General features: G+C 63.9%; 51 protein-coding genes, 1 other RNA gene and 3 pseudogenes (1 of these 55 cut by a window edge). 33 read left to right on the forward strand and 22 right to left on the reverse strand.

Annotated features, from left to right (window positions below):
• Window positions 1–138 precede the first annotated feature (138 nt).
• The 6 genes from IVA91_RS07985 to IVA91_RS08010 all read right to left on the reverse strand — a co-directional run bounded on the left by IVA91_RS07985 (window position 139) and on the right by IVA91_RS08010 (window position 4,685).
• Window positions 139–573, reverse strand: a complete 435-nt coding sequence (locus tag IVA91_RS07985; protein ID WP_247276425.1) for a hypothetical protein — start codon at window positions 571–573, stop codon at window positions 139–141.
• A gap of 27 nt (window positions 574–600) precedes the next feature.
• Window positions 601–1,203 carry a recombination mediator RecR gene (recR, locus tag IVA91_RS07990; RefSeq protein WP_247276424.1) on the reverse strand — a complete coding sequence of 201 codons (603 nt, stop codon included), beginning with the start codon at window positions 1,201–1,203 and terminating at the stop codon, window positions 601–603.
• 1 nt (window position 1,204) lies between these two features.
• On the reverse strand, window positions 1,205–1,525 hold the full coding sequence (locus tag IVA91_RS07995; protein WP_247276423.1) for a YbaB/EbfC family nucleoid-associated protein: 321 nt from the start codon (window positions 1,523–1,525) through the stop codon (window positions 1,205–1,207).
• Window positions 1,526–1,551: 26 nt separating this feature from the next.
• Entirely contained in the window at window positions 1,552–3,369 is a 1,818-nt protein-coding gene (locus tag IVA91_RS08000) for a DNA polymerase III subunit gamma/tau (protein ID WP_247458535.1), read from the reverse strand.
• 91 nt (window positions 3,370–3,460) lie between these two features.
• Window positions 3,461–3,557, reverse strand: an RNA gene (gene ffs, locus IVA91_RS08005) — signal recognition particle sRNA small type.
• Between the two features lie 126 nt (window positions 3,558–3,683).
• Entirely contained in the window at window positions 3,684–4,685 is a 1,002-nt protein-coding gene (locus IVA91_RS08010) for a GlxA family transcriptional regulator (protein WP_247276447.1), read from the reverse strand.
• A gap of 105 nt (window positions 4,686–4,790) precedes the next feature.
• Here IVA91_RS08010 and IVA91_RS08015 point away from each other — a divergent pair, with 105 nt between their 5' ends.
• From IVA91_RS08015 to IVA91_RS08045, 7 genes are all read left to right on the forward strand, one after another.
• A complete protein-coding gene (locus tag IVA91_RS08015; RefSeq protein ID WP_247276421.1) occupies window positions 4,791–5,432 on the forward strand; it encodes an HD domain-containing protein in 642 nt (213 codons plus the stop codon).
• Window positions 5,433–5,671: 239 nt separating this feature from the next.
• The gene (locus IVA91_RS08020) at window positions 5,672–6,091 is read left to right on the forward strand and encodes an HIT family protein (protein ID WP_247276420.1); all 420 of its coding nucleotides are present in this window, start codon (window positions 5,672–5,674) and stop codon (window positions 6,089–6,091) included.
• Between the two features lie 8 nt (window positions 6,092–6,099).
• Window positions 6,100–7,044: an NAD(+) diphosphatase gene (gene nudC, locus IVA91_RS08025; protein WP_247276419.1), complete on the forward strand. Its 945-nt coding sequence runs from the start codon at window positions 6,100–6,102 to the stop codon at window positions 7,042–7,044.
• A 13-nt stretch (window positions 7,045–7,057) separates the two neighbouring features.
• Window positions 7,058–8,011 (forward strand): sugar kinase, encoded by a 954-nt coding sequence (locus IVA91_RS08030; RefSeq protein WP_247276418.1) that lies wholly within the window; start codon window positions 7,058–7,060, stop codon window positions 8,009–8,011.
• Window positions 8,012–8,078: 67 nt separating this feature from the next.
• Window positions 8,079–8,588, forward strand: coding sequence for an Lrp/AsnC family transcriptional regulator (locus IVA91_RS08035; protein ID WP_247276417.1), 510 nt, complete (start codon window positions 8,079–8,081; stop codon window positions 8,586–8,588).
• An 81-nt stretch (window positions 8,589–8,669) separates the two neighbouring features.
• Window positions 8,670–9,011: a hypothetical protein gene (locus IVA91_RS08040; RefSeq protein WP_247276416.1), complete on the forward strand. Its 342-nt coding sequence runs from the start codon at window positions 8,670–8,672 to the stop codon at window positions 9,009–9,011.
• On the forward strand, window positions 9,008–10,474 hold the full coding sequence (locus IVA91_RS08045; protein WP_247276415.1) for a methyl-accepting chemotaxis protein: 1,467 nt from the start codon (window positions 9,008–9,010) through the stop codon (window positions 10,472–10,474). The genes IVA91_RS08040 and IVA91_RS08045 overlap by 4 nt, the downstream gene beginning before the upstream one ends.
• Window positions 10,475–10,539: 65 nt before the next feature.
• Here IVA91_RS08045 and IVA91_RS08050 read toward each other — a convergent pair whose 3' ends face one another.
• The 6 genes from IVA91_RS08050 to IVA91_RS08075 form a co-directional block, all read right to left on the reverse strand.
• On the reverse strand, window positions 10,540–12,039 hold the full coding sequence (locus tag IVA91_RS08050) for a phosphomannomutase/phosphoglucomutase (protein ID WP_247276414.1): 1,500 nt from the start codon (window positions 12,037–12,039) through the stop codon (window positions 10,540–10,542).
• Between the two features lie 87 nt (window positions 12,040–12,126).
• The gene (locus tag IVA91_RS08055) at window positions 12,127–12,540 is read right to left on the reverse strand and encodes a HepT-like ribonuclease domain-containing protein (protein WP_346015471.1); all 414 of its coding nucleotides are present in this window, start codon (window positions 12,538–12,540) and stop codon (window positions 12,127–12,129) included.
• Window positions 12,530–12,826: a nucleotidyltransferase family protein gene (locus IVA91_RS08060; RefSeq protein WP_247276413.1), complete on the reverse strand. Its 297-nt coding sequence runs from the start codon at window positions 12,824–12,826 to the stop codon at window positions 12,530–12,532. Before IVA91_RS08060 ends, IVA91_RS08055 begins: the two co-directional genes overlap by 11 nt.
• Before the next feature lie 62 nt (window positions 12,827–12,888).
• Window positions 12,889–13,401 (reverse strand): TIGR02281 family clan AA aspartic protease, encoded by a 513-nt coding sequence (locus tag IVA91_RS08065; RefSeq protein WP_247276412.1) that lies wholly within the window; start codon window positions 13,399–13,401, stop codon window positions 12,889–12,891.
• A 380-nt stretch (window positions 13,402–13,781) separates the two neighbouring features.
• A complete protein-coding gene (hrpB, locus tag IVA91_RS08070; RefSeq protein WP_247276411.1) occupies window positions 13,782–16,256 on the reverse strand; it encodes an ATP-dependent helicase HrpB in 2,475 nt (824 codons plus the stop codon).
• A 184-nt stretch (window positions 16,257–16,440) separates the two neighbouring features.
• Window positions 16,441–17,757 carry a UDP-glucose/GDP-mannose dehydrogenase family protein gene (locus tag IVA91_RS08075; RefSeq protein WP_247276410.1) on the reverse strand — a complete coding sequence of 439 codons (1,317 nt, stop codon included), beginning with the start codon at window positions 17,755–17,757 and terminating at the stop codon, window positions 16,441–16,443.
• 194 nt (window positions 17,758–17,951) lie between these two features.
• Between IVA91_RS08075 and IVA91_RS08080 the strand changes: the two genes are divergently transcribed.
• The 3 genes from IVA91_RS08080 (at window position 17,952) to IVA91_RS08090 (ending at window position 23,320) form a co-directional block, all read left to right on the forward strand.
• A complete protein-coding gene (locus IVA91_RS08080) occupies window positions 17,952–19,022 on the forward strand; it encodes an acyltransferase family protein (protein WP_247276409.1) in 1,071 nt (356 codons plus the stop codon).
• Window positions 19,023–19,248: 226 nt separating this feature from the next.
• Window positions 19,249–22,329 (forward strand): DNA polymerase I, encoded by a 3,081-nt coding sequence (gene polA / locus IVA91_RS08085; protein WP_247276408.1) that lies wholly within the window; start codon window positions 19,249–19,251, stop codon window positions 22,327–22,329.
• Between the two features lie 355 nt (window positions 22,330–22,684).
• Window positions 22,685–23,320 (forward strand): LysE family translocator, encoded by a 636-nt coding sequence (locus IVA91_RS08090; RefSeq protein ID WP_247276407.1) that lies wholly within the window; start codon window positions 22,685–22,687, stop codon window positions 23,318–23,320.
• 174 nt (window positions 23,321–23,494) lie between these two features.
• On the opposite strand, the gene IVA91_RS08095 is transcribed toward IVA91_RS08090, so the two are convergent.
• Entirely contained in the window at window positions 23,495–24,121 is a 627-nt protein-coding gene (locus IVA91_RS08095) for a glutathione S-transferase family protein (RefSeq protein ID WP_247276406.1), read from the reverse strand.
• A gap of 174 nt (window positions 24,122–24,295) precedes the next feature.
• On the opposite strand from IVA91_RS08095, the gene pyrE reads away from it, so the two are divergent.
• Together pyrE and IVA91_RS08105 are read left to right on the forward strand one after the other, a co-directional pair.
• Window positions 24,296–24,859 carry an orotate phosphoribosyltransferase gene (pyrE, locus tag IVA91_RS08100; protein WP_027575142.1) on the forward strand — a complete coding sequence of 188 codons (564 nt, stop codon included), beginning with the start codon at window positions 24,296–24,298 and terminating at the stop codon, window positions 24,857–24,859.
• A 249-nt stretch (window positions 24,860–25,108) separates the two neighbouring features.
• Window positions 25,109–25,882, forward strand: a complete 774-nt coding sequence (locus IVA91_RS08105) for a DUF2865 domain-containing protein (RefSeq protein WP_247276405.1) — start codon at window positions 25,109–25,111, stop codon at window positions 25,880–25,882.
• Window positions 25,883–25,904: 22 nt separating this feature from the next.
• Here IVA91_RS08105 and IVA91_RS08110 read toward each other — a convergent pair whose 3' ends face one another.
• Window positions 25,905–26,336, reverse strand: a complete 432-nt coding sequence (locus tag IVA91_RS08110; RefSeq protein ID WP_247276404.1) for a hypothetical protein — start codon at window positions 26,334–26,336, stop codon at window positions 25,905–25,907.
• A gap of 194 nt (window positions 26,337–26,530) precedes the next feature.
• On the reverse strand, window positions 26,531–26,755 hold the full coding sequence (locus tag IVA91_RS08115; RefSeq protein ID WP_247276403.1) for a hypothetical protein: 225 nt from the start codon (window positions 26,753–26,755) through the stop codon (window positions 26,531–26,533).
• A 212-nt stretch (window positions 26,756–26,967) separates the two neighbouring features.
• Here IVA91_RS08115 and IVA91_RS08120 point away from each other — a divergent pair, with 212 nt between their 5' ends.
• Entirely contained in the window at window positions 26,968–29,484 is a 2,517-nt protein-coding gene (locus IVA91_RS08120; protein ID WP_247276402.1) for a glycogen/starch/alpha-glucan phosphorylase, read from the forward strand.
• Between the two features lie 220 nt (window positions 29,485–29,704).
• Window positions 29,705–30,520, forward strand: coding sequence for a thioesterase family protein (locus IVA91_RS08125; protein WP_247276401.1), 816 nt, complete (start codon window positions 29,705–29,707; stop codon window positions 30,518–30,520).
• A 164-nt stretch (window positions 30,521–30,684) separates the two neighbouring features.
• Here the strand turns inward: IVA91_RS08125 and IVA91_RS08130 are convergent, their stop codons facing one another.
• Window positions 30,685–32,301 carry a phosphoenolpyruvate carboxykinase gene (locus tag IVA91_RS08130; protein WP_247276400.1) on the reverse strand — a complete coding sequence of 539 codons (1,617 nt, stop codon included), beginning with the start codon at window positions 32,299–32,301 and terminating at the stop codon, window positions 30,685–30,687.
• A 1,200-nt stretch (window positions 32,302–33,501) separates the two neighbouring features.
• Entirely contained in the window at window positions 33,502–34,251 is a 750-nt protein-coding gene (locus IVA91_RS08140; protein ID WP_247276399.1) for a DUF2470 domain-containing protein, read from the reverse strand.
• 241 nt (window positions 34,252–34,492) lie between these two features.
• Between IVA91_RS08140 and IVA91_RS08145 the strand changes: the two genes are divergently transcribed.
• From IVA91_RS08145 to IVA91_RS08165, 5 genes are all read left to right on the forward strand, one after another.
• Entirely contained in the window at window positions 34,493–35,194 is a 702-nt protein-coding gene (locus IVA91_RS08145) for a response regulator transcription factor (protein WP_008542552.1), read from the forward strand.
• 116 nt (window positions 35,195–35,310) lie between these two features.
• On the forward strand, window positions 35,311–37,107 hold the full coding sequence (locus IVA91_RS08150; protein ID WP_247276398.1) for a sensor histidine kinase: 1,797 nt from the start codon (window positions 35,311–35,313) through the stop codon (window positions 37,105–37,107).
• Window positions 37,104–37,628: an HPr kinase/phosphatase C-terminal domain-containing protein gene (locus tag IVA91_RS08155; protein WP_247276397.1), complete on the forward strand. Its 525-nt coding sequence runs from the start codon at window positions 37,104–37,106 to the stop codon at window positions 37,626–37,628. The genes IVA91_RS08150 and IVA91_RS08155 overlap by 4 nt, the downstream gene beginning before the upstream one ends.
• Before the next feature lie 133 nt (window positions 37,629–37,761).
• Window positions 37,762–38,163 carry a PTS sugar transporter subunit IIA gene (locus IVA91_RS08160; RefSeq protein ID WP_007597752.1) on the forward strand — a complete coding sequence of 134 codons (402 nt, stop codon included), beginning with the start codon at window positions 37,762–37,764 and terminating at the stop codon, window positions 38,161–38,163.
• A complete protein-coding gene (locus tag IVA91_RS08165; protein WP_247276396.1) occupies window positions 38,160–38,477 on the forward strand; it encodes an HPr family phosphocarrier protein in 318 nt (105 codons plus the stop codon). Before IVA91_RS08160 ends, IVA91_RS08165 begins: the two co-directional genes overlap by 4 nt.
• A 118-nt stretch (window positions 38,478–38,595) precedes the next feature.
• On the opposite strand, the gene IVA91_RS08170 is transcribed toward IVA91_RS08165, so the two are convergent.
• Window positions 38,596–40,221 carry a glycosyltransferase family 39 protein gene (locus IVA91_RS08170; RefSeq protein ID WP_247276395.1) on the reverse strand — a complete coding sequence of 542 codons (1,626 nt, stop codon included), beginning with the start codon at window positions 40,219–40,221 and terminating at the stop codon, window positions 38,596–38,598.
• A 114-nt stretch (window positions 40,222–40,335) separates the two neighbouring features.
• Here IVA91_RS08170 and lepA point away from each other — a divergent pair, with 114 nt between their 5' ends.
• The 7 genes and pseudogenes from lepA to IVA91_RS08205 all read left to right on the forward strand — a co-directional run.
• The gene (lepA, locus tag IVA91_RS08175; RefSeq protein ID WP_247276394.1) at window positions 40,336–42,147 is read left to right on the forward strand and encodes a translation elongation factor 4; all 1,812 of its coding nucleotides are present in this window, start codon (window positions 40,336–40,338) and stop codon (window positions 42,145–42,147) included.
• Between the two features lie 579 nt (window positions 42,148–42,726).
• On the forward strand, window positions 42,727–43,029 hold the full coding sequence (locus IVA91_RS08180; protein WP_247276446.1) for a plasmid stabilization protein: 303 nt from the start codon (window positions 42,727–42,729) through the stop codon (window positions 43,027–43,029).
• 10 nt (window positions 43,030–43,039) lie between these two features.
• Entirely contained in the window at window positions 43,040–43,273 is a 234-nt protein-coding gene (locus IVA91_RS08185) for a hypothetical protein (RefSeq protein ID WP_247276393.1), read from the forward strand.
• 71 nt (window positions 43,274–43,344) lie between these two features.
• Window positions 43,345–44,286, forward strand: coding sequence for a complex I NDUFA9 subunit family protein (locus IVA91_RS08190; RefSeq protein ID WP_247276392.1), 942 nt, complete (start codon window positions 43,345–43,347; stop codon window positions 44,284–44,286).
• A gap of 429 nt (window positions 44,287–44,715) precedes the next feature.
• Window positions 44,716–46,710 (forward strand): protein-L-isoaspartate(D-aspartate) O-methyltransferase, encoded by a 1,995-nt coding sequence (locus tag IVA91_RS08195; RefSeq protein WP_247276391.1) that lies wholly within the window; start codon window positions 44,716–44,718, stop codon window positions 46,708–46,710.
• 593 nt (window positions 46,711–47,303) lie between these two features.
• Window positions 47,304–48,461: an acyl-CoA dehydrogenase family protein gene (locus tag IVA91_RS08200; protein WP_247276390.1), complete on the forward strand. Its 1,158-nt coding sequence runs from the start codon at window positions 47,304–47,306 to the stop codon at window positions 48,459–48,461.
• A gap of 15 nt (window positions 48,462–48,476) precedes the next feature.
• Window positions 48,477–48,689, forward strand: a pseudogene (locus IVA91_RS08205) (acyl-CoA dehydrogenase); the annotation flags it as partial.
• Here the strand turns inward: IVA91_RS08205 and IVA91_RS08210 are convergent.
• Together IVA91_RS08210 and IVA91_RS08215 are read right to left on the reverse strand one after the other, a co-directional pair.
• Window positions 48,634–49,001, reverse strand: a pseudogene (locus IVA91_RS08210) (SRPBCC domain-containing protein); the annotation flags it as partial. The pseudogenes IVA91_RS08205 and IVA91_RS08210 overlap by 56 nt on opposite strands.
• A 35-nt stretch (window positions 49,002–49,036) precedes the next feature.
• Window positions 49,037–50,284 (reverse strand): serine hydrolase, encoded by a 1,248-nt coding sequence (locus IVA91_RS08215; RefSeq protein ID WP_247276389.1) that lies wholly within the window; start codon window positions 50,282–50,284, stop codon window positions 49,037–49,039.
• Window positions 50,285–50,524: 240 nt separating this feature from the next.
• Between IVA91_RS08215 and IVA91_RS08220 the strand changes: the two genes are divergently transcribed.
• Together IVA91_RS08220 and IVA91_RS08225 are read left to right on the forward strand one after the other, a co-directional pair.
• Window positions 50,525–51,745 carry an MFS transporter gene (locus tag IVA91_RS08220; RefSeq protein WP_247276388.1) on the forward strand — a complete coding sequence of 407 codons (1,221 nt, stop codon included), beginning with the start codon at window positions 50,525–50,527 and terminating at the stop codon, window positions 51,743–51,745.
• An 11-nt stretch (window positions 51,746–51,756) separates the two neighbouring features.
• Complete coding sequence (locus IVA91_RS08225; RefSeq protein WP_247276387.1) at window positions 51,757–52,908, forward strand: acyl-CoA dehydrogenase family protein; 1,152 nt, start codon at window positions 51,757–51,759, stop codon at window positions 52,906–52,908.
• A gap of 1 nt (window position 52,909) precedes the next feature.
• Here the strand turns inward: IVA91_RS08225 and IVA91_RS08230 are convergent.
• Window positions 52,910–53,127: pseudogene (locus IVA91_RS08230) on the reverse strand (EAL domain-containing protein); the annotation flags it as partial.
• 29 nt (window positions 53,128–53,156) lie between these two features.
• Window positions 53,157–53,516, reverse strand: coding sequence for a helix-turn-helix domain-containing protein (locus IVA91_RS08235; protein WP_247276386.1), 360 nt, complete (start codon window positions 53,514–53,516; stop codon window positions 53,157–53,159).
• Window positions 53,517–53,625: 109 nt separating this feature from the next.
• Here IVA91_RS08235 and IVA91_RS08240 point away from each other — a divergent pair, with 109 nt between their 5' ends.
• The 5 genes from IVA91_RS08240 to modA form a co-directional block, all read left to right on the forward strand.
• Entirely contained in the window at window positions 53,626–54,330 is a 705-nt protein-coding gene (locus IVA91_RS08240) for a glutathione S-transferase family protein (RefSeq protein ID WP_247458537.1), read from the forward strand.
• Window positions 54,331–54,438: 108 nt separating this feature from the next.
• Window positions 54,439–55,383: a penicillin-insensitive murein endopeptidase gene (gene mepA / locus IVA91_RS08245; protein ID WP_247276384.1), complete on the forward strand. Its 945-nt coding sequence runs from the start codon at window positions 54,439–54,441 to the stop codon at window positions 55,381–55,383.
• 174 nt (window positions 55,384–55,557) lie between these two features.
• Window positions 55,558–55,767: a TOBE domain-containing protein gene (locus tag IVA91_RS08250; RefSeq protein WP_247276383.1), complete on the forward strand. Its 210-nt coding sequence runs from the start codon at window positions 55,558–55,560 to the stop codon at window positions 55,765–55,767.
• A 2-nt stretch (window positions 55,768–55,769) separates the two neighbouring features.
• Window positions 55,770–56,273, forward strand: coding sequence for a hypothetical protein (locus IVA91_RS08255; protein WP_247276382.1), 504 nt, complete (start codon window positions 55,770–55,772; stop codon window positions 56,271–56,273).
• 191 nt (window positions 56,274–56,464) lie between these two features.
• On the forward strand, window positions 56,465–56,956 hold the 5' portion of the coding sequence (gene modA, locus IVA91_RS08260) for a molybdate ABC transporter substrate-binding protein (protein WP_247276381.1). Its footprint extends 294 nt past the window's final position; 492 of the gene's 786 nt are visible here — the first part of the coding sequence; its start codon is at window positions 56,465–56,467; the stop codon falls past the right edge of the window.

Below are 56,956 nucleotides of genomic sequence, written 5' to 3' on the forward strand. Positions count from 1 at the left end.
TGCGCTCAATCGTCCGGTCATAGCTGTTGTCGCGCATCGGATCGTCCTCCGCTGGAGCGATCCAATCAGCGAATTAGTGAACATGCACAGCAATGACGGCGGAGAAAGCCGCGGCAAGGGGCCAATCGCGAGCCATTCCTACTGCTTCTTGACCAAACTCCACTTGGTGATCACGGCCTCGCTCATCTGGCCGGCATCGCTGGCGCAGGCGATCTCGTCGACCTTGACCGAGATTTCCTTGCCGACGAACGATTTCAGCTGCGCGGCCTGCGCGTCGCTGGAGGTGACGAGCTGGAAGGTTTCGGGGCCCGTCTCGAGATTGCACAGCCCGTTCGGCGGCGGCAGGCGGCGCGGCTCGGAGGTGATCTGGTAGGTCGCAACGCGCTTGCCGTTCTTGACGTCGCGCACCTTCATCGCATTCAACTCGCCGGAGAGCACGTCGCCGGTGTTGATCGGCTTGCCGGGCTTGGACGGCGGCAGCGCCTCGTCGCCCTGCTGCGCGGATATGGCCGGGCTCACCAGCATCATCATCGTCGCAACCAAAGCCGATCGTGTGGCGAAAGGTTTCGTCATGTCGTCCGTTCCGTAAATTCTGGATGGCTAGAACAGAGTACGCTGCCGCATCGCAGCCGATAGCGTACCTTCATCGAGATAATCAAGCTCGCCGCCGACAGGAACTCCATGGGCGAGCCGCGTCACCTTCACATTGGCGTCCTGGAGCAGGTCGGTGATGTAGTGCGCCGTGGTCTGGCCGTCCACAGTTGCATTAAGCGCCAGAATGATCTCGTGCACCTGCGAATCATGCGCGCGCGCCACCAACGCGTCGATGGTGAGGTCCTGCGGGCCGACGCCGTCGAGCGGCGACAATGTCGCGCCGAGCACATGATAACGCCCCTGGGTGGCATTGGCCCGCTCCAGCGCCCAGAGGTCGGCGACGTCGGCCACGACGACGATGATGGAGGGATCGCGCTTCGGATCGATGCAAACGGTGCAGGGATTTTGCGTATCGATGTTGCCGCAGGTCTTGCAGACCTCGACCTTGTCGAGCGCGACCTGGAGGGCCGACGAAAGCGGCATCATCAGCGCTTCGCGCTTCTTGATCAGATGCAGCGCCGCGCGTCGCGCCGAGCGCGGGCCGAGGCCCGGCAGCCGCGCGAGGAGCTGGACCAGCCGCTCGATCTCGGGACCTGCAACGGCGCCCATATTACTGGCCGAACAACCCCGGCGGCAGGCCGAGCCCGCCGGTGAGGGCCTGCATCTTCTCCTGCATCGCAGTCTCCGCCTTGCGGCGGGCATCGCCGAAGGCGGTGACGAGGAGGTCTTCCAGCACCTCGCGCTCGTCCGCCTTCATCAGCGCAGGGTCGATCTTGACGGCCTTGACGTCCATCTTCGCAGTCATGCGCACGGCGACGAGGCCGCCGCCAGAGATGCCTTCGACTTCCACGTTGGCGAGTTGGTCCTGCATCTCCTGCATCTTGGATTGCAGCTGCGCCGCCTGCTTCATCATGCCGAGAAAATCAGCCATCGGTGCTCGTCCTTGGAAAGAATGGCTCAGAGATCATCGTCGCCGTCGGAACCGTCGGGCGGATCGTCACTGCCATAGTCGGCGTTAATATTGGTTTCCGGCACCTCGGGGGCAAGCCTGCGGACCTCGACGACCTTCGCACCGGGGAAACGCGACAGCACCTCCTGCACGCGCGGATCGGCCTCGGCGGTGCGCGCATGCTCCTGCTTCGCGGCCTGGTTCACCGAGCGCAGCGTCGGCTGGCCCTGCTCGTTGGAGACGATCACGGTCCAGCGGCGCCCGGTCCACAGCTCGAACTTTTTCGCGAGCTCGGAGATCATGGTCTTGGAGGCGTTGGGCTCGAGCGCGACTTCCAGCCGGCCCTCCTCGAAACGGACGAGGCGCATGTCGCCTTCGAGCGCGCTCTTGGTCATGATGTCACGCTTCTGCCCGGCCAGCGCGACGAGCTGGGTGAAGCTGGTGACGCGCAGCACCGGCGCTGCACCTTGCGGATCCGACGCGGGGGCCGCCATCTGCGGCCGGGCGCTGGCGCCGAACGAGGATGGCAAGGATGTCGGCATGCGAACCGGCGCAGCAGACGCGACCGGTGCGGAAGGCGCGCTGCGCGTGGCACTGCCGCTGCTCACGACCGGCGAACCGCCGCCGTTCTGCTCCAGCATCCGGATCGCCTCGTCCGGCGTCGGCAGGTCGGCGACATAGGCAATGCGCACCAGCACCATTTCCGCCGCCGCGGCGGGACGCGTCGCGGCCTGCACCTCGGTGATGCCCTTGAGCAGCATCTGCCACATCCTCGACAGCACGCGCATGGAAATCTTGGACGCGAAGTCCCGTGCGCGGACCCGCTCGGTCTCGCCATAGGCGACGTTGTCGGCGGTCGCCGGCACGATCTTCACACGGGTGACGAAATTGACGAACTCGGCGAGGTCCGAGAGCACCACGATGGGATCGGCGCCGACATCGTACTGGTCGCGGAACTCCTTGAAAGCGGCCGCGATGTCGCCGCGCGCCAGTGAATCGAAGAGATCGATGACGCGGGTGCGATCGGCGAGGCCCAGCATCTGCCTGACGGCATCGGCCTTCACGGTGCCAGCCGCATGCGCGATCGCCTGGTCGAGCAGCGACAGCGAATCGCGCACCGAGCCTTCGGCGGCGCGGGCGATGATGCCGAGCGCCTCGGGCTCGATCTCGACGCTTTCCTTGGCCGCGATGTTGGCGAGGTGCTTCATCAGCACGTCGGCCTCGACGCGGCGCAGGTCGAAGCGCTGGCAGCGCGACAGCACGGTCACCGGAACCTTACGAATCTCGGTCGTGGCGAACACGAACTTGGCGTGCTCCGGCGGCTCCTCCAGCGTCTTCAGGAAGGCGCTGAACGCCGCCGGCGACAGCATGTGGACTTCGTCGATGATGTAGACCTTGTAGCGGGCGCTGGCGGGGGCATAGCGCACGCTGTCATTGATCTGGCGGACGTCGTCGACGCCGGTGTGCGAAGCGGCGTCCATCTCCAGCACGTCCATGTGCCGGCTTTCCATGATCGCCTGGCAGTGCACGCCGAGTATCGGCATGTGGATGGTCGGACCCTTCACCGAAGCATCCGGCATCTCGTAGTTGAGCGCACGGGCGAGAATACGCGCGGTGGTCGTCTTGCCGACGCCGCGGACCCCGGTGAGGATCCACGCCTGCGGAATGCGCCCGGTCTCGAATGCGTTGGAGACGGTGCGGACCACAGCCTCCTGGCCGATCAGATCATCGAAAGAGGAAGGGCGGTATTTCCGCGCCAGCACGCGGTAGGGTGTGGGGGCCTGGCTCGCTCTGTCGGGATCGGGAGGGGCGCCAGCGTCGGTCATCGGTCGATCCGCAATGAAATGTCTGTTGGCCGGCTTTTGCGGAAAGGAGCGCGCCGGCGGGGGCCGCCGGCGCAATTCGCTCGAAAAACAGGTAGGAGACTGACGAGCGACCCGATCCGGACCTCGTTAGGGCTGCTTCCTTCCGGACCTGACCCGGTTGGCGAGTGGCTCGTCCACCGCCAATCTCCCGGTCCCTATTTGGGGCCAAAGGAAGCGGAAAGCAAGTCGGCTGTCCACGGACATGGTCTCCCTGTCGGGGCCATCCCCAATCCAGCATACCTGCCGGGTACCGCCAGATCGGATGCCGAGCGTGGTCAGGGCACCTGCCCCGGAACCTCGGCCATGTGCGCAAACTGCTTGCGATATTCGGCCGGCGTCACGCCGACGTGGCGAGCGAAAGCGCGCCGCAACGTATCGGCATCCGCAAATCCACAACGAATCGCCACTTGCTTTGGCGCTTCGTTACCGAACTCAAGCAGCCGCCTCGCGGCGTCGACGCGGGCTTCTTCGACCCAGGTCGCAGGCGTGATGCCTACCTCCGCATGGAACAGCCGCGCCAAATGCCGCGGGCTGAGTTCCATGCGTTTGGCCAGATTCGCAACCCGATGGTCCAGACCAGGATTGGCGGCGACCCAGCGTTGGAGCTCCTGCAATGCCGCACGCCCGGCAGGAACGGCCGCGCCCTTGCGGGTGAATTGCATCTGCCCACCGGGCCGTTTGAAGAACATCACGAGTTGGCTAGCGACTTTCATCGCGGTCTCGCGTCCAAGGTCTTCCTCCACCAGTGCAAGCGCGAGATCGAGCCCTGCGGTCACGCCGGCTGCTGTGCGAAGTTTTCCGTCGATGACGTAGATCGCATCCTTGTCGACCGTGACCGACGGAAATTTACTCGCGAGGGTATCGGCGACTGCCCAATGCGTCGTAACCCGCCGGCCGTCAAGAAGGCCGGCCGCCGCAAGGAAGAATGCGCCGCTGCACACCGACCCGAACCGCCGCGTCCTCGACGCTCGCCGGCGAAGCCAGCCGACCACATTGGCATTCGCGGGGATCTCGGTAGCGTTCGGGCATCCGGCGACCAGCAGGGTGTCGATGGGCTCCTGGAAGTCGCGGTCGATGATTCGGTCCGGCATTAAGCGAACGCCGGAGGAGCTGAGAATCGGGCCCGGCTCGGTCGCAGCCACGAAAAGCGCATAGGCCGCACGGCCGGCCTGCACGTTGGCCTCGGCGAACACGTCGAGCGGCCCGGCGACGTCGAGAAGCTGCACCCCTGGCAGCGCAACGATTACAACAGTCCTCGATTTTGGCTTCCCATTCATGTCCGCCTCGGTGCAGATTTGTCCGTTTTGGACGTATCGCGTCAATTGCAGACAGAATAGCCCAGACTTAGCCTGCCAGCCACCAGAGATTTTCAGGAGAACGTCATGTCGAAAATCAACGAAGCCGCCCAGATTCCCGACAGCACGCTGGCGCGTGCCATTACCGAATATATCCGCGACACCGAGACGGACCTGCTCTTCAACCATTCCAGCCGCGTCTACCATTTCGGGGCGCTGGCAGGCATCCGCCGCGGGCTGAAGTTCGACCGCGAGCTGCTTTACGCCGGCGCCATGTTTCACGATATCGGCCTGATGCCCGGCCATGGCAGCAAGCACGAGCGGTTCGAAGTCGATGGCGCCCATGCGGCGCGCGATTTCCTGCGCAGCCACGGCATCCCGGAAGCGGATGCCTACACGGTCTGGAGCGCGATCGCGCTGCACACCACGCCGGGCATTCCCCAGCACATGCATCCCGTCGTCGCGCTGGTGACCGCTGGCGTCGAAATGGACGTTCTCGGGCTCACCTACGACGAATATCCCGATGAGGAACGCGAGGCCGTGGTGAAGGCATTTCCGCGAACGGCGCACTTCAAGGAAGACATCATCCAGTCGTTCTACGACGGCATCAAGCATCGGCCCCAGACGACGTTCGGCAACGTCAAGGCCGACGTCATCGCCGACAAGGAGCCGCATTTCCATCGCGGCAATTTCTGCAGCGTCATCCGCAACTCCCATTGGCACGGCTGAGCCCTCGGGACCGACATCATGTCGCGGCGCGCCGCCTTGCGCTCACACATCATTGATAGAGAAACCGTTCGATACTGACAAACCGCCCTAGCTCACGCAGCGACGAGCGCGGCGCGCGCTTGTCCAGGACGACGATCGCGTATGCAGTGGCGGCGGAGCCTCAACCTTCCCCTCGCTGACTCCGTATCGTATGGTCGGCTCCAACAAGCCCGAACCCATCGGGCCCATCCGGAACCTCCATGCCCGAACCCGCCTGGTCGCTGCATTCCCGCCTGAAAGAGGACACGATCGACATCGGCGATCTGCCGCTGTCGAAGGTGCTGGTCATCAAGGACGCGCATTATCCCTGGCTGCTGCTGGTGCCGCGGCGGCCCGACGCGATCGAGATCATCGATCTCGACGAGGTGCAGCAGGCGCAGCTGATGACCGAGATCTCCCGCGTCTCGCGCGCGCTGAAGGAGATCACCAAATGCGACAAGCTCAATGTCGCCGCGCTCGGCAACCTCGTGCCGCAGCTTCATGTTCATATCATCGCGCGCCGCACCAGTGATGCGGCCTGGCCGCGGCCGGTGTGGGGCGTGATGCCGCCGCTGGCGCACGACGCCACTGAAGTGCAGAATTTCATCAGCGCGCTCCGCCGCAAGATTTGGTTGGGTTGAAAGAAAAAATGTCAGCATTCAACGCGTTCCCGCTGGGACAGCCGGCCTTCGTCACCAACGTCCTCGACCGTGCCGCGCATCTGCGCCGTGACGACGAAAAGCTGTTCGCGCTGGAGCAGAAGCCGTCATCGCGCGCCTATGTGGTCTATCGCGACTCGCTCCTGGTGAAGCGCGAGGGCGAGAAGGTGCGGGCGCTGCTGGGAATTGACGAGGCAGTGAAATGCGGCGCCAATCCCGGCACGGTCTTTCTGGGGCTGCGCGACGGCGCAGCAATGTTCGGCATGGGGATGTCGCAGGCGGCGGCCGAGAAGCTCGTCGGCCGCGACGACTACACCGTGACCGAGCTGCGCGGCATGGCGATGCAGGGGGCGCTTCCGCCACAGGAGCTGTCGGCGATCGCAATGGCGAAGTCGATGGTAAGCTGGCACCAGCGCCACGGCTATTGCGCCAATTGCGGCGCGCGCACCAGCATGAAGGAAGGCGGCTGGAAGCGCGACTGTCCTGCCTGCAAGGCCGAGCACTTTCCGCGCACCGATCCCGTCGTGATCATGCTGGTCGCCTCCGGCGACAAATGCCTGCTCGGCCGCCAGAAGCAGTTTCCACCCGGCATGTATTCCTGCCTTGCCGGCTTCGTCGAGGCGGCCGAGACCATCGAGGACGCGGTGCGCCGCGAGATCCTGGAAGAGTCCGGGATCCGCTGCACCGACGTGCACTATTACATGACGCAGCCCTGGCCCTATCCGTCGTCGCTGATGATCGGCTGCAGCGCGCGGGCGCTGAACGAGGACATCGTCGTCGATCGCATGGAGCTGGAAGACGCGCGCTGGTTCACGCGCGAGGAGGCTGCGCTGATGCTGGCGCGGACGCACCCCGACGGGCTCGCCGGACCTCATCCCTTCGCGATCGCCCATCACCTGCTCGGCCGCTGGGTGCACGACAAGAGCCGCACCTGAACTGAGAGCGTCCATGACCGCAACGGGACTTGCGCCGGGCATCCTCTGCATCGGCATTCCCGTGCGCGACCTCACCTTCCGCGTCGAACACGTGCCAGCGCGCGGCAGCAAGGCCAATGCGAACCAGCTTGCGGAGATCTGCGGCGGCAACGCGCTCAATGCCGCGATTGCCATTGCGCGACTCGGCGGTCGTGTCGCGTTCGCTGGTCCGATGGGCGATGCGCGGGAGACGTCGAGCAGCTTCATCCTCGAACGGATGGCGCTGGAGGGCATCGACATCAGCCATATCGTTCGCATGCCGGGCCTGGCCACGCCGGTCTCGGCGATCATGATCGAGCCCTCCGGCGAGCGGACCATCACCATCTATCGTGATCCCGCTTTGTGGACCGTAGAACTGCCGGACCTGGACGAATTGCTGGCCGATTGCCGCGCGGTCCTCGTCGAAAGCCGCTGCGCCTCGCTCGCGACTTCCCTCTGCACCGAGACACGGCGGCGCGGCCTTCCCCTCATCGTCGGCGTGGACCGCGCGATGTCGTTGCAGGACGGCCTGCTCACGGCCGCTTCTCATTTGCTGTTCGCCAGCGAACAGGTGCAGGAGACCGCCGGCATCGCCGACGACGGCGAGGCATTGAAGCGCCTCGCCAAGCTGACGCCGGCCTTCCTCGCCGCCACACGCGGTCCCCTCGGCACGATCTGGCTGAACGAGACAGGCGAGCTGAAGGAGACGCCAGCCTTCCCTGTTCATGCGGTGGATACGCTCGGCGCCGGCGACGTCTTCCATGGCGCATTCACGCTGCGCCTCGCCGAGGGTGAGGGGACGCGGGAGGCGCTGCGATTCGCCGCGGCCGCCGCGGCGCTGAAATGCACCCGCCATGGCGGTGGCCTAGCCGCCCCACAACGCGTTGAAGTTGAAGAGCTTTTGAGAAGGCAGCAGGCGGCGATGCCCGGTCAGGCGCCAACATTATAGACTTGCGATAGAATGATTTTCTATGTATCAGGGGAATTCGCCCCTGAAATGGAACAAAGTTCTTCAAATGACCGACCTTGCCGTCCAGATCCCCGAGACCAGCCGCCGCCTCGATGCCATCGACCGCAAGATCCTGATGGTGCTCCAGGAAGATGCCTCCCTCTCCGTCGCCGAGATCGGCGACCGCGTCGGCCTGTCCTCGACCCCCTGCTGGAAGCGCATCCAGCGGCTTGAGGCCGACGGCGTGATCATCAAGCGCGTGGCCCTCGTCGACCAGAACAAGATCGGGCTCGGCATCTCCGTGTTCGTTTCGGTGGAGAGCGCCGATCACTCGGACGCCTGGCTGAAACGGTTCGCCGAAGCCGTCAGCGCCATGCCCGAGGTGATGGAGTTCTATCGCATGGCCGGCGACGTCGATTATATGCTGCGCGTGGTGGTGGCGGACATGCAGGCCTATGACGTGTTCTACAAGAAGCTCATCAGCGCCGTGCCGCTGAAGAACGTCACCTCGCGCTTCGCGATGGAGAAGATCAAGTCGGTCACTGCGCTGCCGATCCCGGCGGTGGTCGCGGCATAGCGCGGCAGCCTCGCGAGGGCTCGGCTTTCTTCTACCAGAGATTTACCCTCGGTTAGCTTCGTGAAGCTATGATCCTCGGAGATGGAGTCGGGGAACGTCCTCAGAAGAAGCTGGCTGCCCGCAGCAGCGTTGCTGCTGGTGAGCTGGGTCGCGGTCGCAGCACTTTCGCTGCAGGCGCGACCGGACGCTGAGGTGGTGGCAGTGGCATTCCCGCCCTGGTGGGACGCCCAGCAGGCGTTGCTGGCCGCCGCATCGGCGAACGCGGCGTTGGTGCGGATGACGGCTGCGCCGGCCGTTCTGGTGCTGCGTCCCGACAGCCACGATGGATTGAAGAAGCTGCACGAGGCGGGGGCCTGGCTGACTCTCGACCCGCAAGCGATCGATGCCTGTTTCACGAACAAGCCATTGGGGACTGGGGAATGACCTTCGAAGGTGATGAACTGGCGGTCCTGCGCGCGAGCACGAGCAAGATCCTGCTCGTGGCGCTCTGGCTGCATGTCCCGCTCGCGGTCGTGGTCGGGGTGATCTTGGGCACCGGGTGGTTGCTACCGGCCATTTTCATGGCCGCGATGGCCTCGGCCGCAAGCATCGCGTGGTCGGCTGGAGGAAACGGACCTTCGACCCAAATGATCGTCGCCGTTGCGCTGATGGGCGGCGTTTCGATGCTGGTGTTCCAGTTCGCCGGTCACCCATGGCAGGTCGACATGCACATGTACTTCTTCGCGGCGCTAGCCTGTCTCGTCGCGTATTGCGACTATCGTCCGATCGTCGCCGGCACGGTTGCAGTCGCTTTGCATCACCTGACGCTGAATTTCGTTCTGCCGGCGGCCATCTACCCCGGCGGCGCGGATCTCGGCCGCGTGGTGCTCCACGCCGTCATCGTTCTGATCGAGGCCGGGGTCCTGATCTGGCTCGCGCATACGGTCACCGGGATCTTCGCAATGGCGGCTCAGAAAACCGTCGAGGCCCAGGCTGCGAGCGCCGCTGAAGCCCGCGCCAACGCAGACCGACAGGAGGCCGCACGCGCCAAACAAAAGCGGGACGACGCCCGTCGCAACCTTGCAGCCGGTTTCGAGCACAGGATCAGCGGTGTCGTCGAAGCAGTGGCGCGCGCTGCGGGCGAGATGCAGGACCTATCCGCATCGATGCGGGGCAGTAACGTCGAAGCGATGCGGCAGAGCACGGCTGCTGCCACGGCTTCGACCTGCGCGACGGCCAATGTAGAGACCGTTGCGGCGGCAACCGAAGAGTTCACGGCTTCGATCAACAGCATCTCCGAGCAGGTGACGCGATCGGCCCAAATCGCCGCGAAAGCCGCTGAGGAAGCGCGTCGGACCAATACGGTTGTCGAAATGCTCGCAACCGGCACGCAAAAGATCGGGGAGGTGGTGACGCTGATCCAGAGTATTGCCAGCCAAACCAACCTGCTGGCCCTGAACGCGACCATCGAAGCGGCGCGAGCCGGTGAGCATGGCCGGGGCTTTGCGGTCGTCGCGAGCGAGGTCAAGGCACTGGCCAATCAGACCGCCAAGGCAACTGAAGAGATCTCCGCCCAGATCCAGGACATCCAGGCGGCCACCGGTGAGGCCGTCGGCGCGATCGAGGCGATCGGCGGCACCATCGCCGAAATCGACCGGATCTCCGGTGAGATTGCCGCTGCGGTCGAGCAGCAAGGCGGAGCGACGCGTGAGATTGCCAACAATTTGCAACAGGCTGCCGACCGGACCAGAGACGTCAACAAGAATATCCTCAGTGTCAGCCGGGCATCGGAAGACGCGAGCAAGGCCACTGACCGGCTGCTAGAGGCAGCCAACGGCTTGTCGTCGCAATCCGATCAGTTGAAATCCGAGGTGAACGGCTTCCTCGGTGCGCTGCAGGCGGCGTGAGCCGCCCGCGCATGGCATAGTCGGCTGCACTCGCCTCGAGTCGGGCCGCCGCGGTACGGCGCGCTTCAGATCTTCTGGTTGTACTCGCCGACCTCGGGATGCGTGCGCAGCACGCTGTTCACCATCTCGAACATGTCGTGCATGCCCTGCTCCGAGACCGGGCTCTCGACCACGACGACGAGTTCGGGCTTGTTGGAGGAAGCGCGCACCAGGCCCCAGCTGCCGTCTTCGACCGTGACGCGCACGCCGTTGACGGTGACGAGATCACGGATCGCCTGGCCGCCGATCTTGGCGCCCTTCGCCTGCAACCCCTCGAAATGCTTCACAACGGCGTCGATGACGCCGTATTTGACCTCGTCGGCGCAGTGCGGCGACATGGTCGGCGACGACCAGGTCTTTGGTAGCGCGTTCTTCAGGTCGGCCATCGACTTGCCCGGCGCGCGGTCGAGCATGTCGCAGATCGCGATCGCCGAGACCAGGCCGTCGTCATAACCGCGGCCGAACGGCTTGTTGAAGAAGAAGTGTCCCGACTTCTCGAAGCCCGCCAGCGCGCCCATCTCGTTAGTGCGGCGCTTCATGTAGGAATGACCGGTCTTCCAATAGGCGACCTTCGCGCCCTGTTTCTGGAGCACGGGATCAGTGACGAACAGGCCGGTCGACTTCACATCGACGACGAACTGCGCGTCCTTGTGGATCGCCGACATGTCGCGCGCCAGCATCACGCCGACCTTGTCGGCAAAGATCTCCTCGCCGGTGTTGTCGACGACACCACAGCGGTCGCCGTCACCGTCGAAGCCGAGGCCGACATCGGCTTTGTGATGCAACACCGCGTCGCGGATCGCGTGCAGCATCTCCATGTCCTCAGGATTTGGATTGTATTTCGGGAAGGTGTGGTCGAGCTCGGTATCGAGCGGGATCACCTCGCAGCCGATCGCCTCCAGCACCTGCGGCGCGAACGCGCCGGCGGTGCCGTTGCCGCACGCCGCGACGACCTTGAGCTTGCGCGTCAGCTTCGGACGAGAGGTGAGATCGGCGATGTAGCGCGCCGGATAGTTCTCGTGGAACTGATAGGAGCCGCCGGCCTTGTTCTTGAACTCGGCGCCCAGCACGATCTCCTTCAGCCGCGTCATCTCGTCGGGACCGAAGGTCAGCGGGCGGTTGGCGCCCATCTTCACGCCGGTCCAGCCATTGTCGTTGTGCGAGGCCGTCACCATGGCGACGCAGGGCACGTCGAGATCGAATTGCGCGAAATAGGCCATCGGCGTCACGGCAAGACCGATGTCGTGCACCTTGCAGCCCGCCGCCATCAGGCCGGAGATCAGCGCGTATTTGATCGAGGCCGAATAGCCGCGGAAATCATGGCCGGTGACGATCTCCTGCCTGACGCCGAGCTCGGCGAACAACGCGCCCAGGCCCATGCCGAGCGCCTGCACACCCATCAGGTTGATTTCCTTCTGGAACAACCAGCGCGCGTCGTACTCGCGAAAGCCCGTCGGCTTCACCATCGGCTCGGATTCGAAGGCATAGGTGTTGGGCAACAATACGGATTTCGGCTTCGGGAACATTGAGACGGTCTCGTGAAAAGGGGGGGGGGCAGGATTTGCTGCAGCCTTAGCGAATGCCGGACCGCAGCGGAAGGCGGGAATAAAGGCTTATGGCCGATAATTGCGGCAGTTTGGTAACGAAGCGCGCGCGATATAGATGTCTGACCAGAATGGGCTAACGCTGTAGTCGTGCAACCTCCTCTTCAAGGACCTCCCTGAGAGGCGGCAGAGCCCGTTGAACAGTCTCCCACACGAAATGGGCGGCAACGTCCTCATAATTGTGGCGATAGACATTGCTGCGGCTGCCATCTGTTTCCACGCGATCGCCGGGTGCCTCGCCTTCAACTCCTCGGGCAGACGGCGGGATGCTTCTGAAATAATCTCCAGACACCGCGTAACTGCGTAGACGGTCCGCAGATCCGCCGCGAATTCCTCGCGATCAAGACGTCCGGCGAATTCAGCCGCCAAATCGATGTGATGCAAGATGTCTCGCAGTGCCCCGGGGATGCGATCAGAAGGCATAGATAGCGTCGGCCGTTGCGGCGGGAGCGACGTATGATTTCAGGCCGTCACGGTTGACGACGTCAACGGGTTCATCAAAGAGCTTGGCAATATATTCCTTGAGCTCGACGTAATCGAAGACCGTGATCCGCTTATTCGGATCGATCTCGACCATGATATCGACATCGCTGCCGGGATGATTTTCACCCCTCGCCACCGAGCCGAACAACGCGACATGCAAAACGCCCCGCTCGCGCAGGGCAGGCTCGAACTGTCGCAGAATCGCTATCGCATCGGGGCCGTTCATGGATGGAATATAGCACCCCGCCTGCTCCGGTGGGAGAGCCTCTTCGGGCCGCTAAAGCGAACTTACTGCTCGAGCACCATCTGGCCGTTGGCGTATTCGAAGCGCTTGAGGCGGGACAAGAAGGAAAGGCCGAGCAGGTTCTCCGACAGCGCTGCGTCCGGCAGCACCATGGCATCGACGTCACGCACGACGAGGCCGCCGACCTCCAGCATGGCGATGCGGGTGCGCGCGGCCTTGATGGTGCCGTTGGCAGTGGAGACGGTCGCGTTGTATTCGCTGCGCGAGGGACGCAGACCGAAGCGGGCGGCCGAGGTCTCGTTCAGCGCAACGACGGACGCGCCGGTGTCGACCATGAAGCCGATACGCTGGCCTTCGATCCGGCCCTCTGCCTGGAAATGACCGCGGCCGTCGCGAGAGATGGCGAGGCTGCGGCCGCCGGCCGGCGCGGAGGAAGCGACTGCCACCGTCGTGCGCGGCACCGAGGTGGCGGAGGCGGAGCTCATCTTGTCCGCCATCTGCGCCATGAAGGTGCCGAGGCCGATCATGACAGCCGCGAAGATCACTATGTTACGCATCACATCACTTCCGAGCCGGAAAGCTCGATTTCACCACGCGGCACGCCCGTCCGCGAGCGAAGCCACGGCTGGACCGATGCCATTTTGACGAAAAGGATGAGCGGACGGTTAATGCGGCCGCCTGACCTCTCCCCGCCTGCGGCAGGGCAATCGCATATGGCTTTTGGCGACGAGTGAGCGCGCGCCTTGTCCTTCGAGACGACCGCTCCGCGGTCTCCTCAGGATGAGGCTAAGCGGCATCGGTGCTCGTTGAAACTGCTGCCGTACACTCCGTCCTGATCCTGAGGGCCCGCCAAAGGCGGGCGTCTCGAAGGATGGCCCAAGGCGAACAATCTTCAACTGCGATAGCCCTGCCGCCTGCGGAAGAGGGAGAAGACATCTCACGTCCCACGCGGCTTCGCCCGCCTTGTCGGCAGCGCGCTGGCCGGATCATCCGGCCAGGGATGGCGCGGGTAGCGGCCGCGCAGGTCGGAGCGTACCGCATTGTAGCTGCCGCGCCAGAAGCCGGGAAGGTCGCGCGTCACCTGCACCGGGCGCTGCGCCGGTGACAGCAATTCCAGCACCAACGGCACCTTGCCGGCGGCGATCGAGGGATGGGTTTTGAGGCCGAACAATTCCTGCAGCCGCACCGCGATGGTCGGCCCTTGCTCGGCCTCGTAATCGATTGCCAGCATGGTGCCAGTTGGCGCCTCGAAATGTGTTGGCGCCTCGCGGTCGAGCCGCGTGCGCATGTCCCACGGCAGCAGCGCCATCAGCGCATCGGAGAGATCGCCGGCGGAAACATCCTTGAGCGCGGTCTTGTCATAGAGCGCCGGCACCAGCCATTCGTCGCGCCGCGCGACCAATCCATCGTCCGACAGGTCAGGCCAGCTCTCGCCCTCGGCCTTGCGCAGGAACATCACCCGATCGCGCCACTGCTTGGCGGCTTTTGACCAGGGCAGCCGGTCGAGGCCGGCGGCGATCAGGCCATCCGCGAAGATGCGCGCCGTTTCCTCCGCGGGCGACACGGCAAGCGTCGCCTCGGAGAGCGTGATCGCGTGCAGCGCGCGCTTGCGCCGCGCCCGCAACGCCATCGCGCCGCGATCGAAGAATATCTCGTCGGTGCTCTCGATATGCGAAGCGAAATGCCGCTCGATCTCGTCCTGCGTGATCTGCGCGGCAAGCAGAATGCGTCCGCTCGCCGCCGTTCCCGTCATTTCGCCGATTGCGATGTAAGGCGCGCGGGCCAGCGAAGAGGTCTGCTCGACGGAAGCGCCGCGGCCGTTGGCCAGCACGAAACTGCCATTGCCACGGTTGCGCGCGACACGATCCGGAAAGGCATAGGCGAGCATCAGGCCGGTCGAAAGTTCCTCCTGCTGCCCCGCTGTCTCCGATGCCGCCACCTGCGAGGCCCAGCGCCGCGCCAGGTCGCGCGCGCTCGCGGCACGCGGCGAGCGGTCGCGGCGGAACTGGTCGCGCCGGTGCTCGAGATCGACGCTGTCGCCGCCGAGCCCACGCTCGGTGATGATGGCCGCGATCTCGGCAGCCGCCTCGCCGCTGCCGGCGCGATGCGAATCCACGATCATGCGCGCCAGCCGCGGCGGCAGCGCCAGCGCGCGCAGGCTCCTGCCCTCCGCGGTGATGCGGCCGTCGCCATCGAGCGCGTTGAGCTCCAAGAGCAGGCTCTTGGCTTCCTTCCAGGCCGGCTGCGGCGGCGGATCGAGGAACGACAGCGCTGCAGGATCGGCAACGCCCCATTGCGCGAGATCGAGCACCAGCGACGACAGATCGGCGCTGAGGATTTCCGGCTGGGTATAAGGCGCGAGCGAAGCCGTCTGCGGCTCGTCCCAGAGGCGGTAGCAAACGCCGGGCTCGGTGCGGCCGGCGCGGCCGCGGCGCTGGTCCACCGCCGCGCGCGAGGCGCGCACGGTCTCGAGCCGGGTCAGCCCGATGTCGGGCTCGTAGCGCGGCACGCGGGCGAGACCGGAATCGACGACGATACGCACGCCCTCGATGGTGAGCGAGGTCTCGGCGATCGATGTCGCCAGCACCACCTTGCGTATGCCCTTGGGCGCCGGCGCGATGGCGCGGTCCTGCACGGCGGCATCGAGCGCACCGAACAGCGGCACGATCTCGATCGAAGCGTCCTGCACGCGTTCGGCGAGAAAGCTCTGAGTGCGGCGGATTTCGGCGGCGCCGGGGAAGAACGCCAGCACCGAACCGCTATCGGCGCGCAGTGCCGATGCGATCGCGTCGGCCATCTGCCGCTCTAGCGGCGCGTCCGCTTTGCGGCCGAGATAGCGGGTCTCGACCGGAAAGGCGCGGCCCTCGCTCTCGACGACGGGCGCCTCGCCGAGCAATCTTGCCACGCGCGCGCCATCGAGCGTGGCCGACATCACGAGGATACGGAGATCCTCGCGCAGGCCGGTTTGCGCATCGCGCGCCAGCGCCAGGCCCATGTCGGCATCGAGCGAGCGTTCGTGGAATTCGTCGAACAGGATCGCGGCAACGCCCGAAAGCTCGGGGTCATCGAGGATCTGACGGGTGAAGATGCCTTCGGTCACGACTTCGATGCGCGTGGCGCGCGAGATCTTGGAGCCAAAGCGGACCCGATAGCCGACGGTCTCGCCAGCGCGCTCGCCAAGCGATTTGGCCATGCGGTCGGCACTAGCGCGGGCGGCGATGCGGCGCGGCTCCAGCACGATGATCTTCTTATCCTTGGCCCAGGGCGCATCCAGCAGCGCCAGCGGCACCCGCGTGGTCTTGCCCGCACCCGGCGGCGCCACCAGCACGGCCGCGTTATGCGCCTCCAGCGTGCGCGAGAGGTCATCGAGCACGGCATCGATCGGGAGGGGCGTGTCGAAGCTGCGGGGCAAGTATCTATCCGTTCGTCGTGCCCGGGGGTTGGTCCCGTGCATCCACATCATTGGACTAGAAAACAGACGTGGATGGCCGGGACCCGGCTCCGCGAATGCTTCGCCGGGCTTACAGAATCGGGCCGACGAAGCCTAGGCGAAGACGGCAAGCCCAGCCATGACGGAATTATTTGGCGGCAGATCGTCAGCCCTGAACCGACGGGCGGCCGATGCTCTCGTACACGAAGCCGGCGGCTTCCATGTCCTCGGGGCGGTAGATGTTGCGGAGATCGACGACCACGGGCTTTGCCATGGTCGCCTTCAGCCGGTCGAGATCGAGCGCGCGGAACTGCACCCATTCGGTGACGATGACGAGCGCATCGGCGCCTTGCGCGCAGGAATAGGCATCCTCGCAATAGGTGATGTTGGGCAGCTCACTCTTGGCCTGCTCCATGCCGACGGGATCGAACGCCTTGACGCTCGCGCCCATGTCGATCAGGCCGGTGACCAGCGGGATCGAGGGCGCATCGCGCATGTCGTCGGTATCAGGCTTGAAGGTGAGGCCGAGCACCGCGATGGTCTTGCCGCGCAGCGAGCCGCCGAGCGCCTGGCTCACTTTGCGCGCCATCGCGCGCTTGCGGTTCTCGTTGACCGCGAGCACGGATTCGACGATGCGCAGGGACACGTCATAGTCCTGCGCGATCTTGATCAGCGCCTTGGTGTCCTTCGGAAAGCACGAGCCGCCGAAGCCGGGGCCAGCATGCAGGAATTTGGTGCCGATGCGGTTGTCCAGGCCAATGCCGCGCGCGACCTCCTGGACGTTGGCGCCGGCCCTTTCCGACAGATCGGCGATCTCGTTGATGAACGTGATCTTGGTCGCCAGGAACGCGTTGGCGGCGTATTTGATCATCTCGGCGGTGCGGCGCGCAGTGAACATCAACGGCGCCTGGTTCAGCGATAGCGGGCGGTAGATGTCGCCCATCAGCTTGCGGCCACGCTCGTCGGAGGTACCGACTACGACGCGGTCGGGGAATTTGAAGTCGCGGATCGCCGCGCCTTCGCGCAGGAATTCGGGGTTGGAGGCGACCACGACGTCGGCTGACGGATTGGCCTCGCGGATGATGCGCTCGACTTCATCGCCGGTGCCGACCGGAACGGTCGACTTCGTCACCACGACGGTGAAGCCGGTGAGCGACTGCGCGATCTCACGAGCGGCGGCGTAGACGTAGGAAAGGTCAGCGTGCCCATCACCACGACGCGAGGGCGTGCCGACCGCGATGAACACGGCATCGGCCTCCGCGACCGGTTTGGACAGATCGGTGGTGAAGTCCAACCGCTTGGCTTTCACATTGTTCGCCACCAGCTCGTCCAGCCCGGGCTCGTAAATTGGGATTTCGCCGCGATGAAGCGCCGCGATCTTCTTCTCGTCCTTGTCGACGCAGGTGACGTCGTGACCGAAATCCGCAAAGCAGGCCCCGGACACCAATCCCACATAGCCCGTGCCGATCATCGCGATGCGCATGAAAATCCCTGTCTTAGATTGGTTAATGAAACCCCGACGCGGGGCGGTTTAGCATTTTCCCGAGGCGAGGGAAGAGTCCGCATGCAAAAAAGCGGCACGGGAATTGAACCGGTAAAGAAGTCTGAAACCGCAAGGCGCCACACTGCCCCGCTGACAGACGGAGAGCGGCGGAACACGCCTCAAAAAGGGACACCATGGCACGATCAGGCACAATCGCTGCAGGCGGCCGTTCCAAGCCCCCTTCTGCCGCGCGTGTCGACTGGGTCGACTACGCCAAGGGCATCTGCATCGTCATGGTGGTGATGATGCATTCGGTGCTCGGGGTTGAGCTCGCCGCTGGCCAGACAGGCTTCATGCATGTCGCCGTCGCCTTCGCAAAGCCGTTCCGGATGCCGGATTTCTTCCTGATTTCGGGCCTGTTCCTGGCCCTGGTGATCGATCGGGACTGGCGAACCTATCTCGACCGCAAGGTGGTGCATTTCGCCTATTTCTATGTCGTCTGGGTGACAATCCAGTTCGGCTTCAAGGCGCCGGCCTTCGCGGCGGAAACGAGCTGGCGCGAGGTTGGCCTCTTGTACCTCGAATCCTTCATCGAGCCGTTCGGCACGCTCTGGTTCATCTATCTCCTGCCGATCTTCTTCGTCGTCACGAAACTGACACGCAAAATCCCGCCGCTCGCGATCTGGCTCGCCGCCGCGGCACTGGAGACGGCACGCATCACGACCGGCTGGACCGTCATCGACGAGTTCTGCGCGCGCTTTGTCTATTTCTATTCGGGCTATCTGTTCGCGCCTCACGTGTTCGCGCTGTCGGATCGCGCCCGCAGCCATCCCATCCTTGCGCTTGCAGCGCTCGCGAGCTGGGCCTTGGTCAATGCCGGCCTCGTCGGGCATGGGGCCAGCGAATGGAAGATCGTCTCGCTCGTGCTCGGCTTCGCCGGCGCTTGCGCCATCATCACGATCGGCACGCTGCTCGCGCGCGCGCAGTGGCTGAACTTTCTCCGCTTCTGCGGCGAGCATTCGATCGTGATCTATCTCGCCTTCTTCCTGCCGATGGCGGCGACGCGGACGCTGCTGCTGCGCACGGGCGTCATTGGCGACATCGGCACGGTGTCGCTGATCGTCACGGTTCTCGGCGTGCTCGGGGCACTCGCGATCTGGCAGTTTGCGCTGCGGCTCCATGCGCACTTCCTGTTCGAGCGGCCCGATGCGTTCTGGCTCGCGCCGAAGAAAAAAGCCGGGGCGGTGTTGCAGGCGGCGGAATAGCGGTCATGCCACGCGGGGGCGGGGCATCCAGTATTCCACAGGCATCAGTCGGATACGGAAAAGCCGCGGCGCACTGGATTGCATGATTGTGTCGCCATCCTCCTCAAGGATGGGGCGCCGGCGGCCTCCCGATTACTGGATGGGTCCTGTGAGACCGTGGGGATAGCGAGCCAAAAATCCGCCTCCCAAGGCTGTCAAAGCCCGCAAAAGCTCATACATTGCGGCCATGCCCAAGACATCCCCGAAGACCACCGTCATAGCTGACACCAAGGCCGCGCCAAAGGCGGCCGCCGAGAGCAAATCCGCTGCTGCCAAAGCTGCTGCCAAGCCGGTCGCGGCGAAGGCGGCCGGCAAGGGTGACCATGTCTTCCTGGTCGACGGTTCCTCCTACATCTTCCGCGCCTATCACGCGCTGCCGCCGCTGAACCGCAAGTCCGACGGCCTCCAGGTCAATGCCGTGCTCGGCTTCTGCAACATGCTGTGGAAGCTGTTGCGCGAGATGCCCGAGGACAACCGGCCGACGCATCTGGCGATCATCTTCGACAAGTCTGAAATCACTTTCCGCAACAAGATCTATCCCGACTACAAGGCGCACCGGCCCCCGGCACCTGATGATCTGATCCCGCAATTCTCACTGATCCGCGAGGCCGTGCGCGCCTTCGACCTGCCCTGCCTGGAACAGGTGGGGTTCGAGGCCGACGATCTGATCGCGACCTATGTGCGGCAGGCCTGCGAGCGCGGCGCGAGCGCGACCATCGTGTCCTCCGACAAGGACCTGATGCAGCTCGTCACCGATTGCGTCACGATGTACGACACCATGAAGGATCGCCGCATCGGCATATCAGAGGTGATCGAGAAGTTTGGTGTGCCGCCGAACAAGGTGGTCGAGGTGCAGGCGCTCGCGGGCGATTCGACCGATAACGTGCCCGGCGTGCCCGGCATCGGCATCAAGACCGCGGCGCAACTGATCACCGAATATGGCGACCTCGACCAATTGTTGTTCCGCGCCGGCGAGATCAAGCAGCCCAAGCGGCGCGAGGCGCTGCTCGAGAATGCGGAGAAGGCGCGCATCTCGCGGCAGCTCGTGCTGCTCGACGACAAGGTGGACCTCGATGTGCCACTCGACGACCTCGCCGTCCACGAGCCGGATGCACGCAAGCTGATCGCCTTCCTGAAGGCGATGGAATTCACGACGCTGACGCGGCGCGTCGCCGAATATTCTCAGATCGATCCCGCCAATGTCGATGCCGATCCCGGCTATACGAGCGGCGCCAGCGTGTTCTCGCCGTTGCCGCCCTCGGACGTCGTGCCCGCGCCGGGCACCGGCACGCCGGCACAAGCGGCTCCCGGCCAACGCAATAAATCGGCGAGCAAGGAGGACAAGGCCGCAAGCCAGAAGGGTGCCCCGATCTCGCTGGCCGCCGCGCGCGAAGAGGCGCTGCGCAAGCTTCCGGTCGACCGCAGCAAGTATCAGGCGATCAAGACGCTCCAGGAGCTCAACGCCTTTATCGCCCGCATCCATGACGCCGGCCACGTCGCGATCGAGACGAGAGCCAACTCCATCGATCCCATGCAGGCCGATCTCTGCGGCATCGCGCTGGCGGTGGCGCCGAACGAGGCCTGTTATGTGCCACTGGCGCACAAGCAATCCGGCGGTGGTGCCGGCCTGTTCGACGCGGGTCTGGCACCCGACCAGATCAAGCACATTGATGCCATCGAAGCGCTGCGGCCGGTGCTGGAATCATCAGGCATCCTCAAGGTCGGCTTCGACGTCAAATTCACCGCCGTGATGCTGGCGCAGCACGGAATCACCCTGCGCAACATCGACGATGCGCAGCTCATCTCCTACGTGCTCGACGCCGGCCGTGGCTCGCATGCGATCGAGCAGCTCGCCGAGCGTTGGTTCGGCCATGCCATGCTGAAGGAGAGCGAGCTGCTCGGCAGCGGCAAGGGCAAGATCACTTTCGACCAGGTGACGATCGACAAGGCCGCGCCGCTCTCGGCGGAAGCCGCCGATATCGCCCTGCGAGTCTGGCGCGTGCTGAAGCCGCGTCTCGTCGCCGAGCACATGACCACCGTCTACGAGACGCTGGAACGGCCGCTGGTGTCCGTGCTCGCGCGCATGGAGCGGCGCGGCATCTCGATCGACCGCCAGGTGCTGTCGCGGTTGTCGGGCGAATTCGCCCAGACCGCGGCGCGGGTCGAGGCCGAGATCCAGGAGATTGCGGGCGAGCCGGTCAATGTCGGCAGCCCCAAGCAGATCGGGGACATCCTGTTCGGCAAGATGGGACTGCCCGGGGGCTCCAAGACAAAGACCGGCGCGTGGTCGACAACCGCCCAGGTGCTCGACGAGCTCGCCGAGCAGGGCCACGACTTCCCGAAGAAGATCCTGGAGTGGCGCCAGGTCTCGAAACTGAAATCGACCTACACCGATGCGCTGCCGACCTACGTCAATCCGCAGACCCACCGCGTCCACACCACCTACGCGCTGGCCGCGACTACGACCGGCCGGTTGTCTTCGAACGAGCCGAACTTGCAGAACATCCCGGTGCGCACCGAGGACGGCCGCAAGATCCGCCGGGCCTTCGTCGCGACGCCCGGACACAAGCTGGTCTCCGCCGACTATTCGCAGATCGAGCTGCGGCTGCTGGCCGAGATCGCCGACATTCCCGTGCTGAAGCAGGCGTTCCGCGACGAGCTCGACATTCACGCCATGACGGCGTCGGAAATGTTCGGCGTGCCGATCAAGGGCATGCCAAGCGAAATCCGCCGCCGAGCCAAAGCGATCAATTTCGGCATCATCTACGGCATCTCCGCGTTCGGCCTCGCCAACCAGCTCGGCATCGCGCGCGAGGAAGCGGCCGCCTACATTAAGAAATACTTCGAGCGCTTCCCCGGCATCCGCGCCTATATGGACGAGACGCGCGACTTCTGCCGCAGCCACGGCTACGTCACCACGCTGTTCGGCCGCAAATGCCACTATCCGGATATCAAGGCCTCCAATGCCTCGGTGCGCGCCTTCAACGAGCGCGCCGCGATCAACGCGCGGCTCCAGGGCACCGCTGCTGACATCATTCGCCGCGCCATGACGCGGGTGGAGGACGCGCTGGCAGAGAAGAAGCTCTCGGCGCAGATGCTGCTCCAGGTGCACGACGAACTGATCTTCGAGGTGCCGGACGACGAGGTCGAGGCGACGCTGCCGGTGGTGCAGCACGTGATGCAGGACGCGCCCTTCCCGGCGGTGCTGCTATCAGTGCCGCTGCATGTCGATGCGCGGGCAGCGACGAACTGGGACGAGGCGCATTGAGCTCTTCCCAACCTCTCCTTGTTGGCGGCAGAGCGATCGCATATCACTTTGGAGGCGGCTGAGCGCACGCCTCGTCCTTTGAGACGACCGCCGCGCGGTCTCCTCGGGATGAGGCTAAGCAGCGTCGGTACGCGTTGAAACTGCTGTCGCACAGTTGCTCCTCATCCTGAGGGCCCGCCAAAGGCGGGCGTCTCGAAGGATGGCGGCAAACGCAGAGTCTGTGACAGTCCTGCCCCTTGCTGGAAGAGGGAGCAAAGAGAGCGCGCCCCGCCTCGATTGTCCTCCGAGCAATTGCGCAATGGCCTCGCGTCGGCGCGCATATTAGAACCGTGCCGTCCTTCGCACCGGTCGCCCCATGCCCCACACACCCGCCCTGCTCGGCTTTGCCCTCGTTTGCCTTGGTCTCGTGCTCACGCCCGGGCCGAACATGATCTACCTGATCTCGCGCTCGATCACGCAAGGGCCGACGGCGGGCATTATCTCACTCGGCGGCGTGGCGCTGGGTTTCGTGTTCTACATGCTGTGCGCGGCTTTCGGCATCACGGCGCTGCTGCTCGCGATTCCCTTCGCCTATGACGCGCTGCGCTTCGCCGGCGCCGGCTATCTGCTGTGGCTCGCCTGGCAGGCGGTGAAGCCGGGCGGACGCTCGCCGTTCCAGGTCAGGAAGCTCGCGATCGACAGCCCGCGCAAATTGTTCGCGATGGGCTTCGTCACCAACCTGCTCAACCCGAAGATCGCGATGCTGTATCTGGCGCTGCTGCCGCAGTTCATCGATCCCACCGCCGGCAGCGTGCTGGCGCAGTCGGTGGTGTTAGGGGCGATCCAGATCGCAATCAGCGTGAGCGTGAATGCGATGATCGCGCTCGCGGCCGGATCGATTGCGCTGTTCCTCGCAACTCGGCCGAGCTGGATGCTGGTGCAGCGCTGGCTGATGGGCACGGTGCTGGCCGGGCTCGCTGTGCGGATGGCGGTCGAGGCGAAGAAGGTGTGAGATTTCTGACCCTCTCCTGGAGGGGGAGGGTCGGCTCACATTGAGCGCAGCGAAATGTGAGACGGGGTGGGTGATCTCTCCCCACGAGGACGGTTCGATGCGGAGGGACCTTCACCCACCCCGCTCGCGCTACGCGCGATCGACCTCCCCTTCGAGGGGAGGGTAAGAGAAAGATCAATCCAGCTTCGCCTCCATCCCGCGCTTCACGGCGGGCCGTGCCATCAGCGCGTCGTACCAGCGCTTGACGTTGGGGAAGTCGGCGAGGTCCACCTTGTGGCGAGGATGGCGCCAGGCCCAGCCCAGGATGGCAAAATCGGCAACCGAGAGGTCGCCGGCGACGAAGTCGCGGCCCACCAGCCGGCGGTCGAGCACGCCATAGAGCCGGCGCGTCTCCGCCATGAAGCGCTTGAGGCCATAGGCGCGGTCCTGCTCGTTTTCGAGCGCGATGAAATGGTGCACCTGTCCGGGCATCGGGCCGAAACCGCCCATCTGCCACATCAGCCATTCATAGACGGGGATGCGCCCGCCAAGCGATTTCGGCAGGAATTTGCCGGTCTTTTCGCCGAGATAGAGCAGGATGGCGCCGGATTCGAAGATGCTGACGGGCTTGCCGTCGGGACCCTCGGGGTCGACGATCGCGGGGATCTTGTTATTGGGGGAGAGCTTCAGGAACTCCGTGGCCATCTGCTCGCCCTTGGTGATGTTCACCGGGATCACCTTGTAAGGCAGCCCCATCTCCTCCAGCGCGACCGAGATCTTGCGGCCGTTCGGCGTGTTCCAGGTGTGCAGTTCGATGGTCATGCCTTGCTTCCTTGCCGCTGACAGGTTCGGCCCTCACCTACTCCAGAAGGTTGCACCCCCACAACCGGCGGACCGGGATAGCCGATCTCTGTTGACGGGGGACGCCCCCTCTGGAATGTGGCGGCGGTCGCGGATAAATTCCGCCTCCTCCAAAAATGCTTCCGAGGGACCGCCGTGTCGAAATCAGCCTCCCGCGCCCGCCTGTTCGAAATCATCCGCCGGCGTTCCTTCGGCCGCGGCGAGGTGACGCTCGCGTCGGGCCGCAAGAGCGATTTCTACTTCAACTTGAAGCCGACCATGCTCGACCCCGAGGGCGCGACGCTGCTCGCCGAGCTCACCTACGAGGCGCTGAAGGACGACCAGCTCGATTTCATCGGGGGGCTCGAGATGGGCGCGGTGCCGCTCGCCGGGGCGCTGGCGCAGATCTCCTGGATCAAAGGCCATCCGATCGCGGCATTCTTCGTGCGCAAGAAACCGAAGGAGCACGGCGCCAAGCTCGCGATCGAGGGCCTGCCCAAGGGCGAGACCCTGGCCGGCAAGCGCGTCGTGATCGTCGAGGACGTCACCACCACCGGCGGCTCGGCGATGAAGGCGGTGGAATCCGTGCGCGAGACCGGCGCCAATGTGGTGCTGGTGCTGACCATGGTCGACCGCGAGGAAGGCGCCACCGACACGTTCGGTGCAGCCGGCCTGCCGTTCCGCTCGCTGTACAAGGCATCCGAGTTCTTGAAGGCTTGAGGCCGCGAAACAGCCCTGGCCGTCATGTCCGGGCGTGGCCCGGAAGCAACGATTTGTCGGAAGCTGTGCCCGGCCTCAAAGAGGTCACGGCCTCGACTTGAAACCGCCTCCGCTCAACTGCTCATTTACCATCCCGCTTTATGGTGAATCATGTGCCAAGACCTCGCTGGTCTCGGCTGATTCAGTAGCGTCGGGTGGAGCAGCGCGTTGCGTACAATCTCGTCCCATGCGCGCCGGCGGCGTCGCGCGATGCTTGTAGCCGCCAGCCTTGGCGCTCCGCTGCTCGCGGCGCCGTCCCCGGTTGCGGCCGAAGGGCTGTTCGATTTCTTCTTCGGCGGCATGCGGCAACAGCGCCCGCAGCGCGAGGTGCCGCAGCAGGCGGGCTCCTACGCCGATCCCTTCACCGGCCAGCAGAATGCCGCAACTCCGCAATACGTGCCGCCAACCCGTTCGGCGGCGGCCGGCGGCTCCGGCCCGGCCTTCTGCGTGCGCAGCTGCGATGGTAAATATTTCCCGCTGATGCGCGGACTCGCCTCGCCTGCCCAGATGTGTCAGGCGTTCTGTCCTGCCAGTGCGACGAAGGTTTATTTCGGCTCCTCGATCGAGGGTGCCGCGTCGCAGACCGGCGAGCGCTACACCGAAAGTGAGAACGCGTTCGCCTATCGCAAGGCGCTGCGCGCCGACTGCACCTGCAACGGCCGCGAGCCGGTCGGCCTCGCCCCGGTCGATCTCGCGCTGGATTCATCGCTGAAAGCCGGGGACGTGATTGCCACGGCCGACGGCCTCGTTGCCTATACCGGCATCCGTGTCGGCAACGATCAGGCTGCGGACTTCACCCCGGTTGCCTCCTATCCCGGCCTCACCGCACAGGTCCGCGCGCGGCTCGGCGAGATGAAGGTGGCACCGGTGCGGGCCGAGACCGTCGCGGCGGATGCCCCGGCTGCAGAGATCGTGCGCGAGGCGCTGCCTGACGTCACGGTGCCGAAGACGCAAAAACCGGCGAAGCGGGCGGGGTTGGATTAGTGGAATGACGGCAACTGAGCCGTCACCTCCCGATGATCACCCCGATCACATTCGGCGCCGCCAGATATTTCTCCTCGATCGCGGTGCGCGCAGCGGCGCGGTTTTCCGGCGTGAGGAGGCCGCGCTTCTCGGCCAGGATCATCCAGCAAAAGCCCCACCAATCGGTCAGCATGCCCTGATCGTCGACGAGGTCATAACCCTGCTCGGCCGCGAAGATGCGCGCATGCGCTTCGTCCAGCGTGTCGAGGAACAGATGGTCGTCGGTCGAAAACAGCTCGTCGCTGATATCGTCGATGGTGTAGCCCCAGATCGACTGGCACACCGCATTGAACTCGCGGTCGAACTGGTCGTCATCGATCCTCTGGCGCCGCGCCGCCCGATGCAGAAGCGACAGCGAGCGCGCGAAATCGGCGATCCGGGTGAGGGCAAATTGATCGAAGGCAATGGTGGACATGTAGTCCTCGCAAAGTCTGACGGACGCTAGATATTGTGTCGGCACGATGCCGAATCACGATGATATCAAAGACTTGCTAAAGTGTTCTTAATTTGTTCTGATGCGTCCACAAAGTCCTCCCGGCCTTCGTCGAGAAACAACCGCGTGAAAGCGTTCGCCAAACGAACGCGGATTCTGCGGTACGATCACTCGCCTCACCTCGCCGCCGACATCAACTTGTCTCCGCACGCGCTCGCATAAAACTTGCCGCCGCATTGGCGCTTGATGGCGGCGCAGCGTGCTGCTGGCGTTGCGTTTTGCGGAAGCGAGACGGCGCAACTGAGGCCATCGGCGCTGCGGCCCGTTCTGCCGGCGGCGGAGGCGGCGGTGATGCAGACGACGAGCAGGGTCGCAGTGGCGATTTCGATCAGCAGTCTCATCAGAGGTCTCAACGGTCTCCTCCACAGTGATGGCTGAATTGGCCTGCATTCTAACAGCAGATCCGTCTTTCTCCGTGCTCGTCCGGGTTCCCAAGCCGGCCCGTTCCTTGCATAAATTTACGCCAGCGCAGTGCACGGCCGCACCAGTGACGGTTCCGGCACGGAAGCAGGACGCGTAGGGTGAGTGTTCAGTCGACCAGGAAGTGAAGGCCTTGCAAGATCAATCGTTCCAGCCGAATTTTCCCGCTCCCGGCCAGCCCATCGACGAGCTCGCGCTGGCTGAGATCAAGGGCGCGATCCTGGCCAAGCTGCGCCTTGCCATCGGCAAGGACGCAGGCATGGCGACCCGGCACGATTGGTATCAGGCCGCAGCGCTCGCGCTGCGCGACCGCATCGTGCATCGCTGGCTGAGCGCGGAGAAGCTGAGCTACGACGCCGGGCGCAAGCGCGTTTATTATCTCTCGCTCGAATTCCTGATCGGCCGCCTCTTCACCGACGCGCTCAACAATATGGGGCTCCTGAAGATCTTCGAGGTCGCGCTCGGCGACCTTGGTGTCTCCTTGCCCGAGCTGCGCAAATGCGAACCGGATGCGGCGCTCGGCAATGGCGGCCTCGGTCGGCTCGCCGCTTGCTTCATGGAGAGCATGGCGACGCTGTCGATCCCTGCGATCGGCTACGGCATCCGCTACGATTACGGCCTGTTTCGCCAGATCATCAATCAAGGCTGGCAGCAGGAATATCCGGACGAATGGCTGAGCTTCGGCAATCCCTGGGAATTGCAGCGGCCGGAGGTGATCTACGACATCAATTTCGGCGGCGCCGTCGAGCATGTCGACGATAAGGGCCGCGACCGCGCCATCTGGCATCCGGGCGAGACCGTGCAGGCGATCGCCTACGATACGCCGATCGTCGGCTGGCGCGGCCAGCACGTCAACGCGCTCCGCCTGTGGTCGGCACGCTCGCCCGATCCTCTCAGGCTCGATGCCTTCAACAAGGGCGACTATGTCAGCGCCAGCGCCGAGCAGGCGCGCGCGGAGGCGATCTGCAAATTCCTCTATCCGAACGATGAGAGCCCGGCGGGCCGCGAGCTGCGGCTGCGCCAGGAATATTTCTTCGTCTCCGCCTCGCTCCAGGATCTGGTGAAACGGCACCTCGCCTCCGACGGCCAGCTCCGCAGCCTCGCCAGCAAGGTCGCGGTCCAGCTCAACGACACGCATCCGAGCCTTGCGGTCACCGAGCTGATGCGGATCCTCGTCGACCTGCATAATTTCCGCTGGGACGAGGCCTGGAAGATCACCGTTGCCACGCTCTCCTACACCAATCATACACTGCTGCCCGAGGCGCTGGAGACCTGGCCGGTCGAGCTGTTCGAGCGACTCTTGCCGCGGCATCTGGAGATCATCTACCGCATCAACGTGCAGCATCTGGCGCTCGCGGAAGCACGCTGCCCCGGCGACATCGACTTCCGCGCTTCGGTCTCGCTGATCGACGAGAAGAGCGGCCGCCGCGTGCGCATGGGCCAGCTCGCCTTCGTCGGCTCGCACCGCATCAACGGCGTCTCGGCGATGCATTCCGACCTGATGCGCGAGACCGTGTTCCACGATCTCAACCATCTCTATCCCGGCCGCATCACCAACAAGACCAACGGCATCACCTTCCGCCGCTGGCTGATGCTGGCGAACCCGAAGCTGACCGATTTGTTGCGCGAGACCTGCGGCGAAGCAGTGCTCGACGATCCCACCCAGCTCAGCCTGATCGAAGCTCGCGCCAGCGACGTCGAATTCCAGAAGAAATTCCGCGCCGTCAAGCACGCCAACAAGGCGGCGCTGGCGCGGCTGATCGGCGAGCGGCTCGGCATCAAGGTCGATCCCGGCGCGCTGTTCGACGTGCAGATCAAGCGCATCCACGAATACAAGCGCCAGCTCCTCAATGTCATCGAGACGGTCGCGCTGTACCAGTCGATCAAGGACGATCCCAACGGCAATTGGGTGCCGCGGGTGAAGATCTTTGCCGGCAAGGCGGCGGCGAGCTACCGCTATGCCAAGCTGATCATCAAGCTGATCAACGACGTCGCAGAGGCCGTCAATAACGATCCCGCCATCAGCGGCAAGCTCAAGGTCGCCTTCCTGCCCGACTACAATGTCAGCCTCGCGGAAGTGATCATTCCCGCGGCCGATCTGTCCGAGCAGATCTCGACCGCCGGCATGGAGGCCTCCGGCACCGGTAACATGAAGCTGGCGCTGAACGGCGCTATCACCATCGGCACGCTCGACGGCGCCAATATCGAGATCCGCGACCATGTCGGAGCTGAGAACATCGCAATCTTCGGCTTGGAGGCCGGCGACGTGATGATCCGCCGCAAGCAGGGCCTGGATGCGTCCGACGTCATCCGCAACTCGCCGAAGCTCCAGCGCGCCATCAATGCGATCGCGACCGGCGAGTTCTCGCCCGGCGATCCCGGCCGTTTCGAATCCATCGCGCACGCGTTGCGCTATCTCGACCATTACATGGTCAGTGCCGATTTCGATTCCTATTATGAGGCGCAGCGCGCGGTCGATGCGCGCTGGCAGGTGGCACCGGCCTGGACGCGCGCCTCGATCCTCAACGTCGCGCGCATGGCGTGGTTCTCGTCGGACCGTACCATCCGCGAATATGCCGAGGAGATCTGGAACGTGCCGGTCAATCCGACCACGCCGCTGCTGCCAAATCTGCGCGATGTCGCAGGCTGATTTTCCGCGGGGTGAAATCGGCGTTACCTGCGAGGTTATTGCATCGGGCGCCGCGGATGATGATATGGTCGTCATCATCTCTAAGGCGTCGATATCGAGGCCGCTACCTCAAGCGCCGTCATTGCGAGCGCAGCGAAGCAATCCAGAATCCCTCCGCAGAGATAGTCTGGATTGCTTCGCTGCGCTCGCAATGACGTTGGTGAGACACCGAGGACCAGCAATGCACGCCAAGCTCCCGCACCCCTTCGATGACGCCACCCGCGTCAGCGCCGGCGACTCCAGTTGGCAGGGGCACACCAGCGACGATTATTGGGCCTTTGTCGGTCCGTTCGGCGGCGTCACTGCCGCGACGATTTTGCGCGCGCTGATCGACCATCCGGACCGCGCCGGCGATCCGCTCGCGCTCACCGTCAATTACTGCGCGCCGATCGCCAAGGGTCCGTTCGATCTCGACCTGCGGCTGGTGAAGGCCAATCGCTCCAGCCAGCATTGGAGCGTCGAGCTCAGCCAAGGCGGCGGCGGGGTGGCAACGCTCGCCACCGCCGTGTTCGCCGAGCGGCGACCGTCCTGGGAGCATAGGGTGGCGAAGGTGCCGGACGCAAAGCCGTTCGAACAGACGCTGCCGTTTCCGAAGATCTCGGCCTCCTGGGCCAACCAGTATGAATTCCGCTTCGTAGAGGGCGAGATGCGGATCGGCCCGCCACAGACCGAGCCCGCCAGCACCTATTCGAAAATCTGGATCAGCGACCGCACGCCGCGCAAGCTCGACATGCTGTCGCTGATGTCGATGTCGGACGCCTTCTTCGGCCGCATCTTCCACGCACGGCGCGAGCTGGTGCCGTTCGGTACGGTATCGCTGACGACCTATTTCCACACCGATGCCGAAGAGCTAGCCGCCGAAGACATCACGCGTGTGCTTGCCACCGCTGACGCCAAGATTTTCCACAAGAGCTATGGCGACCAGAACGGCGAGCTGTGGTCGCCGAACGGGCGGCTGCTCGCGACCACGACGCAGATCGCGTATTTCAAAGCGTAGCTGCTTCCGCAAACTCGTCATTGCGAGCGCAGCGAAGCAATCCAGGAATCTCTCCGCGGAGACAGTCTGGATTGCTTCGCTGCGCTGCCAATGACGCTGGAGAGATATCGCGTAAACAAAAAGGGCGGCCTCGCGGCCGCCCTTTGCATTACAAGGCGCGAGCCCTACTCCGCCGCGAGCTTCAGGTCGGGCGCGGCTGCGCGCACTTCGGCGTCGACCTGAGCTTCGAACTTGGCGAAGTTCTTCTGGAACATGCCGACCAGCGCGCGGGCGGTCTTGTCGAACTCGTCCTTGTCCTTCCAGGTGTTGACCGGATTGAGGATCTCGGCCGGCACGCCCGGCAGCGCGGTCGGGACCGCAAAGCCGAAATATTTGTCGGTGCGGAATTCGACGTTGCGAAGCGATCCGTCGAGTGCGGCGGTCAGCAGCGCGCGCGTCACCTTGATCGGCATGCGCGAGCCGACGCCATATTTGCCGCCGGTCCAGCCGGTGTTGACCAGCCAGCAATCGACATTGTGCTGGGCAATCAGCTCGCGCAGCATGTTGCCGTAGACGGATGGATCGAGCGGCAGAAAGGGCGAGCCGAAGCAGGTCGAGAATTCCGGCTGCGGCTCGTTGCCGAGACCGCGCTCGGTGCCGGCGACCTTTGCAGTGTAGCCGGACAGGAAGTGGTACATCGCCTGCGCCGGCGAAAGCTTGGCGATCGGCGGCAGCACGCCGAACGCGTCGGCGGCGAGCATCACCACATTCTTCGGCTGCGGCGCGCGGCCGGTGTGCGAGGCGTTCGGGATGAAGTCGAGCGGGTATGCAGAACGCGTGTTCTCGGTCTTGGAGCCGTCGTCGAAATCGACGATGCGGGTGTCCTCGTCGAGCACGCAGTTCTCGAGCACTGCGCCGAAGCGCGTCGACGCCGCGTAGATCTCGGGCTCGGCTTCCTTCGACAGCTTGATGCACTTGGCATAGCAGCCGCCTTCGAAATTGAACACCCCGTTCGGGCCCCAGCCGTGCTCGTCGTCGCCGATCAGGGTGCGGTTGGGATCGGCCGACAGCGTCGTCTTGCCAGTGCCGGACAGGCCGAAGAAGATCGCGGTATCGCCCTTGGCGCCGACATTGGCCGAGCAGTGCATCGGCATCACGCCGCGCTCGGGCAGATAGTAGTTCAGCGTGGTGAAGACCGACTTCTTCATCTCGCCGGCATAATAAGACCCGCCGATCAGGACAATCTTGCGGGCGAAATCGATTGCGACGACGTTCTCCGAGCGGCAGCCGTGACGTTTAGGATCGGCGCGGAAGCTCGGCATGTCGATGATGGTGAGCTCAGGCACGAAGGTCGACAGCTCGATCGCCTCGGGGCGGATCAGAAGTGTGCGGATGAACAGCGAGTGCCAGGCGAGCTCAGTGAAGACGCGCGTCTTGATCCGGTAGGCCGGATCGGCGCCGCCATAGAGATCCTGCGCGAACAGCCTCTTGCCTTCGGCGTGCTTGAGGAAATCCTGGTAGAGCGTCTCGAACTGCTCTGCGGTGATCGACTGGTTGCCGGCCCACCACATCTTCTTGTCGGTGGTGGCGTCACGCACCGTGAACTTGTCCTTCGGGCTGCGGCCGGTGAACTCGCCAGTATCGGCGCAGAGTGCACCGTCCGCTGACAGCACCGCCTCGCCCGCGGAGAGCGAGTACTGATAGAGTTGCGGCGCACCGAGGTTCCAGTGAACCTGCTTGAGATTCTTTAAACCGAATTTGTCGGCGCCGAAGGCACCGTTGCGCACGCCCGTCTCTTGCACGAAAAAGTCCTCCTAGAACCCGCGACACTCAGCGCGACCAAGCTTTGGCACCATCGCGGTCACCGTGAATAATAGGCCCGTTTGGCCTCGGCTGGAACGACCTAATACTGATGAACGCTGGCGTTGCCAAGCTGATCCCGTAGGATTTGGTTTATTCAAAGACCGCGCCAAACGTCGCGCATGTCAGCTCTGAGCAAGCGCATCAAAAAGTCCGAATGATCGCGCAACCAAACGCGCGTTTGCGCGTTACTTCCGGTTATTGCGACGCACAATGCTCGAGTTGGCTTCCCATCGTAACTCGGCTTTGCAGATGCGTGCGAACCGCTCCCACATCGCGGGATAGGCATTGCGGTGACGAGACGAGGCGGCGGCGAGATAAGTCAGCATCGCACGCGCAAGGCTTTGCCGCGACCGATCTTCAGTTCGTCTTGGGCAGCTCGAACGTCGACGTGGTCAAACGCGTGGCAGCTTCCGAATCCACCGCTCAATGCGACACAAGAAGCGCGCAGGCACCGGCATAGAAGAACGAGCGCGCCAATCCCGACCGGGCCACGGCCTCGGCTTGTCGCCCGCGATGTGTTGCAGGTCGACAGCACAATCCGGTCCGCATTGAGCTTGAGCTGGGTGACTTCGCTCGCAGTGAGAAGGCCGTCGAGCTCCGATGGCTGATCGGGATCGAGAGTGCAAGCGAGGGCTCACCGAGTCCTTTGATGTCGCCGCGAAGAGGCCGTGGGTGGCAAAGTTGATGATGCCATATTGAGCAAGCGCTGCACGCTTGAGCGTCGTTTCGCCGGCGTCGCAACCGAGATGGATGTCGGCATCCCTTGCCGACATCGCTCGCCACCGCGTTCAACTCGGCGGTATTCGGCAATTGCCACAGCGCCTTTGCCAGCCGCGCGTGACCGCGGACAACAGCATCTTGAGCGTCGCGGCGAGTTCGCGGCCGATATCGCTTTTCTCCAGGGTCGCAACCATCGCCTGCGCGAGCGGAAGCGCGCTTCCGAATACTTGCAGGCCCCCATGAGCGGGTTGATCACGCGCCCGCCGCGGCAAGACTTCCTTTCTGGCGTGGCGAGCAATGCGGTCGCCGCGAGCGCGAGCCCCTGCGATCAGCGCCGGCCGATTTCATCTTGCCATCACCACTCTCGCTGCACCGTCGGACCGATTACGGTCTTGGATCGCAGCGATGAGCCGCGACGATCAACGTGTTGCGCCTTGGTCCAGCTTCTTGCGCGCGTCACCGGCGAGGCGGACCAGCATCTTGCGCAGTGCCGTGCCATCCGTCACCCGCTCCGGGAACTCCAGCCGCAGCGCGGTCTGATCCATTTGCATGTCGAGGCCCTCCGGATCGCAGCCGGTGCAGCGCCAGCCGCCCTCGGCCGCGCCGAGCAGCCTCGTGGCATAGAGGTTCATGGCGTCGCGATGGTCGGCATTCATGTGCTCGACGGCGCCCTGTTCCGCCGCCAGCAGATCCTCGGCGCCGGTGAGGTCCGTGAGGAACTGCTCCGGCTTGAGGTCGACGATCCGGCCGAAGCCGGCGACCAGATGGGCTCCCGTGGGCGGGATCCGAAAGAAGGAGAAATCCTTAAACGAAACAAAGCCTTCCGCCGACGGATGGGCATTGAGATACCGCCGCAGAAGCAAGTCCTTGTCGGCGTCAGCCTGCTCGGCCCGGCCGGACAGCATAATCCGGGCCCCCTCTAGGGGATCGCCGGCCGCGCGCTCGTCCAACATCAGCGAGACCCTGCTGTCCGCCAGGATGTTCCTGGTGTGCACGGCGAGGCGCGAGATCAGCAGGATCGGTGAGCCATCGGGGTGGCTCGCCAGATTGACCAGGGAACAATAGGGATCGCCGCTGCCGGCCATCAGGGTCGCCAGCGCCCCCTGCCGCGACCGTCGCAGCAGCGATTTGGCGAGTTTTGCGGGATCGAAATCCGGGGTCGGTTGCATCGGCTTTCTCGGGTCGGGTGGTTGCAATAGAGGCCTTTTCTCGGGTAAACGGGGGCCAGGTTATGGGTCGAGATGCGGCGAATCTGCCGCGTTTCGTGGAACTTGGTCACACTTCAGCCCAGCTTGCATTGCTCGGTGACAAGGTTCGAATGCCGACTTCGGCACCCATGTATGCGGCGCATCACTGATTGCTCGCCGTTTCAAGCCACGACCCAAAACGGAAAGCAGAAAGCAGAGGCTCATGCCCACAATCGCTTTGGTCGACGACGACCGCAACATTCTCACATCCGTCTCGATCGCGCTGGAAGCCGAAGGCTACCGCATCATGACCTACACCGACGGCGCTTCCGCACTTGACGGTTTCCGCACCACCCAGCCCGATCTCGCCATCCTCGATATCAAGATGCCGCGCATGGACGGCATGGAGACGTTGCGCCGTCTCAGGCAGAAGTCCGACCTGCCGGTGATCTTCCTGACGTCCAAGGACGAGGAGATCGACGAGCTGTTCGGCCTCAAGATGGGCGCCGACGACTTCATCCGCAAACCGTTCTCGCAGCGCCTTTTGGTCGAGCGCGTCAAGGCGGTCCTGCGCCGCTCGGCGCCGAAGGACCCGACCGTCGCGCCCAAGGAGAACGACGCCAAGGCGCTCGATCGCGGCCTTTTGCGCATGGATCCGGAACGGCATACCTGCACCTGGAAAAACGAGCCGGTGACGCTGACCGTCACCGAATTCCTGATCCTCCAGGCATTGGCGACCCGGCCCGGCGTGGTGAAGAGCCGCAACGCGCTGATGGATGCCGCCTATGACGACCAGGTCTATGTCGACGACCGCACCATCGACAGCCACATCAAGCGGCTGCGCAAGAAATTCAAGGTGGTCGACAACGAGTTCGAGATGATCGAAACGCTCTACGGCGTCGGCTACCGCTTCAAGGAAGCCTGAGACTCGCGCAGTTTCACGAAAGAGGAGAGCATCGCTGGTTCTGATTCCATCGGAACCGGGATGGCTCTAGGATGCGGGGACCTTCTCAACGAGCTGTCCTAACGCGGGCGTAAGCATTGCTTGACCGAACGCAGCCTGATCCAAACCAGAGCGCCGAGGATATCGCATCCGACGGCGTTCCGGAGCACGTTGGCGAAGACAAGCCGCAGGGCTGGCGGCCGCTGAACTGGCTGAAGCGCGCCGGTCAGTTCTTCTTCGCGCTGTCCTTCTCGAGCCTGACGCGCCGCATCGTCTCGCTCAACCTCGCCGGCCTGGTCGCGCTGGTCGCCAGCATCCTGTATCTGTCGCAATTCCGGGCCGGCCTGATCGACGCGCGCGCGCAGAGCCTGCTGGTCCAGGCCGAGATCATCGCCGGCGCGATCGCGGCCTCTGCGACCGTGCAGACCAACGCCATCACCATCGACCCCGACCGGTTGCTCGATCTCAAGCCGGGCGAGACCTATGGCGGCTCGGACGAATATTCGCCGCTGGATTTCCCGATCAATCCGGAGCGCGTGGCGCCGGTGCTGCGCACGCTGATCTCGCCGACCAAGACGCGCGCGCGCATTTACGATCCGAACGGCAGCCTGCTGGTCGACAGCCGCAACCTCGAAAACGTGCTGCGCTACAACCTGCCGCCACCGGCCGAGAAGCCCGGCATCGTCGAGCGCGGCATGGTCGCGGTGCGAACCTGGCTGAACCGCGGCGACCTGCCGCTCTACCGTGAGCTCGGGCCCGAGAATGGCAATGGCTACGCGGAGGTGGGCGATGCGCTCCAAGGCCAGAAGCGCTCGATGGTGCGGGTCAACGCACGCGGCGAGGTGATCGTCTCGGTCGCGGTCCCCGTGCTGCGCTCGCGCGCAATCCACGGCGCTTTGATGCTGTCGACCCAGGGCGACGACATCGACCAGATGGTCACTGCCGAGCGCCTCGCCATTTTGAAGGTCGGCGGCGTTGCCGCAGCGGTCATGATCATGCTGTCGCTGCTGCTTGCCAGCACGATCGCAGGTCCGGTGCGCCGGCTCGCCGACAGCGCCGAGCGCGTCCGCCGCCGTATCAAAGCCCGCATCGAGATTCCCGATTTCACCCGCCGCCGCGACGAGATCGGCCACCTCTCGGGCGCGCTGCGGGACATGACCAGCGCGCTCTACAGCCGCATCGAGGCGATCGAGATGTTCGCCGCCGATGTCGCCCATGAGCTGAAGAACCCGCTGACCTCGCTGCGCTCGGCGGTCGAGACGCTGCCGCTGGCGCGCAACGAGACCAGCCGCGCACGCCTGCTCGAGGTGATCGAGCACGACGTCAAGCGGCTCGACCGTCTGATCTCGGATATCTCCGACGCCAGCCGCCTCGATGCCGAATTGCAGCGTCAGGATGCGATCCCGGTTGACGTGCGTCGCCTGCTGACGACACTGGTGTCGGTCGCCAACGAGACCAAGCTCGGCCACGACGTCGCGGTCGAGACCCGCTTCGAGGGCCGCGGCCCGACCGACACGTTCTCCGTGACCGGCCACGATTCGCGGCTCGGACAAGTGGTCTCCAACCTGTTGTCCAACGCGCAATCCTTCTCGGAAGCCGGCAGCAAGGTGCGCCTCACCTGCCGCCGCGTGCGCGGAGAGATCGAGATCGTGATCGACGACGACGGGCCCGGCATCCGCGACGACGCGCTGGAGCGCATCTTCGAGCGCTTCTATACCGATCGTCCGCACCAGGGCTTTGGCCAGAACTCCGGCCTCGGGTTGTCGATTTCCAAGCAGATCGTCGATGCCCATGGCGGGCGGATCTGGGCCGAGAACCGCGCAGGCCCGCTGGATGCCGAAGGCGCGCCGACCGTCGCCGGCGCGCGCTTCGTGGTGAGGCTGCCGGCGCTATGAGCGACGGCGGCCCCAGCGTGCACGCCTCCGCCGTCAAGGTCGGGACTTTTGCCGTGCTGATCCGCGGTCCCTCCGGTTCCGGCAAGTCGCGCCTTGCCTTCGATTTGATCATGGCGGGCCGGTCAGGCCTGATCGAAAGGGCCGTTCTGGTCGGAGATGACCGTGTCCATCTGGCGACAGTCGGCCATGAAATTGAAGTCCGCCCCGCTCCGGTCTTGGCTGGCCTGATCGAGATCCGGGGCTTGGGAATTCGCCGCTGCGACTTCGTGGAGCATGCGATCGTCGGCCTCGTGGTCGATCTGGACGCAGCCGATGCCGAGCGTCTGCCTGCGACAGAATCGCTGAAAGCCAGCATTTCTGGTGTCGAAATACCGCGCATCCCGGTCGAGCGCGGCTATTCGCCCCTCCCGCTGGTTGTCGCGGCCTTGACCACTACCAAGAGTTCATCTTCCGTTAACCCCTCAGGCGATTGTTTGAAGGGAAATGGTAACCATATGAACCCCACTATCGCGACCGAGTAGACCGGCGCAGCTTCCCTCATCCATCCGTCTAGGTTCAGGGAGATACGCAACATCCCCTCTTGCGCGGGGGCTCTGGATGGTCAAAGTGGCGCGTTCGTGCGGTGCACCAAAAGCGCCCGCGAGGAGTTTTCCGATGATTGGTCTAGTACTTGTGACCCACGGGCGCCTTGCCGACGAATTCAAGGCAGCGCTTGAGCATGTCATGGGCCCACAAAAGCAAATCGAAGCGATCACGATCGGTGCCGAAGATGATTCCGATCTCTGCCGAAGCGACATTATCGAGGCGGTTAACCGCGTCGATTCCGGCGACGGCGTTGCGATCCTCACCGACATGTTCGGCGGCACGCCGTCGAACCTCGCAATATCCTGCATGAGCCGGCCGAAGGTCGAAGTGCTCGCGGGCATCAACTTACCCATGCTGGTGAAGCTCGCTAAGGTGCGCGAGGAGCGTCCGCTGCCCGACGCGATCGCGATGGCCCAGGAAGCGGGCCGCAAATACGTCACCATTGCCAGCCGCGTGCTCGCCGGCAAATGAGCGACGACGCGCCGCAAGCCGCAGCGGGCGTGCCCGCAGGCGCGATCTCCAAGGAGCTCCTGATCATCAACAAGCGCGGTCTGCACGCCCGCGCCTCGGCGAAATTCGTCCAGGCGGTCGAGCGCTTCAACGCGCAAGTGTGGGTGACGCGCGGCGGTGAGACCGTCGGCGGCACTTCGATCATGGGCCTGATGATGCTTGCCGCGGGTCCCGGCACGACCATCACGGTCGCCGCGGCCGGCGAGGAAGCCGAAGCGGCGCTCGCGGCGATCACCGAACTGGTCGAGAGCAAGTTCAACGAGGAAGGGATTTGAGCCAAGCGCTCGACGCCGTAGGGTGGGCAAAAGGCGCGACGCGCCGTGCCCACCATCTCTCTCATCGTGTGCTGAAATTGGTGGGCACGCTTCGCTTTGTCACCCTACGATATCCCGATCACTTCGCCGGCGGGGCGATGTAGATATTCCAGCTCATCGCCGGGCCGGCCTTGCCGTGGGTGAAGCGGCGCGTCGTCATCACCATGCGCTCGGCATTCGGCGCGATCCCCGACATCCATTTCTCGAACGCGGGCAGGCGTTCGTCGGTCGGATCGAACACGCCGATGAAGCCGTATGTCTTGACATCGTCGAGCGAGGTCAGCCCGGACGCCCAGGCTTCGTTCGGCGTGAACGGGCTGGGGTGATCGGGGCTGTAGAACACCATCGGCTGAATCGTCTCCATCGTCCCGGCAACGACCGCCCAGCGCGAGGCAAAGCGCGCGTGCCAGGCCTGCGTCAGCTCGCGCGCGAGCTCCGAACGCGCGCCATAGGTTGCGGTATTGCCGGCATTGGCCGCCATCTCGCGCGCGGCGATCCACGGCGAGGCAGCGAGCGTGGCTGCGCTGAGCACGAGCCAGATCGCGGCGATGTTGAACAGCACAGAGCTCTGCACCCGCAATGCGGGGATCGCGACCAGCGCCAAGGGCACCAGGAAGAACAGCGAGATGCCCCAATCGGTCTTCATGTAGATGCTGAAGGCCAGCGCGCCGAGCGGCGGACCGAACGCCACGATGATCTGGATGATCCAGATGTTCAGCGCCTGCGAGAGGTTGACGCCCGGATTGACCCCGCGCGCCCAGGCCCGCGTGACGATGCGCGACGGCGCCCGCACCAGCAGCGTGAGCCACGGCGGCGCCAGCGCCATGGCGAGGGCGGCCAGCGCGACCGGCAGGGCCAGCAGCGCCAAATTATGCAAGACGTAGCCCGCGACGAGCTGATGCACCTGGCTCGAGTCCTGGAGGCTGTAGGTGTCGCCGGCATAGGTCAGCGGCACGAAATGCGCATTCGCCAGCCAAACGAAGTGCGGGATCATCGCCACCGCCATCGTCGCGATCGCGACCCATGGCGCCGGCGACGACAGGAAGCGCAGCCGCTCGGGATGGATCAGCGCGGCAAGGCCGATGGCGCCGATCATGGTCAGCACCCAATATTTGGTCATCAGCGCCAGCGCGCCGGCAAGCCCGAGAAGGATTCCGGATTGCCAGCTCCGCTTCGCGAAGGCGTTGAGGTAAGCGAGCACGAGCAGCGGCAGCGTGACGAGCTGGAGCAGATCCGGATTGTACTTGAAGCCTTTGAAATTGAAGATCGGATAGAGAGCGATCATCACCACGACCAGGAACGCGCGCCGCGCGTCGACCACGCGCAAGGCAACCATCCAGCAGACCACCATGCCGATACTGACGGTCGCCATCGCAAGCGCATAGGTAGCCCAATCCGCCGCCGGAAACAGCTTGAACCAGAGGCCGGCGACCCAGCCCGACAGTGGCGGATGCTTGCCGTAACCCCACAGGAATTTTTGGCCCCAAGCATAAGCTTCTGCGACGTCCATGTGAACGTCCTGCGCCGCCTTGAGATTGATCAGGATGAAGGTCCAGAGCACTGCATGCAGGATGGCGAGCTGGATCACCAACCAGAGGCGGGCCTCGGGGCGGATCGCGCAGGCAACCAACCAGGCCCGGAAGCGGGCATAGCTCACTCGGGTCTTCGCGCGCGCTTTGGCAGAGGGGATCGAAGTCGTCGACATGAGCGGTTGCCTAGCGTGTTTTGGGCGATCGTGGAATCAGCTTGGCGTGAACAAAGGCCCTGAAAATACAGCAATATGGTTGCCGCACAGGGATGTGAGTGGTATCCCGCGCCCATGACGACCGTCCCCATTTCCAACATCCGCAATTTCTCCATCGTCGCCCATATCGACCATGGCAAATCGACGCTGGCCGACCGCCTGATCCAGATGACCGGCGGCCTGTCCGACCGCGAGATGGCGGGCAAGGAGCAGGTGCTCGATTCCATGGACATCGAGCGCGAGCGCGGCATCACCATCAAGGCGCAGACGGTGCGGCTCCAATACCGCGCCAAGGACGGCAAGGATTACATCTTCAACCTGATGGACACGCCCGGCCATGTCGACTTCGCCTACGAGGTCTCGCGGTCGCTGGCGGCCTGCGAGGGTTCCCTGCTGGTGGTCGACGCGAGCCAGGGCGTCGAAGCGCAGACGCTCGCCAACGTGTACCAAGCGCTCGACAACAACCACGAGATCGTCCCGGTCCTGAACAAGGTCGACCTTCCCGCCGCCGAGCCCGAGAAGATCAAGCAGCAGATCGAGGACGTCATCGGCATCGACGCCTCCGACGCGGTGATGATCTCGGCCAAGACCGGCTTAGGCGTCCCCGATGTGCTGGAAGCGATCGTCACCCGCCTGCCGCCGCCGAAGGGCGATCGCGAGGCGACCTTGAAGGCGCTGCTGGTCGACAGCTGGTATGACGTCTATCTCGGTGTCGTCGTGCTGATCCGCGTCGTCGACGGCGTCATGAAGAAGGGCAGCCGCGTGCGCATGATGGGCACCGGTGCTGCCTACGACGTCGAGCGCGTCGGCTTCTTCACGCCGAAGATGCAGCAGGTCGACGAGCTCGGTCCCGGCGAGATCGGCTTCATCACCGCCGCGATCAAGGAAGTGGCCGACACCCGCGTCGGCGATACCATTACCGACGATCGGAAGCCGGTGACGGAGATGCTGCCCGGCTTCAAGCCGGCGATCCCGGTGGTGTTCTGCGGCCTGTTCCCTGTCGATGCCGACGACTTCGAAACGCTGCGCGGGGCCATGGGCAAGCTGCGGCTGAACGATGCCAGCTTCTCCTTCGAGATGGAGACCTCGGCTGCACTCGGCTTCGGCTTCCGCTGCGGCTTCCTCGGGCTGCTGCACCTCGAGATCATCCAGGAGCGGCTGTCGCGTGAGTTCGATCTCAATTTGATCGCGACCGCGCCGAGCGTCATCTACAAGATGAAGCTCACCGACGGCCAGGAGATCGAGATCCACAATCCCGTCGACATGCCCGACGTGGTCAAGATCGCCGAGATCGACGAGCCCTGGATCGAGGCGACGATCCTCACGCCCGACGAATATCTCGGCAGCGTGCTGAAGCTGTGCCAGGACCGCCGCGGCGCGCAGAAGGAGCTCACCTATGTCGGCTCCCGCGCGATGGTGAAGTACGACCTGCCGCTCAACGAGGTCGTGTTCGATTTCTACGACCGCCTGAAGTCGGTCTCCAAGGGCTACGCCTCGTTCGACTATCACCTCACCGATTACAAGCCGGCCGACCTCGTCAAGATGCAGATCCTGGTCAATGCCGAGCCGGTCGACGCGCTCTCGATGCTGGTGCATCGCACCCGCGCGGAAGGGCGCGGCCGCGCCATGGTCGAGAAGATGAAGGAGCTGATCCCGCCGCACATGTTCCAGATCCCGATCCAGGCCGCGATCGGCGGCAAGGTGATCGCGCGCGAGACGGTGCGCGCCCTGCGCAAGGACGTCACCGCAAAATGCTACGGCGGCGACATCACGCGTAAGCGCAAGCTTCTTGAGAAGCAGAAGGAAGGCAAGAAGAAGATGCGGCAGTTCGGCAAGGTCGACATCCCGCAGGAAGCTTTCATTGCCGCGCTGAAGGTGGATAGCTGAGCGGGGCTTAGGCCTGTTTCAAGCGTGACGAGATTGGCCGGTCCGGGACGTTTGGGACCCGAAGAACAAAATATCGAAAAACAACCCCATGCACAGTAGCCGGAGTCTTGTTTGTATTGCGTTTTTCGATTTTACGAAATCCATTTGACCCGTCGGGCAAAACAGGGGCATGATGGCATCATCGCAACGGGCGTGAGGCCGGCGCCCATCAGCACGCAACATCTCGACGCCGACCGATTAGCCTTCGATCTCGGGATCCGAACGCCACAGCGGTGATGGCTTTCCGTCGGCTTCCGGGCCCCCTGCGGGAATGCCGGCGAAACAATTCGCCGCGGTCGGCAAACTGCATTGGCAAAGACCCGCGAACATCCTCGGACTTCCGAAAGGCATGGCGCAAGTTGACGGTTCGACCAATCAACTTGATCCCGCCTCTCTACGCCCTGGATGCTAACTGAGTGTCTCAGCGGGCGGTGCACACCGGCTCCTACACGGTCTGCGGTAAGTCAGGTCGAATAGGAACAATTAGTGAACTTCGCCGTTCGTGGCGCGAGGGAGGCGTACCTGAAGAGGGAGGCCGTGATGCCACGCGGAGACAAACGCAGCTACATCGATAAGCAGAAGCGACAGGCCGAACACATCGAGGAAGGCTACGAATCCCGAGGTGTACCCGACACTGAAGCTGAACGGCGGGCCTGGGCGACCGTCAACAAAGAAATCCATGGCGGCAAGAAGAGCGGGTCCGGCAGAGGGACCGAAGCAGACACCTCGCCGTCACGCAAGGGCGGCAGACTTGGCGGAAAAGCACCAGCCAGCCGACCGGCCGATGAACGTACCAGGTCAGCCAAGAAGGCTGCTCAAACTCGCAAACGCCGCGCGGCGTGAAGGAGGCACAATGTCGACATGCGAAACCTGCGGCAATGATTATGACAAGGCTTTTCAGGTGGTGATGAACGGCCAGGCGCACACGTTCGACAGCTTCGAGTGCGCAATTCATGCCTTGGCGCCAACGTGCAAGCATTGCGGAACGCGCATCGTGGGGCACGGCCTGGAAAAGAGCGGCACCTACTATTGCTGCGACCACTGCGCCCAGAAGGAAGGCGTGACCGACCTCCGCGATCGTGTGTAATGGACGACCGACGAGCCTGCGGTCTCCGCTGGCCATGCCTTGCTTGAGACGATCTCAGTACGAGTTGCGCCATGGCGCCCGCACATAATCGCCTTGTTACGGTGTTCGGTGGAACGGGGTTTCTCGGCCGCCGCGTTGTTCAACACCTGCTCCGGGCACCTGAGTTTTTCGTTCGGATTGCATCAAGACATCCCGAACGGGGCAGACAGCTTTTTGGTCACGACGACCCACGCCTCCAATCTGTGAACGTCGATCTACGCGACGAGGGTTCGATAGCCGCTGCTGTTGATGGCGCATACGGCGCCATCAACACGGTCAGCCTCTATGTCGAACACGGACAGGAGACTTTTCATTCCGTACATGTGGAATCAGCCCGGCGACTGGCGGCCCAGGCACGTCGAGCTGGCGTCAAGCGGCTCATCCACGTTTCCGGAATCGGCTCTGACGCCACTTCGCCGTCCCTCTATATTCGCAAGCGTGGCGAAGGCGAACTCGCGGTCCGCGCAGTATTTTCTCAGGCTACGCTGGTTCGCCCGGCGGTAATGTTCGGCCCGGATGACGCGTTTCTCACCGTCATCCTCAAGCTACTCCGCCGATATCCGATCTATCCGATGTTCGGCCGCGGGTTGACACGATTGCAGCCGGCCTATGTTGACGATGTGGCCGACGCGATCACAAGAGCGCTTCTGAGAGCCGAAACAAGCGCAATCACATATGAATGCGCTGGTCCTCGCATCTACACATACGAAGAGCTTCTCAAAAAGGTTGCGCACGCAGCCGGCCGCAGCCCCATGCTCGTTCCAGTGCCGTTTGCTGCTTGGCATGCAGCGGGATGGATTTCGGAGCTGCTTCCAAGGCCACCCATCACCCGGAATCAGGTGGAGTTGATGAAGCTCGACAACATAGCGTCGGTGGGAATGCCAGGATTTTCCGAGCTTGGAATCCCGCCGCAATCAGTCGAACAAGTTGTACCGACAATGTTACGGGAAAGTATCGGGCGAACCAACTTTTGAACCTGATGCCATTTGATGATGGCAGCCAGGAGTATGGATCGCGGTCCACTGATGGCTTCTTCAACAACCTCAAAACCCAGCGCGATAAGTGCGCAATAACCAGGATCAGCACCGCGAGCACGACGGCCCCGAGCAGCCCGGTCAGGAAGATTGCTCTCCTTGCCGATGTCCGGAGAATGATCTCTCCGCCCCTCGCTCGCTCCGTCGGATAAGGCTCCTTGTGAGGAGGAGGCGTCCGCGCTGGACCTTCACGAACCATACTGAACAACGCATGCGTATGATTTCGTTTCACTTTGCGGGTGATCGGAACCGGTAAACTCTCTCCTTGGTTCCGGCCTTGGTTCCGGCGCGATTCAGTCCATGGAAAGGAACTCGTCACGTCCGTTCCCATTGGCTTTATGCACTGGGCATTCTTGATGGACGGGTCGCATGAGCGAATTTTCAGATCTTCGCGACCGTATGGTCGACGTTCAACTCGCGCGCCGTGGTATCCGTGATCGTCGCGTGTTGGAGGCTATGCGACAGGTCCCGCGGGAGCGGTTTGTGGAAGCCGGTTTTGAGGAATTTGCCTACGAGGACGGCGCACTGCCGATCGCAAACAACCAGACCATCTCGCAGCCCTACATTGTCGCGCTGATGACCGAGGCTGCCGAATTGAAGCCGACGGACAAGGTGCTCGAGGTCGGTACCGGCTCAGGCTATGCTGCCGCAATTGCTTCTCGGCTTGCTAAAACGGTTCACACGATCGAGCGACATGGCGCCCTGGCCAGAATCGCAGCGCAGCGGCTGATTGCGCTCGGATGTGCGAATTGCATTGTCCATACCGGCGACGGCACCCGCGGCCTGGCCGATGAGGCGCCATTCGACGCGATCCTGGTCGCTGCCGGCGGCCCCTCGGTGCCTGACGCGCTTAAGCGCCAGTTGGCCGTCGGCGGCCGTCTCGTCATTCCCGTCGGCAATTTCGGGCACGAACAATCGCTGCTCCGGATTACGCGCCGGAGCCAGACTGATTACGATGAGGAGACCTTCGGGGCCGTCCGCTTCGTGCCGTTGATCGGCGAGCAAGGATGGGCCGAGGATGGCACGCGCTCGGCCAGCAACCACATCCCCGGTCATACGCGGTTGCAATCGCTGACAGACATGATCCGTGCTACTATCGAACCGTTGCCTGCCTTCGATGATCCTGCATTCGGTGTGCTGTTCGATCGCTTCGGACAATCGCGCATCGTCTTGCTGGGCGAAGCCAGTCACGGTACGTCGGAGTTCTACCAGGCACGCGCAGCGATTACGCGCCGCCTGATCGAAAAACACGGATTTACGATCGTCGCCGTCGAGGCGGATTGGCCCGACGCCGCAGCGATCGACCGGTACGTTCGCGGTCGAACGCACCGCGGAGCGTCAAGCCAGACCCCGTTCGAACGCTTTCCGACCTGGATGTGGCGAAATACGGATGTCGCCTCCTTCGTTGACTGGATGCGCAGTCGCAATGAACGAATGCCGGCAACCGATCGAGCCGGGTTCTTCGGGCTCGACATTTACAACATGCGCGACTCGATCGCGGCCGTTCTCACTTACCTCGACAAGGTCGATCCTCAATCGGCAGCGGTGGCGCGCGAACGCTACGGCTGCCTGACGCCGTGGCAGCGCGAGCCTTCGACCTATGGCCGCGCCGTCCTGACCGAGCGCTACCGGAAATGCGAGGCGGAGGTGGTTCGGCAGTGCCAGGATATTCTGAAGAAGCAGCTCGACTATGCGGCGGACGATCCAGACAGCTTCCTCGATGCCGCGCAGAACGCCCGCTTGATCGCGTCAGCGGAGCGCTACTACCGGATCATGTATTACGGCGGCGCGGAGTCCTGGAATCTACGGGATACGCATATGTTCGAGACGCTAAGCCATGTACTTGACGCACATGGTCCCCAATCCAAGGCCGTGGTCTGGGCGCACAATTCCCATATCGGAAATGCGCGTTTTACCAGCATGGGCGCGGTCCGCAACGAGCTCAACATTGGTCAGCTCTGTCGGGAGAAATTCGATGAAGCGGCGTCGCTGATCGGATTAAGCACGCATACCGGCACGGTGGCAGCGGCCTCAGATTGGGACGCCGAAATGGAAGTGATGCAGGTTCGGCCGTCTCGACCAGACAGCTATGAGCGGCTGTTTCACGATGCCGGTGCGACGCGCGGCTTGATCGAATTCCGCCGCGAGGAGGCCCTTCGTCGTCGCTTGCTCGAACCGCGCCTGGAACGCTTTATCGGCGTGATCTATCGACCGGACACCGAGCTGCAAAGCCATTATGCCGAGGCCTCACTGCCTCAACAGTTTAACGCGCTGGTGTGGTTTGACGAGACACATGCGGTGACACATTTGGGTCCTGAGCATCGTCGCAGCGCTGTCCCAGACACCTATCCGTTCGGACTCTGATTGCAGCGTGGCCAGGCCAAGAACGTTAGGTGAATCTGATGTGAAGCTTACACCGGCGTCCACTACTGCCATGCAGCCTTCATGGAAGGCTGGTCGTGAGGCGATAAGTGATGAACGCATTCTTGTCATTGAATGTCGCCAAGATCTTCGTGCAGGCCGGGCCACGATGCTCACCGCTTGTGGCAGGGAGAGATGACGATACAGGGGCGGTTCCATTTCCGCTCAGGGTCAAATGCGCCGATGGGGGCGGTTGGTTGCGATTTCGGATTGCCGCGAGAAAGCGGACTGTTGCGGAGCATGTCGCGAACTCGCATTCGCGCAAAATGGCGACGCCTGCTGAATAGCGGGTATCGGCTCATGCATCAGGAAAGCTGTGTTGACGCATAATCATCCGCCACGAGTCAATTAGCGGCATAAGAACAGCTCCCTCCGCCGCGTCACCGCACGTGTCGTTCGACTTCTGCGAAGGGGCTCAGGCCGACGTGAAGGCATCGAGCCCGTCCCAGCTGGGCTACCGCTAGTACGGATTTTGAACTGGAAAGGTCCGGCCCTAGAGGATTACGGTTCTCCTATCTTCTCGGAGGAGGACCGCCATGAGCCTCAATCAAGGTCACGATATCCAATCAGCGAGCCCGCGCAGTTCGATCGACGTTGCGCGGGAACTCGGGCCCGTGTTTCAACGACGGGCCGAGCAGGCGACGGACGAAGATTGCTTTGTAGCCGAAAACTATGAGGACTTGAAATCGTCGGGATTGGTCGAAGCCGGCGTCCCCACCGAGCTCGGGGGCCGTGGGGCGGAGGTCGATGAGCTGGCCGAGATGCTCCGTGTCCTGGCGTATCACTGCGGATCCACAGCGCTTGCATTCTCCATGCACACCCACCAGGTCGCCATCACCGCTTGGCGCTGGCGGCATCAGAAAGTGACGGCGGTGGAGAACCTACTGACACGTATCGCCCAGGAACGCATTTTCCTACTCTCAAGCGGCGGTTCGGATTGGGTCGGCGGCTCCGGCAAAGCCGAGAAGGTGGACGGCGGCTATAAGATCACCGCTCGAAAGGTTTTCTCCTCGGGCTCGCCAGCCGGGACTCTCATGATGACGGGCGCGGTGCTGCAACAGGAGTGTGAGCCGCCAATGGTGCTTCACTTTGGTGTGCCGATGAGCTCACCCCAGGTGAAGATCTTGGACACTTGGCGAGTTTTGGGTATGCGCTCGACCGGTTCGAATGACGTGATGATTGATGGCTACGTAGTGCCTGAAAGTGCCGTATCGGCGCGTCGCAAGGCTGGTGAGTGGGATCCCTTATTCCAGACGATCGCAACCATCGCACTGCCACTGATTTACTCGGTCTATGTGGGCGTTGCCGAGAGCGCACGGGATATTGCTCTCTTGCTCGCGCGGCGCAAAGAGCTCGATCATAACGTTATACAGCTGGCTGGCCGCATGGATACCGAGCTTGCTGGCGCACGGATGGCACGGCAAACCATGCTTGCAGCTGTGCGCCTGAATAAGCCGTCGGCCGAAACAGTGAACCAGGTGGTGATCGGCCGCCATCTCGTAGCGCGGCATGCAATTGCAGCGGTGGAGTTAGCAATGGAGCTCGCTGGCGGCGCGGGGTTCTATCGCGCGGCCGGTCTAGAACGGCGCTTCCGCGACATACAGGCCGCACGCTATCATCCCCTGCAGCCCGGCGCCCAAGCAAGATATACGGGTGCAATGGCTCTTGGGCTCCCAGTCGACCAAATTTACTGACGTCCCTACAGCGGGACGAGCGCCTGGTGTCTCGGCCAGTGCAGCGTCTGCGCGATGATCGCGGCCTCGCTCGATCACGACATTGCGCAGGAGATCTTCAATACGCCGCCCGGCATCCTAGCCTGGGGCGCGATCGCGCATGAGGCGCGCGCGGTCGAGGGCAGTTATCGCGTCACGGCACGCTGGGATCTTGCCTCGGGCTCGTGGCAGGCGAGCAGCTCGGGTAGCGCGCGAAATTATTGAGGATCGCCTGCCAGCCGCCTTGCTGCTGCTCGACCGAGTGAGTCGCTTCGCTATCGAAGACGACGCGGACGACAGTGCCATTTGGGCCGGGCACGAACTCGACCTCGGCTGTTCGATCGCCGAACGCGTGTTCGATCCGCTTGTGCTCGACGATCTTGGTGTAGGTGCCGGCGAAGTCGAAGCCCATGCCGCCGTCCTTGGCTTCCATCCGGGACGAGAAGGCGCCGCCTTCCCGCAGGTCACCGTCGCCTTGGTCGTATGCCAGTCGTCGGACGCTGCAGCGCTGAAGGCGAGCAAACGCGCCCTCATGGGGTTTCAAAGCTGTCGGATCATCATTGCCCGAGCTGCTGAAGCACGGCGGACCACAATGCGAGCGGCTCCCTGAGGGCTGCCGGCTCGGATGGCCTTTGGCGAACGGCCGTGTGCACCATGACGAGCTTGGAGGCCGGGTCGACCAGGATGACCTGACCGCGGATGCCGAGCAGGGCAAATCTGCGCTGCTCGCCAGGGAGCAGCCACACCTGGTAGCCGTAGCCGAAATAAGGTGTGGCCACGCGGGGCGCGAGATGGCCATCGGCTGGTCTGACGGTCGTGGCATCCAGCAGCCACTGCCGGGGGATCAATTGGCGACCTTCCCAGGCGCCGTCATGTGCGAGCAACCGCGCCAGCCGCGCATAGTCGCGCAAGGTTGCGTTGAAGCAGCAAAAGGCAATCTCCTGTCCGCTCCCGTCGATCGCCCACGACGCATCCGCTTCGGCGCCGATGGGGTCCCAGATCCGGTCGTGGAGATAGTCGGCAACCGGCATGGCCGTGGCCGAGCGCAGGACTAGGCCGAGGATTTCGGTTTCTACGCTGGCATAGTGCCATCTGGTGCCCGGCGGTGCGGTTCGGGTGTTGAATTGCGCAACGATGGCCGCGGGATCTTTCGGCTCATCGACGAACAGGGCCCGTCCAAGCCGGGCGACGTCGTCGTTCCCATCATAGATTTCCGAGAACTGGACGCCCGAAGACATGGTCAACAAGGCGCGTATCGATGTGTTTCCATATTCCGTGCCTGCAAGGCCGGGAACGTAGGTCGAGACGAGGTCGTCGATCGATTTGATTCGTCCCTCCGAGACCGCGATCCCGACCAGCATAGCCACCAGCGTCTTGGCCATGGACTGCGAGACAAAGCGGTCGTGGTCGGTCCGCGCATATTGATAGTGCTCGTACAGGATGGTGTCGTCCCTGGCGATCAGGAGTCCCGTCACCGGGTTGCGCTTGAGGTAGTCCGCGATGCTCAGACGTTCGGTGCCAAAACTGTAGGCGATCGACGGCTCCGGCGCGCGTTTGAATTGCCAGGGCGCCGTGGCGCGAACGACCGCGCGCGAGGGATAGATCTCGCCGAAATGGCTGTAGACCCCGACGAGCTTGTCGAGCTGAGGGACGCCTCCCCGCGTGCCGACCGGATAGCCGTCAGCCGCGCCGTAAAGATCGGCATCGGGACCGCTGTCTGAAAAGACCGGCCCCGGCTCGGCGCTTCGGATGTCCTCTGCGCATGCTGAAGGTGCCCAGACTGCGGCGGCGAAAATGACGGGCAAGGCAAGCCTGCGGCGCCCACGCGGCCTGCACAGCGCTCCCCATTTCATTGGATTTGCCTCCTCGCACGTTGATGTGTGTGCGCTTGTGAGAACAACATCGCAGGCCGGTGACGTGAGATATGATATCATTGCGGACGGGCCGTGTCGCCCGCGGTGGCAACCCGCCTTGCTCTCGCCCGGCAGATAGGCCACCATCCCCTGCGCGCACCATCAACAAAATCAAAAGCGCTAAGGAAACGCATGAGCAAGCCGTCAAGCTTCGACTATGGCTGGGTCGTTGTCGCCGCGGGTGCGCTGATGACCTGTGTCGGATTCGGCACGATGCTGTCGCTGGCGGTGTTTTTGCAGCCGATCTCGCAAGCGATGGGCTGGTCGCGCGCCGGCGTGTCGGCGGCCGCGACGCTGGATTTTCTCTGCATGGGGGTGGCCGCGTTCCTCTGGGGCACGCTGTCGGACCGGTTCGGCACCCGCATCGTGGTGCTTGCCGGAAGCCTGCTGCTGGGGCTCGGCCTCGTGAGCGCGAGTCAGGCAGCAAGCCTGTGGCAATTCCAGCTTTGCTTCGGCGTACTGATCGGCATTGCCGCCGGCAGCTTCTACGCGCCGATGATGGCGCTCGCGAGCGCCTGGATCGAGAAGAACCGCAGCCTCGCGGTGGCGCTGGTCTCAGCCGGCATGGGCGTCTCGCCAGTGACAATCGCGCCGACCGCGAGCTGGCTGATCGCGGCCTATGACTGGCGCACCGCGATGCTGGTGATCGGCATCGCCGCCTGGGCGCTGCTGATCCCCGCCTGCTTCCTGGTGCGTCCGGCACCCGCAGTGGCGGCCCCTGCAACGGCGGACGCGGCGCCGGAGGTCGAGCTGACCGCGGCGCAGGCGCTGCGCACCCCGCAGTTCGTCGCGCTCGCCGCTGCCCATTTCGCCTGTTGCGCCGCGCATTCCGGTCCGATCTTCCACATGGTGTCCTATGCGATGGTCTGCGGTATCGCCCCGCTGACGGCCGTGACGGTCTACAGCGTGGCCGGCGTCTCAGGCCTCGGCGGCCGCCTGCTGCTGGGCGCGCTGGCCGATCGCAGCGGCGCAAAGCCCGTGCTGGTCGGCGGGCTGCTCGTGCAAGCCATGTGCATCGCGACCTATCTCGCGGTGGCGCAGCTCGGCGAGTTCTACGCGCTCTCGGTCGTGTTCGGCCTCGCCTATGGCGGCGTGATGCCGCTCTATGCGGTGCTGGTCCGCGAATTCTTTGGCGCACGCATCATGGGCACGGTGTTCGGCGCGGTGTCGGCCTTTGCCAGCCTCGGCATGGCACTGGGGCCATGGGCCGGCGGGCTCGTGTTCGACAATTTCCAGCGCTACACGTGGCTGCACGCCGGCTCGTTCACGATCGGGCTCGCAGCGGTCGCGGTGGCACTGAGCTTTCCGACCAGACGCCGGCCATCGCTCGACTTTGGCCGCGCTGCGGCCTGACGAGGTCGCGCATGAACAGATCGCAGGCCTTCGATCTCGTCGAACGTGCCCGGGCGATCGCGCCGCTCATCGCGCGTGAAGCCGACGAGATCGAGCAGTCGCGGCGGCTGACGCCTGCCGTGGTCGCCGCACTGATCGAGAACGGGCTCTACCGCGCGCTGCTGCCGCAAAGCCTCGGCGGCACTGAAGCCCCGATTGATATCTTCATGCAAATGCTGGAGGAGATCGCGACGGCGGACGCCTCGACCGCCTGGTGTCTCGGCCAGTGCGGCGTCTGCGCGATGATCGCCGCCTGGCTCGATCATGATACTGCGCAGGAGATCTTCAATACGCCGCCCGGCATCCTTGCCTGGGGCGCGATCGGGCATGAGGCGCGCATCGTGGACGGCGGCTATCGCGTCACGGCGCGCTGGGACTTTGCCTCCGGCTCGCGGCAGGCGAGCTGGCTGGGGGCGCATGTCCGTATCGTTAATGCCGACGGCACGCCGCGGAAAAATGCCGATAGCTCGCCGGAGGTGCGCACCATTCTGTTTCCGGTCGCGAGCGCCGTGCTGCACGACGTCTGGCAGGCGATCGGGCTCGCCGGCACCGGCACCGACTCCTACGAGGTCACCGATCTCTTCATCCCCGAGCGTTTCACGGCGTTCCGCGACGTGCCGTCCGCGCTGCGCGAACAGGGTCCTCTCTACAGAATCGGCACCGGCTCGACCTTCAGCCTCGGCTTTGCGGCAGTCTCGCTCGGCGTGGCGCGCGCCACGCTGGATGCGGCCATCGCGTTGGCGCGTGGAAAACACCAGTCACTCGCGGTCAGCGCCATGCGCGATAACGGGGCGGTCCAGGGACTGATCGGCCGCACCGAGGGCGATCTTCGCGCCGCCCGCGCCTATCTCTACGCCACCGCGCACGCGATGTGGCGCGATCTCAGCGCGACCGGCGAATTCAGTCCGACGCATCGCAGCGCGGTTCGCCTCGCCGCGACCTGGACCATCCACCAATCGGCGAAGGTGGTCGACGCCGCCTATCACATGGCCGGTGCGACGGCTGTGTTCCGCAGCAATCCGTTTGAGCGACGGTTTCGCGACATGCATGCCATCGCGCAGCAGATCCAGGCGCGCGATACGCATTATGAGGATGTCGGAAAGGCGATTCTGGCGGGGCATTGATAGCGTCCTCGTCGTCCGCATCAATGCCGCGCTGTGCGGCGAGGAGGCTGATGATCTCCGCATTCGGCCTTGCCTTGCTGAACAGAAAGCCCTGACCCTCATCGCAGCCCTTGGTGCGGAGACAGCAGAGCTCGGCTTCGGTCTCGACGCCTTCGGCGGTGATGGCGACCCCGAGACCTTGCCGAGGCTGACCATGGAGCGGATGATCGCTGGCGCTTCGTACTGTCCAATCCCTAAGCTGGCTTCCTCTAATCGTGACGATCCGCCATCTCGCTGCGATCCGCCAATTCCGCGCGAGCGCTGTCGGTCGCTGCCCACCACTCACCCAGCGCATCTATCAGCGGCACGAGTGCGTGGCCGGATGGGGTCAGATCATATTCGACGCGCAACGGATATCCCTCGAATTCCGCGCGCTGGACAATGCCGGCGTCCTCAAGCTTGCGAAGCTCCAGGGCCAGCATCTTGTGCGAAATGGTAGGGTTGTCCCGGCGCAGATCGCTGAATCGCTTAGTGCCCTCCTTCAGATAGTAAATCAGAAGCGTGGGCCAGCGGCCGCTGAGCACCTGCATCACTTCCTCGATGGGACAGCGGGAAACGAGATCTTTCATTGAGGGCTCGTGGTTACCAAAAAGTGCGTAATTTACTCGGCGGCACGGCCGAGTAGGGTCTGACTGCGCTGCGCAGCGTGATCATCAGAAGTCACGGAGAACAAAGGCCATGGAACCGATCTTATTGTACGGCTTCCCGTTGGGAAGCTCTATTGGGCTCGTCGCCGCGCTCAAATGGCTGGGGAAACCCTACCGGCTGTGTCGCGTCGATATGCTCGGCGAGATGCGCGAGCCTTCCTACGCCCGCATAAACGCCCGACACGAGACGCCGGTATTGATCACCGCGGAGGGACACGTGCTGACGGAGAGCATGGCGATCGCCGCCTGGCTCGAGGCCCGAGACCCGGAGCGGCGCATCAGCTTCGACCCGCTCTCGCGTGAGGCCGACCGGATGCACCAGTTGATGGCATTCCTAAATACCGGCTTCACGGCCGCATTCAGCCCGTTGTGGTTTGCGATGGAAATGAAGTCGCCCGACCCGGCGGTGCAGTCGGCGTTGCGGACCTGGGGTCGCGAGCGAGTGATTGAGCGCCACGACAAGCTCGAGCAGATGATTGAGGGAAGCACCTTCCTGGTCGGCGACCGCCCGACCTTGGCCGATGCCGCGTTCATCGGCGTAGCCCGCTGGCTCGAATTTCATAAAGTTGCCGACAAGGAACGGTGGCCGAAGATGGCGACTCTGCGCCAGCGGCTGGAAGCCAATCCCGCCGTCATTTATGCGTCCGATCTGGAGAAAGGGGGGACCAACCGTGGAAACGGGGCGCGCGCGGGCGACGTTGAACTCGCGAAGGTCATCGAGCGGTTCGGAAGATAGAATGCCGCGCCGAAGGTCGTCGCGGCGGCATCCGAAGATACAGGTTACGGCGGGCTGAAAGTCTAATTCTTGGCCCTTGAGACGGCGTTGGGCTATAAAAGCCCCAGCATGAGTCCCCGCCGTCTCACCCTCCTCCTGCTTCTGGCTGCGCTTCTGATCGCCGGCACCGCGCTGGCCCAGGACAAGGGCAGCGTCACCCCGAAGCCGCTGCCGCCGCTCGGCAATCCGAACGATCCCACGCTCGCTGCCAAGGAGCTGTTCGCGCGCAAGCTGCTGCCGTCGAAAGGATTGGCGCATGTCTTCGGCTCCTACACCAAGGGCTGCATCGGTGGCGCCATGCAGATGCCGCTCAACGGCGACAATTGGCAGGTGATGCGGCTGTCGCGCAACCGCAACTACGGCCATCCCGATATGATCGCCCTGATCAAGCGGCTCGCGGCCAAGGCGCACAAGGACGCCGGCTGGCCTGGCATTTTGGTCGGCGACATTGCCCAGCCGCGTGGCGGGCCGGCGCTGTCGGGCCATGCCAGCCACCAGATCGGTCTCGATGCCGACATCTGGTTGACGCCGATGCCGGACCGCCGGCTCTCGCGCGAGGAACGCGAGGAGATGTCGGCGGTGATGATGGTGCGTCCCGACCGACTCGATATCGATCCGAAAGTGTTCACACCTGGCCATGTGCTGGTGCTGCGCGACGCGGCGCGGGAGCCGGCGGTGCAGCGCATCTTCGTCAACGCCGCGATCAAGAAGGCGTTGTGCCGCGAGGCCAAGGGCGACCGCGCCTGGCTGTCGAAGATCCGCCCCTGGTGGGGCCACGACTATCACTTCCACATCCGCATGCACTGCCCGGCGGGCGCTGGCGACTGCGAGGGCCAGCCGTCGCAAGCCGAGGACGAAGGCTGCAAGCCTTCCGATCTTGCTTACTGGTTCTCGGATGCGGTGCTGCACCCAAAGCCGCCGCCGGAGCCACCGAAACCGAAGCCGCCGATGACGCTGGCCGAGATGCCGGCCGCATGCAAGGCGGTGCTGCACGCGCCAGATGCGAAGCCGTGACAGGCGCGCGGTAAAAACTCCGTCAGCGGCTGATCCATGACCTCACGAATGCGCTATGGTGCAGCGTTGCGCTGCCGTAAGCGTGCGACACCCGCCGGGACGCGCATCCCGCTCCAGCCCATCCCGTCCGCATGCGCGGCGCTATCGCCGAGCACCAGCCACCGCGAGAACTCCATGCGCATCAGTGCACGCAATCAGATCAAAGGCAATGTCGTCGAGGTCACAAAGGGCGCCACGACCTCGCACATCCGCGTCGACATCGGCGACGGCACGATCGTGACGTCCTCGATCACCAACGAAGCCGTCGACGACCTCGGCATAAGGGCAGGCGGCAAGGTCACCGTTGTGATCAAGGCCTCCGATGTCATGATTGCCGTAGATTGACCATGAAATCGTCTTTCCTCGTGGCCCTGCTGCTGCTTGGCACGGCCCCCGTTCTTGTCGCTGAGGAGCCCAGCGGCTGCGACAAGTTCAAATGGCCGATCGAGCGCGACCGCACGGCGCTCACCGCGCCGGACCGTGCGAAATTCGCATCGGGCAGCGAACAGGCGGCAGTGCCGTCATCCGCCATCACGCTGGGGCTGGTCCCGCCCGCGGACGCAAAATTGCCGACGCCGCCTGAGCGCGCGCCCAAGGACGGCACCTTCGCGGGCTTCACCAGCGTCAAGGCGCCGAAGGCCGGGCTCTACTCGATCAGCCTCTCGGCCGGGGCTTGGGTTGACGTGGTCCAGGACGGGCATGTCCTCAAGCCCGTTGCCTTTAGCGGCGCGACCGATTGCGACGGCATCCGCAAGAGCATGAAATATCAGCTGTCGGCACAGCCCTTCGTGCTCCAGGTCAGCGGCGCCAAGGACAATTCGGTCTCGATCGCGATCCTGCCGGCGCAATAGGCGCCCCCTGGTTAGACAAACGGTCGCCTTTGACCTAAGACGTGTGCCTGCTATCTTTGAGCAGCGATATCCCTGCCGGCCGTAAGCCGCCGTGGGGCTCCGTGGAACAGCGCGTCCGCCCGTCGCATCAGACCCACCCAACGCCAAATTTGCGCGCGTCACCGCGCGCGAGCTCGCACGGAGCGCTATCCATGTTTCGTATTGCCGCACTTGTCACCGCCTTCGGCATCCTCGCGGGCGCGAGCCTGTCGCCCGCTAGTGCCGAGGACAAGACCATCACCGTGTTCGCGGCCGCCTCGATGAAGAACGCACTCGACGAGATCGACGCGACCTACACCGCCAAGACCGGCGTCAAGTTCAGCGTCAGCTATGCTGCGAGCTCGGTGCTCGCGAGGCAGATCGAGCAGGGCGCGCCGGCCGACGTGTTCGTCTCCGCTGACACCGACTGGATGGATTACGCCATCGCCAAGAAAGCCGTCAACGAATCCACCCGGGTCAACCTGCTCGGCAACAGCATCGTGCTGATCGCGCCGAAGGACTCAAAGGTCGATAACGTCACGATCGCGCAAGGCCTCGACCTCGCCAAGCTCGCCGGCGACGGCAGGATCGCGACCGGTGACGTGAAATCCGTGCCGGTCGGCAAATACGCCAAGGCTGCGCTCGAGAAGCTGGGCGCCTGGCGG

Origin of the sequence: Bradyrhizobium sp. 153 (genome assembly GCF_023073835.1) — a bacterium.
Taxonomy (GTDB): Bacteria; Pseudomonadota; Alphaproteobacteria; order Rhizobiales; family Xanthobacteraceae; genus Bradyrhizobium.

Bases quoted from the DNA above. Each gene is read 5' to 3' on its own strand.
- IVA91_RS07985 (WP_247276425.1), bottom strand. From the start codon at position 573: ATGACGAAACCTTTCGCCACACGATCGGCTTTGGTTGCGACGATGATG.
- recR (WP_247276424.1), bottom strand. From the start codon at position 1,203: ATGGGCGCCGTTGCAGGTCCCGAGATCGAGCGGCTGGTCCAGCTCCTC.
- IVA91_RS07995 (WP_247276423.1), bottom strand. From the start codon at position 1,525: ATGGCTGATTTTCTCGGCATGATGAAGCAGGCGGCGCAGCTGCAATCC.
- IVA91_RS08000 (WP_247458535.1), bottom strand. From the start codon at position 3,369: ATGACCGACGCTGGCGCCCCTCCCGATCCCGACAGAGCGAGCCAGGCC.
- IVA91_RS08010 (WP_247276447.1), bottom strand. From the start codon at position 4,685: ATGAATGGGAAGCCAAAATCGAGGACTGTTGTAATCGTTGCGCTGCCA.
- IVA91_RS08015 (WP_247276421.1), top strand. From the start codon at position 4,791: ATGTCGAAAATCAACGAAGCCGCCCAGATTCCCGACAGCACGCTGGCG.
- IVA91_RS08020 (WP_247276420.1), top strand. From the start codon at position 5,672: ATGCCCGAACCCGCCTGGTCGCTGCATTCCCGCCTGAAAGAGGACACG.
- nudC (WP_247276419.1), top strand. From the start codon at position 6,100: ATGTCAGCATTCAACGCGTTCCCGCTGGGACAGCCGGCCTTCGTCACC.
- IVA91_RS08030 (WP_247276418.1), top strand. From the start codon at position 7,058: ATGACCGCAACGGGACTTGCGCCGGGCATCCTCTGCATCGGCATTCCC.
- IVA91_RS08035 (WP_247276417.1), top strand. From the start codon at position 8,079: ATGACCGACCTTGCCGTCCAGATCCCCGAGACCAGCCGCCGCCTCGAT.
- IVA91_RS08040 (WP_247276416.1), top strand. From the start codon at position 8,670: ATGGAGTCGGGGAACGTCCTCAGAAGAAGCTGGCTGCCCGCAGCAGCG.
- IVA91_RS08045 (WP_247276415.1), top strand. From the start codon at position 9,008: ATGACCTTCGAAGGTGATGAACTGGCGGTCCTGCGCGCGAGCACGAGC.
- IVA91_RS08050 (WP_247276414.1), bottom strand. From the start codon at position 12,039: ATGTTCCCGAAGCCGAAATCCGTATTGTTGCCCAACACCTATGCCTTC.
- IVA91_RS08055 (WP_346015471.1), bottom strand. From the start codon at position 12,540: ATGCCTTCTGATCGCATCCCCGGGGCACTGCGAGACATCTTGCATCAC.
- IVA91_RS08060 (WP_247276413.1), bottom strand. From the start codon at position 12,826: ATGAACGGCCCCGATGCGATAGCGATTCTGCGACAGTTCGAGCCTGCC.
- IVA91_RS08065 (WP_247276412.1), bottom strand. From the start codon at position 13,401: ATGCGTAACATAGTGATCTTCGCGGCTGTCATGATCGGCCTCGGCACC.
- IVA91_RS08075 (WP_247276410.1), bottom strand. From the start codon at position 17,757: ATGCGCATCGCGATGATCGGCACGGGCTATGTGGGATTGGTGTCCGGG.
- IVA91_RS08080 (WP_247276409.1), top strand. From the start codon at position 17,952: ATGGCACGATCAGGCACAATCGCTGCAGGCGGCCGTTCCAAGCCCCCT.
- polA (WP_247276408.1), top strand. From the start codon at position 19,249: ATGCCCAAGACATCCCCGAAGACCACCGTCATAGCTGACACCAAGGCC.
- IVA91_RS08090 (WP_247276407.1), top strand. From the start codon at position 22,685: ATGCCCCACACACCCGCCCTGCTCGGCTTTGCCCTCGTTTGCCTTGGT.
- IVA91_RS08095 (WP_247276406.1), bottom strand. From the start codon at position 24,121: ATGACCATCGAACTGCACACCTGGAACACGCCGAACGGCCGCAAGATC.
- IVA91_RS08105 (WP_247276405.1), top strand. From the start codon at position 25,109: ATGCTTGTAGCCGCCAGCCTTGGCGCTCCGCTGCTCGCGGCGCCGTCC.
- IVA91_RS08110 (WP_247276404.1), bottom strand. From the start codon at position 26,336: ATGTCCACCATTGCCTTCGATCAATTTGCCCTCACCCGGATCGCCGAT.
- IVA91_RS08115 (WP_247276403.1), bottom strand. From the start codon at position 26,755: ATGAGACTGCTGATCGAAATCGCCACTGCGACCCTGCTCGTCGTCTGC.
- IVA91_RS08125 (WP_247276401.1), top strand. From the start codon at position 29,705: ATGCACGCCAAGCTCCCGCACCCCTTCGATGACGCCACCCGCGTCAGC.
- IVA91_RS08140 (WP_247276399.1), bottom strand. From the start codon at position 34,251: ATGCAACCGACCCCGGATTTCGATCCCGCAAAACTCGCCAAATCGCTG.
- IVA91_RS08145 (WP_008542552.1), top strand. From the start codon at position 34,493: ATGCCCACAATCGCTTTGGTCGACGACGACCGCAACATTCTCACATCC.
- IVA91_RS08155 (WP_247276397.1), top strand. From the start codon at position 37,104: ATGAGCGACGGCGGCCCCAGCGTGCACGCCTCCGCCGTCAAGGTCGGG.
- IVA91_RS08160 (WP_007597752.1), top strand. From the start codon at position 37,762: ATGATTGGTCTAGTACTTGTGACCCACGGGCGCCTTGCCGACGAATTC.
- IVA91_RS08165 (WP_247276396.1), top strand. From the start codon at position 38,160: ATGAGCGACGACGCGCCGCAAGCCGCAGCGGGCGTGCCCGCAGGCGCG.
- IVA91_RS08170 (WP_247276395.1), bottom strand. From the start codon at position 40,221: ATGTCGACGACTTCGATCCCCTCTGCCAAAGCGCGCGCGAAGACCCGA.
- lepA (WP_247276394.1), top strand. From the start codon at position 40,336: ATGACGACCGTCCCCATTTCCAACATCCGCAATTTCTCCATCGTCGCC.
- IVA91_RS08180 (WP_247276446.1), top strand. From the start codon at position 42,727: ATGCCACGCGGAGACAAACGCAGCTACATCGATAAGCAGAAGCGACAG.
- IVA91_RS08185 (WP_247276393.1), top strand. From the start codon at position 43,040: ATGTCGACATGCGAAACCTGCGGCAATGATTATGACAAGGCTTTTCAG.
- IVA91_RS08190 (WP_247276392.1), top strand. From the start codon at position 43,345: ATGGCGCCCGCACATAATCGCCTTGTTACGGTGTTCGGTGGAACGGGG.
- IVA91_RS08195 (WP_247276391.1), top strand. From the start codon at position 44,716: ATGAGCGAATTTTCAGATCTTCGCGACCGTATGGTCGACGTTCAACTC.
- IVA91_RS08200 (WP_247276390.1), top strand. From the start codon at position 47,304: ATGAGCCTCAATCAAGGTCACGATATCCAATCAGCGAGCCCGCGCAGT.
- IVA91_RS08220 (WP_247276388.1), top strand. From the start codon at position 50,525: ATGAGCAAGCCGTCAAGCTTCGACTATGGCTGGGTCGTTGTCGCCGCG.
- IVA91_RS08225 (WP_247276387.1), top strand. From the start codon at position 51,757: ATGAACAGATCGCAGGCCTTCGATCTCGTCGAACGTGCCCGGGCGATC.
- IVA91_RS08235 (WP_247276386.1), bottom strand. From the start codon at position 53,516: ATGAAAGATCTCGTTTCCCGCTGTCCCATCGAGGAAGTGATGCAGGTG.
- IVA91_RS08240 (WP_247458537.1), top strand. From the start codon at position 53,626: ATGGAACCGATCTTATTGTACGGCTTCCCGTTGGGAAGCTCTATTGGG.
- mepA (WP_247276384.1), top strand. From the start codon at position 54,439: ATGAGTCCCCGCCGTCTCACCCTCCTCCTGCTTCTGGCTGCGCTTCTG.
- IVA91_RS08250 (WP_247276383.1), top strand. From the start codon at position 55,558: ATGCGCATCAGTGCACGCAATCAGATCAAAGGCAATGTCGTCGAGGTC.
- IVA91_RS08255 (WP_247276382.1), top strand. From the start codon at position 55,770: ATGAAATCGTCTTTCCTCGTGGCCCTGCTGCTGCTTGGCACGGCCCCC.